At 74.9% G+C, this 56653-nt stretch carries 52 protein-coding genes (2 of these 52 only partly in view); 28 read left to right on the forward strand and 24 right to left on the reverse strand.

Annotation, left to right across the window (positions count from 1 at the left end; genetic code table 11):
• The 13 genes in view from CLT75_RS05020 to CLT75_RS05080 are tightly spaced (at most 49 nt apart) and all read left to right on the forward strand, a layout consistent with a single transcriptional unit that may run on beyond the window.
• On the forward strand, positions 1 to 567 hold the 3' portion of the coding sequence (locus tag CLT75_RS05020) for a methyltransferase (RefSeq protein WP_135239703.1). Its footprint begins 456 nt before the window's first position; only the last 567 of its 1023 coding nucleotides appear in the window; its start codon lies beyond the left edge, outside the window; the stop codon is at positions 565 to 567.
• Positions 564 to 1313, forward strand: coding sequence for a 3-oxoacyl-[acyl-carrier-protein] reductase (fabG, locus tag CLT75_RS05025; RefSeq protein WP_135239704.1), 750 nt, complete (start codon positions 564 to 566; stop codon positions 1311 to 1313). Before CLT75_RS05020 ends, fabG begins: the two co-directional genes overlap by 4 nt.
• Positions 1314 to 1362: 49 nt before the next feature.
• A complete protein-coding gene (locus CLT75_RS05030; protein WP_135239705.1) occupies positions 1363 to 1617 on the forward strand; it encodes an acyl carrier protein in 255 nt (84 codons plus the stop codon).
• A gap of 4 nt (positions 1618 to 1621) precedes the next feature.
• Positions 1622 to 2839: a beta-ketoacyl-[acyl-carrier-protein] synthase family protein gene (locus CLT75_RS05035; protein ID WP_135239706.1), complete on the forward strand. Its 1218-nt coding sequence runs from the start codon at positions 1622 to 1624 to the stop codon at positions 2837 to 2839.
• Positions 2836 to 3909, forward strand: a complete 1074-nt coding sequence (locus tag CLT75_RS05040; RefSeq protein WP_135239707.1) for a beta-ketoacyl synthase N-terminal-like domain-containing protein — start codon at positions 2836 to 2838, stop codon at positions 3907 to 3909. The genes CLT75_RS05035 and CLT75_RS05040 overlap by 4 nt, the downstream gene beginning before the upstream one ends.
• Positions 3906 to 4715, forward strand: coding sequence for an alpha/beta fold hydrolase (locus tag CLT75_RS05045; RefSeq protein WP_135239708.1), 810 nt, complete (start codon positions 3906 to 3908; stop codon positions 4713 to 4715). The genes CLT75_RS05040 and CLT75_RS05045 overlap by 4 nt, the downstream gene beginning before the upstream one ends.
• Entirely contained in the window at positions 4712 to 5410 is a 699-nt protein-coding gene (locus CLT75_RS05050) for a DsbA family protein (protein ID WP_135239709.1), read from the forward strand. Before CLT75_RS05045 ends, CLT75_RS05050 begins: the two co-directional genes overlap by 4 nt.
• Positions 5407 to 6630 carry a cytochrome P450 gene (locus CLT75_RS05055; RefSeq protein ID WP_135239710.1) on the forward strand — a complete coding sequence of 408 codons (1224 nt, stop codon included), beginning with the start codon at positions 5407 to 5409 and terminating at the stop codon, positions 6628 to 6630. The genes CLT75_RS05050 and CLT75_RS05055 overlap by 4 nt, the downstream gene beginning before the upstream one ends.
• Positions 6627 to 7775 carry a steroid 3-ketoacyl-CoA thiolase gene (locus CLT75_RS05060; RefSeq protein ID WP_135239711.1) on the forward strand — a complete coding sequence of 383 codons (1149 nt, stop codon included), beginning with the start codon at positions 6627 to 6629 and terminating at the stop codon, positions 7773 to 7775. The genes CLT75_RS05055 and CLT75_RS05060 overlap by 4 nt, the downstream gene beginning before the upstream one ends.
• Positions 7776 to 7821: 46 nt before the next feature.
• A complete protein-coding gene (locus CLT75_RS05065) occupies positions 7822 to 8757 on the forward strand; it encodes a TIGR03560 family F420-dependent LLM class oxidoreductase (protein ID WP_135239712.1) in 936 nt (311 codons plus the stop codon).
• Positions 8758 to 8805: 48 nt separating this feature from the next.
• The gene (locus CLT75_RS05070) at positions 8806 to 9975 is read left to right on the forward strand and encodes an acyl-CoA dehydrogenase family protein (RefSeq protein ID WP_135239713.1); all 1170 of its coding nucleotides are present in this window, start codon (positions 8806 to 8808) and stop codon (positions 9973 to 9975) included.
• On the forward strand, positions 9963 to 12377 hold the full coding sequence (locus CLT75_RS05075) for an alpha-L-rhamnosidase-related protein (protein WP_135239714.1): 2415 nt from the start codon (positions 9963 to 9965) through the stop codon (positions 12375 to 12377). The genes CLT75_RS05070 and CLT75_RS05075 overlap by 13 nt, the downstream gene beginning before the upstream one ends.
• The gene (locus CLT75_RS05080) at positions 12374 to 12757 is read left to right on the forward strand and encodes a hypothetical protein (RefSeq protein ID WP_135239715.1); all 384 of its coding nucleotides are present in this window, start codon (positions 12374 to 12376) and stop codon (positions 12755 to 12757) included. The genes CLT75_RS05075 and CLT75_RS05080 overlap by 4 nt, the downstream gene beginning before the upstream one ends.
• Here the strand turns inward: CLT75_RS05080 and CLT75_RS05085 are convergent.
• Positions 12751 to 14208: an amidase gene (locus CLT75_RS05085; protein ID WP_135239716.1), complete on the reverse strand. Its 1458-nt coding sequence runs from the start codon at positions 14206 to 14208 to the stop codon at positions 12751 to 12753. The two genes, CLT75_RS05080 and CLT75_RS05085, sit on opposite strands and share 7 nt — an antisense overlap.
• Positions 14209 to 14475: 267 nt before the next feature.
• Here CLT75_RS05085 and CLT75_RS05090 point away from each other — a divergent pair, with 267 nt between their 5' ends.
• The gene (locus CLT75_RS05090) at positions 14476 to 15855 is read left to right on the forward strand and encodes a cytochrome P450 (protein WP_135239717.1); all 1380 of its coding nucleotides are present in this window, start codon (positions 14476 to 14478) and stop codon (positions 15853 to 15855) included.
• Positions 15856 to 16007: 152 nt separating this feature from the next.
• Here CLT75_RS05090 and CLT75_RS05095 read toward each other — a convergent pair whose 3' ends face one another.
• Positions 16008 to 17309 carry a condensation domain-containing protein gene (locus CLT75_RS05095; protein ID WP_135239718.1) on the reverse strand — a complete coding sequence of 434 codons (1302 nt, stop codon included), beginning with the start codon at positions 17307 to 17309 and terminating at the stop codon, positions 16008 to 16010.
• 73 nt (positions 17310 to 17382) lie between these two features.
• On the opposite strand from CLT75_RS05095, the gene CLT75_RS05100 reads away from it, so the two are divergent.
• From CLT75_RS05100 to CLT75_RS05115, 4 genes are read left to right on the forward strand one after another with little or no spacing between them, the layout of a single operon-like run.
• Positions 17383 to 19107: an FAD-dependent oxidoreductase gene (locus CLT75_RS05100; RefSeq protein WP_135239719.1), complete on the forward strand. Its 1725-nt coding sequence runs from the start codon at positions 17383 to 17385 to the stop codon at positions 19105 to 19107.
• A 1-nt stretch (position 19108) separates the two neighbouring features.
• Positions 19109 to 20512, forward strand: coding sequence for an FAD-dependent oxidoreductase (locus tag CLT75_RS05105; protein WP_135239720.1), 1404 nt, complete (start codon positions 19109 to 19111; stop codon positions 20510 to 20512).
• A gap of 32 nt (positions 20513 to 20544) precedes the next feature.
• On the forward strand, positions 20545 to 21825 hold the full coding sequence (locus CLT75_RS05110; protein WP_135239721.1) for a cytochrome P450: 1281 nt from the start codon (positions 20545 to 20547) through the stop codon (positions 21823 to 21825).
• A 9-nt stretch (positions 21826 to 21834) separates the two neighbouring features.
• Positions 21835 to 22242, forward strand: coding sequence for a VOC family protein (locus CLT75_RS05115; protein ID WP_135239722.1), 408 nt, complete (start codon positions 21835 to 21837; stop codon positions 22240 to 22242).
• Between the two features lie 4 nt (positions 22243 to 22246).
• On the opposite strand, the gene CLT75_RS05120 is transcribed toward CLT75_RS05115, so the two are convergent.
• Positions 22247 to 23113: a thioesterase family protein gene (locus CLT75_RS05120; protein ID WP_135239723.1), complete on the reverse strand. Its 867-nt coding sequence runs from the start codon at positions 23111 to 23113 to the stop codon at positions 22247 to 22249.
• 3 nt (positions 23114 to 23116) lie between these two features.
• Positions 23117 to 24568, reverse strand: coding sequence for an MFS transporter (locus CLT75_RS05125; protein ID WP_209310269.1), 1452 nt, complete (start codon positions 24566 to 24568; stop codon positions 23117 to 23119).
• A gap of 96 nt (positions 24569 to 24664) precedes the next feature.
• Here CLT75_RS05125 and CLT75_RS05130 point away from each other — a divergent pair, with 96 nt between their 5' ends.
• On the forward strand, positions 24665 to 25111 hold the full coding sequence (locus CLT75_RS05130; protein ID WP_135239725.1) for a VOC family protein: 447 nt from the start codon (positions 24665 to 24667) through the stop codon (positions 25109 to 25111).
• Positions 25112 to 25121: 10 nt separating this feature from the next.
• Here CLT75_RS05130 and CLT75_RS05135 read toward each other — a convergent pair whose 3' ends face one another.
• Positions 25122 to 26414 carry a condensation domain-containing protein gene (locus tag CLT75_RS05135; RefSeq protein ID WP_135239726.1) on the reverse strand — a complete coding sequence of 431 codons (1293 nt, stop codon included), beginning with the start codon at positions 26412 to 26414 and terminating at the stop codon, positions 25122 to 25124.
• 67 nt (positions 26415 to 26481) lie between these two features.
• On the opposite strand from CLT75_RS05135, the gene CLT75_RS05140 reads away from it, so the two are divergent.
• Complete coding sequence (locus CLT75_RS05140; protein ID WP_486485063.1) at positions 26482 to 27576, forward strand: class I SAM-dependent methyltransferase; 1095 nt, start codon at positions 26482 to 26484, stop codon at positions 27574 to 27576.
• A 70-nt stretch (positions 27577 to 27646) separates the two neighbouring features.
• Here the strand turns inward: CLT75_RS05140 and CLT75_RS05145 are convergent, their stop codons facing one another.
• Both CLT75_RS05145 and CLT75_RS05150 read right to left on the reverse strand, forming a co-directional pair.
• The gene (locus tag CLT75_RS05145; protein ID WP_135239728.1) at positions 27647 to 28129 is read right to left on the reverse strand and encodes a PaaI family thioesterase; all 483 of its coding nucleotides are present in this window, start codon (positions 28127 to 28129) and stop codon (positions 27647 to 27649) included.
• Positions 28129 to 29733, reverse strand: coding sequence for an AMP-binding protein (locus CLT75_RS05150; RefSeq protein ID WP_135239729.1), 1605 nt, complete (start codon positions 29731 to 29733; stop codon positions 28129 to 28131). The genes CLT75_RS05145 and CLT75_RS05150 overlap by 1 nt, the downstream gene beginning before the upstream one ends.
• 231 nt (positions 29734 to 29964) lie before the next feature.
• On the opposite strand from CLT75_RS05150, the gene CLT75_RS05155 reads away from it, so the two are divergent.
• A complete protein-coding gene (locus CLT75_RS05155) occupies positions 29965 to 31287 on the forward strand; it encodes an acyl-CoA dehydrogenase family protein (RefSeq protein WP_167796880.1) in 1323 nt (440 codons plus the stop codon).
• 13 nt (positions 31288 to 31300) lie between these two features.
• On the opposite strand, the gene CLT75_RS05160 is transcribed toward CLT75_RS05155, so the two are convergent.
• Positions 31301 to 31948: a GNAT family N-acetyltransferase gene (locus CLT75_RS05160; protein ID WP_135239731.1), complete on the reverse strand. Its 648-nt coding sequence runs from the start codon at positions 31946 to 31948 to the stop codon at positions 31301 to 31303.
• A 141-nt stretch (positions 31949 to 32089) separates the two neighbouring features.
• On the opposite strand from CLT75_RS05160, the gene CLT75_RS05165 reads away from it, so the two are divergent.
• Both CLT75_RS05165 and CLT75_RS05170 read left to right on the forward strand, forming a co-directional pair.
• Complete coding sequence (locus CLT75_RS05165; RefSeq protein ID WP_167796881.1) at positions 32090 to 32353, forward strand: acyl carrier protein; 264 nt, start codon at positions 32090 to 32092, stop codon at positions 32351 to 32353.
• Complete coding sequence (locus CLT75_RS05170) at positions 32317 to 34065, forward strand: carbamoyltransferase C-terminal domain-containing protein (RefSeq protein WP_209310270.1); 1749 nt, start codon at positions 32317 to 32319, stop codon at positions 34063 to 34065. Before CLT75_RS05165 ends, CLT75_RS05170 begins: the two co-directional genes overlap by 37 nt.
• A 1-nt stretch (position 34066) precedes the next feature.
• Here CLT75_RS05170 and CLT75_RS05175 read toward each other — a convergent pair whose 3' ends face one another.
• Together CLT75_RS05175 and CLT75_RS05180 are read right to left on the reverse strand one after the other, a co-directional pair.
• Positions 34067 to 35065, reverse strand: a complete 999-nt coding sequence (locus CLT75_RS05175; protein WP_135239733.1) for a hypothetical protein — start codon at positions 35063 to 35065, stop codon at positions 34067 to 34069.
• Between the two features lie 12 nt (positions 35066 to 35077).
• Entirely contained in the window at positions 35078 to 36166 is a 1089-nt protein-coding gene (locus tag CLT75_RS05180; protein ID WP_135239734.1) for a phosphotransferase, read from the reverse strand.
• 193 nt (positions 36167 to 36359) lie between these two features.
• Between CLT75_RS05180 and CLT75_RS05185 the strand changes: the two genes are divergently transcribed.
• Complete coding sequence (locus tag CLT75_RS05185) at positions 36360 to 36968, forward strand: NAD(P)H-dependent oxidoreductase (protein WP_209310271.1); 609 nt, start codon at positions 36360 to 36362, stop codon at positions 36966 to 36968.
• Between the two features lie 37 nt (positions 36969 to 37005).
• On the opposite strand, the gene CLT75_RS05190 is transcribed toward CLT75_RS05185, so the two are convergent.
• Positions 37006 to 37266 carry a hypothetical protein gene (locus CLT75_RS05190; protein ID WP_135239735.1) on the reverse strand — a complete coding sequence of 87 codons (261 nt, stop codon included), beginning with the start codon at positions 37264 to 37266 and terminating at the stop codon, positions 37006 to 37008.
• A gap of 132 nt (positions 37267 to 37398) precedes the next feature.
• Here CLT75_RS05190 and CLT75_RS05195 point away from each other — a divergent pair, with 132 nt between their 5' ends.
• Positions 37399 to 38538 (forward strand): acyl-CoA dehydrogenase family protein, encoded by a 1140-nt coding sequence (locus CLT75_RS05195; protein ID WP_135239736.1) that lies wholly within the window; start codon positions 37399 to 37401, stop codon positions 38536 to 38538.
• A gap of 15 nt (positions 38539 to 38553) precedes the next feature.
• The gene (locus CLT75_RS05200; protein ID WP_135239737.1) at positions 38554 to 39609 is read left to right on the forward strand and encodes an acyl-CoA dehydrogenase family protein; all 1056 of its coding nucleotides are present in this window, start codon (positions 38554 to 38556) and stop codon (positions 39607 to 39609) included.
• Positions 39610 to 39619: 10 nt separating this feature from the next.
• Here CLT75_RS05200 and CLT75_RS05205 read toward each other — a convergent pair whose 3' ends face one another.
• Positions 39620 to 40156: a hypothetical protein gene (locus tag CLT75_RS05205; protein WP_135239738.1), complete on the reverse strand. Its 537-nt coding sequence runs from the start codon at positions 40154 to 40156 to the stop codon at positions 39620 to 39622.
• Positions 40157 to 40333: 177 nt separating this feature from the next.
• The gene (locus tag CLT75_RS05210) at positions 40334 to 43129 is read right to left on the reverse strand and encodes a LuxR C-terminal-related transcriptional regulator (RefSeq protein WP_135239739.1); all 2796 of its coding nucleotides are present in this window, start codon (positions 43127 to 43129) and stop codon (positions 40334 to 40336) included.
• Between the two features lie 374 nt (positions 43130 to 43503).
• Between CLT75_RS05210 and CLT75_RS32535 the strand changes: the two genes are divergently transcribed.
• Positions 43504 to 44193 carry a hypothetical protein gene (locus tag CLT75_RS32535; RefSeq protein ID WP_167796882.1) on the forward strand — a complete coding sequence of 230 codons (690 nt, stop codon included), beginning with the start codon at positions 43504 to 43506 and terminating at the stop codon, positions 44191 to 44193.
• 226 nt (positions 44194 to 44419) lie between these two features.
• On the opposite strand, the gene CLT75_RS05220 is transcribed toward CLT75_RS32535, so the two are convergent.
• The 11 genes from CLT75_RS05220 to CLT75_RS05270 form a co-directional block, all read right to left on the reverse strand.
• Complete coding sequence (locus CLT75_RS05220; protein WP_135239741.1) at positions 44420 to 45133, reverse strand: aspartate/glutamate racemase family protein; 714 nt, start codon at positions 45131 to 45133, stop codon at positions 44420 to 44422.
• Positions 45130 to 46410 (reverse strand): FAD-dependent oxidoreductase, encoded by a 1281-nt coding sequence (locus tag CLT75_RS05225; protein ID WP_135239742.1) that lies wholly within the window; start codon positions 46408 to 46410, stop codon positions 45130 to 45132. The genes CLT75_RS05220 and CLT75_RS05225 overlap by 4 nt, the downstream gene beginning before the upstream one ends.
• Positions 46411 to 46423: 13 nt before the next feature.
• Positions 46424 to 47302: a family 3 encapsulin nanocompartment shell protein gene (locus tag CLT75_RS05230; protein ID WP_135239743.1), complete on the reverse strand. Its 879-nt coding sequence runs from the start codon at positions 47300 to 47302 to the stop codon at positions 46424 to 46426.
• A gap of 14 nt (positions 47303 to 47316) precedes the next feature.
• On the reverse strand, positions 47317 to 48156 hold the full coding sequence (locus CLT75_RS05235) for a methyltransferase domain-containing protein (RefSeq protein ID WP_135239744.1): 840 nt from the start codon (positions 48154 to 48156) through the stop codon (positions 47317 to 47319).
• A gap of 29 nt (positions 48157 to 48185) precedes the next feature.
• Positions 48186 to 49016, reverse strand: a complete 831-nt coding sequence (locus CLT75_RS05240) for an SDR family oxidoreductase (protein ID WP_135239745.1) — start codon at positions 49014 to 49016, stop codon at positions 48186 to 48188.
• Between the two features lie 4 nt (positions 49017 to 49020).
• Entirely contained in the window at positions 49021 to 49992 is a 972-nt protein-coding gene (locus CLT75_RS05245) for a sulfotransferase (RefSeq protein WP_135239746.1), read from the reverse strand.
• Positions 49989 to 51170, reverse strand: a complete 1182-nt coding sequence (locus CLT75_RS05250; protein ID WP_135239747.1) for an MFS transporter — start codon at positions 51168 to 51170, stop codon at positions 49989 to 49991. Before CLT75_RS05250 ends, CLT75_RS05245 begins: the two co-directional genes overlap by 4 nt.
• Positions 51167 to 52495, reverse strand: coding sequence for an aminotransferase class I/II-fold pyridoxal phosphate-dependent enzyme (locus CLT75_RS05255; protein ID WP_135239748.1), 1329 nt, complete (start codon positions 52493 to 52495; stop codon positions 51167 to 51169). Before CLT75_RS05255 ends, CLT75_RS05250 begins: the two co-directional genes overlap by 4 nt.
• An 833-nt stretch (positions 52496 to 53328) precedes the next feature.
• Entirely contained in the window at positions 53329 to 54066 is a 738-nt protein-coding gene (locus CLT75_RS05260; RefSeq protein ID WP_135239749.1) for a serine/threonine protein kinase, read from the reverse strand.
• A gap of 54 nt (positions 54067 to 54120) precedes the next feature.
• Positions 54121 to 55125 (reverse strand): Acg family FMN-binding oxidoreductase, encoded by a 1005-nt coding sequence (locus tag CLT75_RS05265; protein WP_135239750.1) that lies wholly within the window; start codon positions 55123 to 55125, stop codon positions 54121 to 54123.
• Between the two features lie 106 nt (positions 55126 to 55231).
• A complete protein-coding gene (locus CLT75_RS05270) occupies positions 55232 to 56455 on the reverse strand; it encodes a helix-turn-helix domain-containing protein (protein WP_135239751.1) in 1224 nt (407 codons plus the stop codon).
• An 83-nt stretch (positions 56456 to 56538) separates the two neighbouring features.
• Here CLT75_RS05270 and CLT75_RS05275 point away from each other — a divergent pair, with 83 nt between their 5' ends.
• A protein-coding gene (locus CLT75_RS05275; RefSeq protein ID WP_135239752.1) for a ferredoxin reductase crosses the window boundary here: on the forward strand, positions 56539 to 56653 show its 5' portion. The gene runs 977 nt beyond the window's last position; 115 of the gene's 1092 nt are visible here — the first part of the coding sequence; the start codon lies at positions 56539 to 56541; its stop codon lies beyond the right edge, outside the window.

Raw genomic sequence — 56653 nt, forward strand, 5'->3', positions numbered from 1 at the left:
CGGCGCGTCGCCGCCGACCTGGCCGCCGTGGTGCCGTGGGACGGCACCCGGCACCTGGTCGACGTGGGCGGCGGTCGCGGCGCCACGATGATCGCCGTCCTGGGCGCCCACCCGGGTCTGCGCGGCACCGTGTTCGACCTGCCCGGACCGGCTGCCGGGGCGCGCGCCGCGGTGCGGGAGGCGGGCCTGGCCGACCGGTGCGAGGTGGTCGCCGGCAGCTTCCTCGACGCCGTGCCCGAGGGCGACACCCACCTGCTGTTCGACATCCTGCACGACTGGGACGACGCGACCGCCGCGGCGATCCTGCGCCGCTGCGCCGCGGTGAGCCGCCGGGTGCTCGTGGTGGAGGACATCCCGGCCGGCGAACCGGACCGGTGGTCGGTCGCCGCCGACCTGAAGATGCTCACCCTCTTCGCCGGCCGCCAGCGCACCGCCGCGCAACTGGCGGCGCTGGGGGCGGTGGCCGGCCTGCGGGCCGTGCACCCGACCGCGCCGGTGGCACTGCCGGGCGGGTTCGCCTACGTCGAGTTCCGGCCGGGCGCCGGGGAAGGGGGTACGCCGGCATGAGCGGCTCCGAGTCCGCCGGGCACGTCCTGGTCACCGGCGCCTCCCGGGGCATCGGCCGCGCCGTCGCGGTGCACCTGGCCGGTCTGGGCTACGACGTCACCGGCTGCTACCGGCGCGACGGCGAGGACGCCGAGGCGGCCGAGGCGGAGGTCGCCGCCCACGGCGTGCGCTGCCTGTTCCAGTCCTGCGACGTGTCCGACCCGGACGCCGTCGAGGAGCTGGTGGCGCTGGCGGAGAAGAAGATCGGCCCGCTGACCGGGCTGGTCAACAACGCCGGCATCACCCGGGACGCCCCGGCCGTGCTCATGCGCGCCGACCAGTGGCGGGACGTGCTGGACGTCAACCTCACCGGCACCTGGAACCTGTGCCGCACCGTCGGGTTCCGCTTCCTCAAGCGGCGGGCCGGCGACATCGTCAACATCTCCTCGGTCGCCGGTGTCTACGGCAACGCCGGTCAGACCAACTACGCGGCGGCGAAGGCCGGCATCATCGGCCTGACCCGCTCGCTGGCCAAGGAGATGGCGCCCTACGGGTCGCGGGCCAACGTGGTCGCGCCCGGGTTCATCGACACCGACATGACCTCGGCGCTGTCGTCGAAGTCGCGCGCCAAGGCGCTCGCCGCCATCCCGCTGCGGCGCTTCGGCGTACCGGACGACGTGGCGCCGCTGGTGGCCTTCCTGCTGTCGCCCGCCGCGTCGTACATCACCGCCCAGGTCTTCCACGTCGACGGCGGGATCGTCCTGTGACGCCCGTGCCGTGCCCCACCGACCGTCGTACCAGGAGAGGAACAGTGTCATGTCGGACAAGCAAACCCACCTCGAGGAGCTGCGCGAGCTGGTCGCGGAGGTGCTCGAGGTCGAGCCGTCGGAGCTGACGGACACCGCCGACTTCCAGGACGAGTACGAGGCCGACTCGCTGCGGGCGATCGAGATGCTGGCGCGGATCGAGAAGCGCTACAAGGTGGAGATCCCGCAGCGGGAGCTGGCCGGGATGGAGAACCTCAAGGCGGTGTACGAGATCACCGCCACCTACGCGGGCTGGGACAGCTAGTGCGATGAACCGTGTCGTGATCACCGGCGTCGGGCCGGTCTCCAACATCGGCATCGGGGCCCGCGCCTTCGAGCAGGGGCTGCGCGAGGGGCGCGTGGGCGTCGGGCCGATCCGTAGCTTCGACACCACCGGTTTCCCGCGCACCATGGCCGGTGAGGTCCGCGACTTCGTCCCGGCGGAACTGCTGCGCCGGCTCGACGTCGCGGCGTGGGGCCGCTCGTCCCTGTTCGCGGCCGCCGCCGCCCGGCTCGCGGTGCGCGACGCCGGCCTGGACGCGGCACTCGACGCCGGTGCGCTGGCACCGGACCGGGTCGGCGTGGTGGTCGGCACCACCAGCGGCGAGTCGAAGCTGACCGAGGAGTTCGGCCGGCGGGTGGTCGACGCCGGGTTCGCCGCCGTGGAGCCGGCGCTGCTGGCGGGGTTGCCGGCCGGGCGGCTGGCCTTCGCCGTCAACGAGGAGCTGGGCGTGACGGGTGAGTCGGTGACGCTGGCGACCGCCTGTTCGGCGAGCAACTACGCCATCGGCTACGCGTACGACGCGATCGCCGCCGGCGACGCCGAGGTGATGCTCACCGGCGGCGCCGACTCGGTGTGCCGGTGGGCGCACGCGGGGTTCGTGCGGCTCGGTGCCGTCGCCGAGACCGCCTGCGCGCCGTTCGACCTGAACCGCTCCGGCATGGTCACCGCGGAGGGCGGCGCGATGCTGGTGCTGGAGTCCGCCGACCACGCCGCCGCGCGGGGCGCCCGGCCCTACGCCGAGGTGCTCGGCTACGCGCTGAACTGCGACGCCAGCCACATGGTCGCGCCGAACGCGGCGACCATCGCCGCGTGCATGCGCCTGGCCTTCGACAACGCCGGGATCAGCCCGTCGGACGTCGACTACGTCTGCGCGCACGGCACCGGCACCGCCGCCAACGACGCCACCGAGGCGGAGGCGCTGTTCGAGGCGTTCGACGGGAAGGTGCCGCCGGTCAGCTCGATCAAGTCGATGCTCGGCCACACCATGGGCGCGGCCAGCGCGTTCGGCGCGATCGCGTCCGCCGTCGCCATCGCCAGGGGGTTCCTGCCGCCGACGGTGAACTGGGCGTCGCCGGACCCGGCCATGTCGTGGCTCGACCCGATCCCGAACCGGGCCCGCCCCGCGCCGGTACGGGTGGCCCAGAACAACGGCTTCGCGTTCGGCGGCAACAACGCCATCGTCCTGCTCGGGGCGCCGTCGTGACCGCGCTGACGATCGCCGGCTGGGGCGTCGTGGGCCCGGCCGCGGACAGCCCGGAGGCGTTCGCCACGGCGCTCGGCGCCGCGCCGCAGCCGGTGCCGGTCACCGGCATGTACGCCGACGAACTGCCCGACGCGCGGGCGCACGCCCTGGTCGGCTTCGACGTGAAGGCGCACCTGCGCCGCCGCGGCACCGCCTTCTTCGACCGGCGCACCTCGCTGACTGTGGTCGCCTGCGGCCGGGCCATCGAGGACGCCGGGCTGGTGGTCACCGACGACAACCGGGACCGGATCGGCATCGTCACCGGCACCACCGCCGGCAGCGTCAAGTCGAGCGTGGACTACGCGGCGGAGACGTTCACCCAGCAGCCGCCGTACCTGGTGAACCCGGCGCTGTTCCCGAACACCGTGATGAACTGCGCGGCCGGTCAGTCGGCCATCTGGTACAAGCTGCACGGGCCGAACGCCACCGTCGCCGGAGGGCCGCTGGCGTTCCTGACCGGGCTGCGCTACAGCGCGAACCTGTTCCGCCGGGGCCGTGCCGACGTGCTGCTGGCCTCCACGGTGGAGGAGTTCACCCCGCACGCCGCCTGGACCGTGCGGCGTACCGGCGGGACCGTCGCCGGGGAGGGCGGCGCCGCGTTCGTGTTGCGCCGCGAACCGGACGGGCCGGCCGACGGCGCCGTCCTCGCCGTGCGGGTCGGCTTCTGCCCGGCCGGGCAGTCCCGGCCCGCCGCGCTCTCCGCACTCGTCCGGGCCACGCTGGCCGAGGCCGGCGTGGACGGCGCGGACGTGACCACTGTCGCCTGCGGCCGGCGTGGCGACGCGCGCGACGACGCCGAGGTCTGGGCGGCGGTGGACGACGGGCTCGGCGGGCGCTCGCCGGCCGAGCGGCTGCACGTCGACGACGTGGTCGGGGACTGCCAGGCGGCGACCGGGGCCTGGGAACTGGCCGCGGTGCTCGCCCGGCACCGCGCCGACCCGAGCCGCGACGGCGCGTACTCGCTGCTCGTGGCGCGGACGCCGGAGGGCGGCGTCGGCGCCGCGGTGGTCCGGGGCCGGAGCCGGCGATGATCCCACCGCGACTGCACGGCCTCACCGCCGACGACCGGGACGCCACTGCGGCCGACGGCGACGGCCCGGTCGCGGTGTTCGTGCACGGCATGGAGGACGACTGCCGGGGCTGGACCGCGCTCGCCCGCAGCCTCGGCCCGCAGTGGCGGACGCTGGCGATGTGCGTGCCCTGGCACGCCGGCAACGACTACTCCTGGCGGTACGCCGGGCGGCCGGGGGAGTGGGTGGCGGCCGGGCTGTCGAAGCTGCCCGCGCCACCGACCGTCCTGGTCGGGCACTCCTTCGGCGCCAACGCGATCCTGGAGCTGCTGGCCACCAGCCCGCAGCCGCCGGCCCGCTCGGCGGTGCTGACCACGCCGTTCTACCGGCCGCACGACGCGCCGGTGACCTGGCGCGCGTTCGACAGGTCGCGGCGGATCTTCCAGCGCCAGATCAGCGACGGGCTGCGCTCGCGGCTGACCGCCCGCAAGACGTCCCTGGAACCCGACATCCTCGAATCGATGCTCGAACGGGCGTGGGAGCGCACCGGCCCGAGCGCGTTCCTGGCGGTCTTCGAGCAGTACCTGGCCAGCGGCCACCTGCCGGTGCAGACGGTGGAGATCCCGGTGCTGGTGGTCGGCGGCGAACGCGACCCCGGGCTCAACCGGGACCACCTGCGGGCGCTCACCGACCGGCTGCCGCTGGGCCTGCTCGCCTGCGAACCCGACTACGACCACTTCTGCCACCGGCGACACGCCCACCGGCTCGGCCGGTCGATCGACCGGTTCGCCCGGTACGGCACCGACGCGGAGAGGCCGGCCCGATGACACCGACGACACAGCCGCGCGTGCACTTCTCCTTCCGCAGCCCGTTCAGCTGGCTGGCGATAACCGTCCTGCGCCGGCGGGTGCCGGACCTGGACGACCGGGTCACCTTCGTGCCGTTCTGGAACCCGGACGCGGTCACCGAGGCGGCGCTGCGGGAGCGTGGCGCGGAACTGCACTACGCCCAGATGAGCAAGGCGAAGCACCTCTACATCCTGCACGACACCAAACGGCAGGCCGCCCGCGTCGGCGTGCCGATGCGCTGGCCGATCGACGACGACCCGTGGTGGGAGCTGCCGCACCTGGCCTGGCTGCGGGCCCGCCGCGCGGGCCGGGCCCGGCAGTTCTACGAGGCGGCGTGCGCGGCACGCTGGGAGCGCGGCGAGGACATCTGCACCGTCGAGGCGGTCGAGCGCATCGCCCGGGAGGCCGGGCTCGACCCCGGACCGGCGGCCCGGGCCACCGACGACCCGCGGATCCGGGCCGAGGCGGTCGACTGCCTGGAACAGGCGTACCACGACGACATCTTCGGCATCCCGTACTTCCGGATCGGCCGGCACCGGTTCTGGGGCCTGGACCGGGTGGACGACTTCGTCGCCGAGCTGGAACACCCCACCCCGGTGCGGCGGGCCGCGCCGGCCGGCGCGGCCCGGCGGATCGGGGCGTACGACACCGACACGGCGGGAGGCTGCGGATGACCGCGAGCGCACGGGAGTCGGCGCGACTGTTCGACCCGTTCGACCCCGCCGTCCTGGCCGACCCGTACCCGGCCTACGCGCGGCTGCGCGACCACGACCCGGTCAGCTACCTGCCCGAGTACGACGTGTGGATGGTGACCCGGTACGACGACGTGGTCGCCATCGCCCGCGACCCGGCCCGGTTCTCCTCGAAGATCGGCATGAGCCCGGACTTCGCGGTCGCCGGTGGCCCGCAGACCGGCGTCAGCTACCGCATCGGCGCGCCGTCGGTGCGGGTGCTCATCGCCACCGATCCGCCCGAGCACCAGATCTTCCGGCGCGCCGTGGCGGGCGCCTTCACCCCCGCCTCGGTGACCGCGGCGACGCCCCGGATCCGCGCGCTGGCCCGCGAACGCGTACGGGTGCTGCGGGAACGCAGCGAGGCCGGGTGCGGCGACTTCTTCACCGACCTGGCCGAGCCGCTGCCGGTGCTCGTGCTCGCCGACCTGCTCGGCGTGCCGGCGGACATGCACGAGGAGTTCCGGGACTGGTCCACAGTCATCACCAAGGACCTCGACCAGGCGTCCGGGCCGCCCCGGGTGGGCCGGGGGATCGAGATGTTCCGCTACTTCAGCCGTCAGCTCCGCCGCGCCACGCCGGGCCGGGCCAACCTGTTCGACGCGATCGCCACCGCCCGCTCCGCCGGGGTGTCCGAGCAGGAACTGCTGGCGTTCTGCGCGTTCCTGCTCGTCGCCGGCATCGAGACCACCACGAACCTGCTGACCAACCTGATGGCCGCGCTGCTGCGCTTCCCCGGGCTGCAGGACCGCATCCGCGACGACCCGGGCCTGGTGCCGACCGCCGTGGACGAGGCGATCCGCTACGACACCCCCGTCCAGGCGCTGTGGCGGGGCACCCGCGAGCCGGTGGAGCTGCACGGCCGTACGCTGCCCGCCGACGCCCGGGTGCTGCTGGTCTGGGGCGCGGCCAACCGAGACGGCCGCCGGTTCGACCAGCCGGACGAGTTCCGGCCGGACCGCCGCCCCAACGACCACGTCGGCTTCGGCGCGGGCCCGCACTTCTGCCTCGGCGCGCGGCTGGCCACCGCCGAGGTCGCGGCGGTGCTGCACGAGCTGTTCGCCGCCGCGATCCGGGTGGAGCCGGCCGGGGAGCCGGTGCTGACCCGCAGCCTGGTGCTGCGCGGCCGGACCAGCCTGCCGGTGCGGTTGGTGCCCCGGTGACCCCGCCCGACCGCGACCCGGTCGTCGTCGAGGCGGTCCGCACCCCGATCGGCCGCCGCCGGGGCGCGCTCAGTGGCGTCCACGCCGCGGTCCTGCTGCGCCACGTGCTGCTGGCCGTGCTGGAGCGCACCGGCGTCGCACCCGCAGACGTCGACCAGATCATCGGCGGCTGCGTGACCCAGGTCGGCGAGCAGGGCCTCAACGTGACCCGCAACGCGTGGCTGTCCACCGGCCTGGACCACCGGGTCGCGGCCACCACAGTGGACGTGAGCTGCGGCTCGGCCCAGCAGGCCAACCACCTGGTCGCAGCGCTCATCCACGCCGGGGCCATCGACGTCGGCATCGCCTGCGGGGTGGAGTCGATGAGCCGGGTGCCGGTGGGCAGCAACTTCACCGGCGCGGCCGACTTCCGCACCGAGGACTACCCGTGGGACGACCCGCCCCGGCTGCAGTTCGGCGGGGCCGAGCGGATCGCCGCACGGCAGGGACTCACCCGTGACCAGCTCGACGCGTACGGCCTGCGTTCGCAGCGGCGGGGGGCTGCGGCCTGGGCCGCCGGGCACTTCGACCGCGAGGTCGTGCCGGTGCCGGTGCCCGGCGGCCCACCGGTCGCCGTCGACGAAGGGCTGCGCGCCTCCACCCCGGAAGGGCTGGCCGCGCTGCGCCCCACGGTCGACGGCGGCCTGCACACCGCCGGCACCACCTCGCAGGTCTCCGACGGCGCCGCGGCGGTGCTGTGGATGTCGGCCGGCCGGGCCCGGGCGCTCGGCCTGCCGGCCCGCGCCCGGCTGACCCACCAGGTGGTGACCGGCGCCGACCCGTACTACCTGCTCGACGGCCCGGTGGAGGCCACCGGCCGGATCCTCGCCCGCGCCGGCATGAGCCTCGGCGACATCGACAGGTACGAGGTCAACGAGGCGTTCGCCGCCGTGGTGCTGTCCTGGGCCGGGCGCCTCGGCGCGGACCTGGACCGGGTCAACGTCAACGGCGGGGCCATCGCGCTCGGGCACCCGATGGGCGCCACCGGCGCACGGCTGATCACCACCGCGCTGCACGAGCTGGAACGCACCGGCACGGAGCTGGCCCTGATCACCATGTGCTGCGGCGGCTCGCAGGGCACCGCCTCGATCCTGCAGCGCTGCTGACGGGCACACACGTACCCGGCCGGACCGCAGTGGAGGGAGCACCAGGATGCGGATGGGAGTGTTCGTCGGCGACTTCACCGGTCCCGGCGGGACGGCGGCGCTGGGCGAGCGGCTCGCCGCGTTCGCCGTACGGGCCGAGCGGGCCGGCGCGGCGAGCCTCTGGCTCAACGACCACCTCTTCCAGATCCCCATGTTCGGCGGCGAGGACGACCCGGTGCCGGAGTCCTGGACGGCGCTGGCGTTCGTCGCGGCCCGGACCAGCCGGATCGAGCTGGGCACGCTCACCACCTCGGCGACGTACCGGCACCCGGGCGTGCTGCTCAAGACCGTCGCCACGCTGGACGTGCTCAGCGGCGGGCGGGCCTGGCTCGGCATCGGGCCGCCCTGGCACGAGCGGGAGCAGCGGGACATGGGCATCCCGGTCGGCTCGTGGCCGGAGCGCTTCGCCCGGCTGGAGGAGATCCTGCGGCTGACCCGGCAGGTGTGGGACGGCGACACCGCCCCGTTCGCCGGCGAGCACTACCGGCTCGACCGGCCCCGGCTGTGCCCGCCGCCGCTGCGCCGCCCGCCGATCCTGGTCGGCGGCGCGCACGAGCGGCGGGTGCTGCGGCTCGTGGCCCGCTACGCCGACGCCTGCAACCTGTTCGAGGCGGGCGGGCTGCCGATGCTGCGGCTCAAGCTGGACCTGCTGCGGCGCAACTGCGAGCAGGCCGGCCGCCCCTACGACGACATCCTGCGGACCACGTTCGGCGCGCTGCGCGCCGAGGACGTGGCCGACCCGCGGGCGGCGCACCGGAGGTTCCAGGACCTCGCGGAACTCGGCGTCGACCTGGCCGTCGTGGACCTGGGCGCGGACGCCGACGAGCGCCGGTTCGAGCTGTTCGCGGCGCTGGCCGAGGCGGTCGCGCCGCTCGGCCGCACCCAGCCGGCCGCTGTGCCGGCGCACATCGTTGTTCCGGCCGTACCGGCGTTGGCAGACTGACCCGGCGACGGCCGATCCGCACGCGTGTCGAATGTGGAGGAACGTCAAATGACCTCGACCACCCCCGTGACGATCGACGCCCTCAAGGCGGCCCGGGAACTGGCGCCGACGATCGCGGACCGGGCCGCCGAAGGCGAACGCCTCGGCTGCGTACCCCCCGATCTGCTGGACCGGATCTCCCGGGCCGGGCTGATCGACCTGATGCTGCCGCAGGCGTTCGGCGGCCTCGAACTCGACCCGATGGCCGTGGTGGACGTCATCACCGAGCTGTCCCGCGCGGACGGCTCGGTCGGCTTCACCATCCTCAGCCTCAACGCCACGTTCTTCGTCGCCTGGCTGGAGCCGGACGTCGCCCGCTCGGTGCTCGCCGACCGGCCACGCGCCATCGCCACCGTGTTCGCGCCGCTGGGCAAGGCGACGCCGGATCCCGGCGGCGGGCTGGTCGTGGACGGCCGCTGGCCGTTCAACAGCGGCTGCCGCAACGCCTCCTGGTTCGCCAACGGCGTGATGGTGATGGACGGCGACAAGCCGGCCGTCGTCCCGCCCGGGCGCCCCGACTGGCGGCTGGTCTTCGTCCCGGCCGCGGACGTCGAGGTGCTCGACACCTGGGACGTCGCCGGGTTGCGGGGCACCGGCAGCAACGACGTGCGCATGAGCGGCGTACGGGTGCCGCCGGAGTACACCGCGAACCCGATCTTCGAGTCGGCCAAGCTGGACGGGACCATCTTCCGCTGGTCCTTCTTCGCGCTCATGGGCGTGCTGTTCGCCGGCTTCCCGCTGGGCATCGCCAGGCGCGCGATCGACGAGTTCGTCACCGTGGCCCCGCACAAGTCGCGGGGCAGCCGCCCGCTGGCCGAGGAGCAGTCGGTCCAGCTGACCGTCGCGCGGGCCGAGGGGCAGTTGCGCTCCGCGCACGCGTACGTGCAGGACACGCTGGGCCGGGCGTGGGACCGTACGCTCGCCGGCGACGAGATGACCATGGACGACCGGGTCGCGGTGCGGCTGGCCACCGGCAACGCCATGCGCGCCGGGACCGCCGCCGTCGACTCGATCTTCCGGCTGGCCGGGGGCAGCGCCCTCTACAACCGGTCGCCGCTGCAACGGTGCTGGCGCGACATCAACGCCGGCAGTCACCACGGCTACTTCTCCGAGTACCACGAGACCCGCGTGGGCCGGGCGCTGCTCGGCGTGCCGGTGCCGGACCCATGGATGATGTGACGACGGACGGGCGCCGCCCGTGGACCGGCCGGTGGATCTGGTGCCAGGACACCGGCATCCGCCGCACCGGCGAGTTCCAGAGCATCCCGGAGGTCGACGAGCGGGTCCACGACCGGCGGGTGCTGTTCCGGCGCGAGTTCACGCTCGACCGGGTGCCCGGGCGGGCGCCGATGCGGATCACCGCCGACTCCCGGTACGTGCTGTGGGTCAACGGCGTGGAACTGGCCCGCGGCCCGGCCCGCAGCCATCCCCGCCGCCTGCTCCACGACACCGTCGACGTGGCCGCGGCGCTGCGTCCCGGCGTCAACGTCGTCGGGGTGCTGGTGCGCTTCTACGGCGAGCCGACCGCCTGGTGGATGCCGGCGGTACCGACGTTCAGCCACGGCGCCGGGGTGCTCGTCGCCGAGGTCGACCTGCCCGGCGGCGTCCTCGGCACCGACCGGACCTGGCGCTGCCGGGTGAGTGACGCGTGGACGCGCCAGCGCCCGTCCGGTCTCGGCCAGGCCCGCCCGGAGGTGCTCGACGGCCGCCGGCTCGACCCGGACTGGCTGCGGCCCGGCCACCCGGACGAGGGCTGGTCCGCGCCCCGCATGGTCACCGCGCTACACCTCGGGGGCATCGGCCGGGCGGTCCCGCCCACCGACCCGTACGGGCCGATGCCGCCGCGTGTCACCGCGCCGCCGGCCGTGACGCCGAGGATCCCGTCCGCGCTGCGGCGGCACCGGCCCGGCACGCCCGGTGAGCCGGCGACGCTGCCGCTGACCGTCGACCTGGACGCCGGATCGCCGGAGGTGCTCACCGCCGACTTCGGCCGGGTCGTCGCCGGCACGCTGGCGCTGCGGCTGACCGGCCCGGCCGGCGTGGTCGCAGACGGCTCGCTCGGCGAACGCCTGGACGGCGAGGGCGCGCCGTCGCCGCCGAGCGCCGCGTTCTCCTACACGCTGCGCGGGCACGCCGACACGTTCGAGACCGCCGACCCGGGGGGCGGCCGGTACGCGGTGCTGCGCCTGACCGGCTCCGGCCGGGTCACGGTGGACGCCGTCACGGTGCACGAACGGCTGCGCCCACGGCCGTCCGGCCCGTTCTTCACGTGCAGCGACCCGCTGCTGGACGAGATCCACCGGGTCGGCCTGCGGACCGTCGACCTGACCGCGCAGGACGCGTACATCGACTGCCCGACCCGGGAGCAGCGCGCCTGGACCGGCGACTCGGTGGTGCACCAGGCCGTGGACCTGGTCACCAACCCGGACTGGCGGCTGGCCCGCTGGCATCCGCGCCTGGCCGCCGTCCCCGGCCCGGACGGGCTGCTGCCGATGGCGGTGGCCTGCGACTTCGAGCACCGCGCCACCACCACCATCCCGGACTGGTCGCTGCACTGGATCCGGTCGGTGCGCAACCTGTGGTGGTGGGCCGGCGACCGGGACGAGGTCGCCGCGCTGCTGCCGGTGGCCGAGGGCGTGCTGCGCTGGTTCGCCGAGTTCGCCCGCGACGGGCTGCTCACCGACGTCACCGGCTGGGTGCTGCTGGACTGGGCCAGCGTGCAGGGCCACGGCGCCGGCGCGGTGCTCAACGGGCTGTGGGGACGTGCGCTGACCGACTTCGCCGAGATGGCCGCGTGGCTCGGCGACCACGGCCGGGCCCGCTGGGCGCGCGCGCAGCACCGCCGCCTCGCCGAGGCGTACCGGATCTTCTTCGACCCCGCGCGCGGCGGCTACCGGGACTGGGCGCGCGACGGCGTGGCCGGTCCGGGCCTCAGCGACCACGCCGCCGCGGCGGCAGTCGTCGGCGGCCTCGTCCCGGCCGCGTCGCGGGCCGCGGTGCTGCGGTTCCTGCTCGCGCGGGAGGACCGGGTGACAAGCGCCTGGTCCTTCGGCGTCATGCCGCTTCGGGCCGCGATGGGCCCGCCGCCACCGGACTGGGACGTGGACCGCCAGGTGGTCGCGGCACAACCGTTCTTCCGGTACGTGGTGCACGACGCGGTCGCCGCGCTCGGCGGCGCGGAGCACGTGGCCCGGCTGTGCCGGGACTGGCGGGCGCTGCTGACGGAGGAGTCGGACACCTGGCCGGAGACCTGGTCGGGCGGCTCGCTCTGCCACGGCTGGTCCGCCACGCCGAGCCGGGACCTGCCGCTGTACACGCTGGGTGCGGGCCCGGCGGCACCCGGTTTCGCCCGGGCCCGGGTCGCGCCGCGCCTGGGTGACCTGGACTGGGCGCGCGGGGCGGTGCCGACGCCGCACGGCCCGCTCACGGTCGAGGTGGGCACGGAGGTGACGGTGGAGTCCCCGGTGCCGGTGGAGATCGACGTGGGCGGCGTCCGGCACCACCGGCCGCCCGGCCGCTGGACGGTCCCGGCGGGACGGGAACACGACCCGAACCGCCCCGGCGCCGCGGTGACGGCATGACCGGCGAACCGGCGGGCGCGCGGACGAACGGCACCCGGCTGACCGTCGCCAACGGCCGGCGTCCGGCCCTCGACGCCGCCCCGGCCGCGCGTCCCGTCCCCGTGGAGCGGGTCGACGCGCTCCTGTCCGCCGTCGCCGACCTGGTCGGACCACGCGCCGACCCGCTCGGCGACGCGCTCGCCGCGGTGCTCGACGCGGCCCGCGACCTCGTCGAGGTGGCGGCCCGGTGGCCGGCCGGCTCCACCCCGGGTGCCGAGTCGCACGAGCGCCTCCGGCAGGCCCACGGCAGCGCCCGCGCCGCGTGCAGCGTCTGCTGGTACGCGGTGGTCGAGGTCGGCGACCAGGTCCGCCGCGCGGACGGCGGCCGTCCGACTCAGTAGCCGGGCGGGGCCGTGTAGCCGCCGGTCAGCTCGTGCACCGCCGCGGCGAAGGCCAGCGTGCCCCGGTCACCCCAGCGCGGCCCGATCACCTGCACCCCGACCGGCAGCCCGGCCGCGGTGCGGCCCACCGGCACGGCGGTGGCGGGCAGCCGGGCCAGGCTCGCCAGGCTCGCCCACACCAGCTGCCCGGCGTACGGCGCCGGCCGGCCGTCCACTGTGAGCTGCCGGGCCAGCGGGGGAGCGTCGGTCTGGTGCGGGTACGCCGGAAGCGGCGCGGACGGCGTGATCACCAGGTCCACCCGCTCGAAGACCGCCTGCCACGCGGCGGCCGACCGCGCCTGCCGCTCGGCGCCGCGGTGCCAGGCCCGGTACGGCTGGGCGAGGCCCCGGGCGAGCCGCACCACCGGGCGGTCGTCGTCGGTGCGGGCCCGGCGGGCGATCCGGGCCAGCTTGGCGAAGTCGGCGTCGGAGAAGTCGGTGCTGAGCACGCCCAGCAGCAGTTCCAGGTAGATCTCGTAGGACTCGTAGAACGGCCGGGGCGGCCGGAGCCGGTCCTCGACCAGCGCGCCCGCGCCGGCCAGGCGCGCCACGAACTCCCGGAGCACCCGCAGCGTCTCCCGGTCGGTGCGCATCAGCGGGTTGTCCAGCCAGACCGCGATCCGGCAGCCGCTGATCCGCCGCGTCGCCGGGGGCGCCGGGGGCAGCGTCCCGCCCGGTACGCCGCCCGCGTCGTCGCCCACCAGCACGCCCAGCGCCAGGTCGAGGTCGGCCGGGTGCCGGGCCATCGGGCCGACCGCGCCCAGCGGCGACGTGCCGAGCGTGCCGGGCGGGCCGGGGATGTGCCCCCGGGTCGGCACCGCCGAGAAGGTCGGCAGGTGCCCGTACACGCCGCAGAAGTGGCTCGGCAGCCGGATCGACCCGGCGATGTCGCTGCCCAGCTCCAGCGGGGTGAGCCCGGCCGCGAGCGCGGCGGCGGAGCCGCCCGAGGAACCGCCCGCGGTACGCCCGGGATCCCACGGGTTACGGGTCAGCCCGTACACCGGGTTGTCGGTCTGGAAGTCGCCCGCGTACGGCGGCACGTTGGTCTTGCCCACCACGACGGCGCCGGCGGCGCGCAGCCGGGCGACCGCCTCGGCGTCGCGGTCCGGCCGGTGCCCGGCCAGCTCGGGCGCGCCCGCGGTGGTCACCAGGCCGGCGGTCTCGAACACGTCCTTCACCGTCATCGGCAGGCCGTGCAGCGGACCGCGCGGCTCCCCGGCGGCGCGTGCCCGGTCGGCGGCGGCCGCCGCCGCGAGCGCCCGGTCCCGGTCCACCGCCACCACCGCGTTCACGGCCGGGTTGAACCGCTCGATCCGGTCCAGGTGGGCCCGGACCAGGTCGGCGCTGGACACGGCGCCGGCGTCGAGGGCGCGCAGCAACGCGGTCGCGCTCACCGTGGCCAGGTCCTCCATCGCACCTCCCGGCCGCACCCGCGCCGACTGCGCCGGCCGCACGGGCTGGGTACGGTCGTGGCACCGTACCGCCCGGCCGGTCGACTGCGGACCGGTCGCAGTTGCGCGGCGTCCTGAACGCTTGTGCGGCGGCGGCGCGGCGGGCGACGCTGCCGGGGACACCGCGAGCGTGCTCCGGGCGGGCAACGGGCCTCGTTACGGGGCGGCCGCCGCAGCGTCCACGCGTGCATCCGTGGCGATCGTCGCCTGCCCACAGGGGAGACTGGCATGACTTCCGCTCCGACCAGGTCGACCACCTCGAAGACTCCACCGGGGTCGAACGCGCCGCGGTTCGTACAGACCGCGTCGTTCGTCCGGGGTCCGATCGACTACCTCGACCAGAACCACCGCAAGTACGGCGACATCTTCACGGTGTCGCTGATCGGCATGCCGCCGATCGTGTACGTCGCCAATCCGGACCTCGCCCGCCAGGTGTTCGCCACCGACCGCAGCGTCGGCAACGCCGGCCGTACCCGGCAGGACTTCCTGCAGCGGATGGTGGGCGACTACTCGATCCTGGTGCTCGACGGCGACGAGTGGCTGCGGCAACGCAAGATGATCGGGTCGGCGTTCCACACCCGCTACCTGCAGAGCTACCAGGAGGAGATCCGCCGCATCGCGGTCGAGTCGGTCGCCACCTGGCCGGTCGGCACGCCGTTCCCGGTCCGGCCAAAGATGCAGACCATCGCGCTGGACGTGCTCCTGCGCGTCGTGTTCGGCATCCGCGACCTCGAACGGGTCGCCCAGCTGCGGGAGATGCTGCCCCGGCTGACCGCGTCGGCGTCCAGCATGGAGACGCTGGCGTTCGTGCTGTCCCGCTCGGCGTGGGCCGGCATCGAGCCGATCTTCCGCAAGATCCCGGGCAGCGCGGCGGCCCGGTTCACCCAGGCGCGCGCGGACTGCGACGCGATCCTCTACGACGAGATCCGGCGGCGGCGGGCCGAGCCGGACAACGCCGAGCGCAAGGACATCATGTCCCAGCTGCTGCGCGCCGCGGACGACCAGGGCACGCCGATGACCGACCTGGAGCTGCGCGACGCGCTCATGACGCTGCTGGAAGCGGGATACGAGACGACCGCCGCGGCGATGGCCTGGGTCTTCGAGCGGCTCGTCCGTCACCCCGACGTCTACCAGCGACTGCTGGAGGAGACCAAGGACGGCGACGAGACGTACCTGGAGGCCGTCATCAAGGAGACCATGCGGACCCGGCCGATCGTGCCGGTGATGCCGCGGGCGCTGTCCGGCCCGCTGGAGATCGGCGGCTACACCGTGCCGGGCGGCTGGTGGGTCGCGCCGTCGGTGCCGCTGCTGCACGGCCGGGAGGAGTCGTTCGAGTCGCCGGAGGAGTTCCGGCCGGACCGCTTCCTCGGCGAGGACGTGCCGAAGGCGGCGTTCCTGCCGTTCGGCGGCGGCCGGCGGCACTGCCTGGGCGCGCAGTTCGCGATGATCGAGATGAAGGCGGTCATCCCCGAGGTGATCAAGCGGATGGACCTGCGCCGCCCGGACGGCGCCGGACCGGAGGCGCAGAAGACCTCGCACGTGCTGCTCACCCCGTCCGAGGGGGCGACTGTCGTGGCCGAGCCGCGTAGGCAGGCGGCGAGCGCCTGAGGCGTACCGATCGACCGGGCCGGCCCTCGACGAGGGCCGGCCCGTCCCGTGTCGGCGGTCGGCCCGGGAACGCGCCCGACGGCCCGGGGCGCGCCTGACGGCGCGACCGTGCGCCCGACGGCGCGGCCGAGGGCTCAGCGGCCGGCGGCGGCTCAGCGGCCGGCGGCGGCGACGAGGCGGCGCAGCGGCGCGTCCGGGTCGGCCAGGACGCGCCCGGCCAGCTCCGCGTAGCGGCGGACGAAGTCCTGCGCCCAGGCCGGCTCGAACTGGTCCTCCGCGTAGGACAGCCGGGCGTCGAAGCGGTCGGCGCGGGGGATGACGGTCAGGCTCAGGCCGAAGCGGCTCAGCCCCTGGCTGGGCCGGAACGTGTCGATCTCCAGCCCGTTGCGCACGGCGGTCGGCGACCAGGAGTCCGGCGCCCGGTCCGGCAGCATCTGGAAGACCACGTCGTTGACCCGGCCGCCGGCCTCGCGCAGCGCCGGCACCGGCACCGTCTGGTAGGGCACGCCCTGGTGCACGACGGCGTCCAGGACGGTACGGCGGGTCGCGGCGAGCAGGTCGCGGAACGAGCCGCCGTCGGCCAGCCGGGTGCGCAGCACCAGCATGTTGGCGAAGAAGCCGACGGTCAGCTGCACCTCCGGCCGGGTGCGGTTGGCGAACAGTGAGGCCACCGCCAGATCGTCGGCGCCGGTCTCGGTGTGCAGCAGCAGGTAGTAGAGGCCGAGCATCACCGGGAACAGCGTGGTCCGCTCGGCCTTGGCGAACGCGCGCAGCGCCGCCGCGTCCGCGTCGCCGAACTCGTGCAGCGCCAGCCCGGGGCGCGGCGCGCCCTGACCGGGGCGCCGCGCGGGCAGGTCGGGCACCCGCATCCCGTCGAGCTTGGCGGCCCAGTAGTCGTGGTCGGCGCGCAGCTGCCCGGAGGCGCTCTGCTCGTGCTGCCAGGCGGAGAACTGCCGGTACTGCCAGCCGACCGGCGCCGGCGGCGCGCCGTCACCGAGCAACGCGATCACGTCGTTGATCAGCACCCCGCAGGACCAGGCGTCGGAGACCAGGTGGTGCATGTTGGCGCAGAGCACGTGGTCGTCGGTGCCGATCCGCCAGGCGTGCCAGCGCACCGGGGCCCGCTCGACGGCGATCGGGGTGCGCAGCTCGTCGGCGTACTGCCGCTGGACCTCCGCCTCCGCGTCGGCCGGCAGCTCGGTCCACTCCACCCGGGTCGGGCCGGGCTCGTGGACGCGCTGCACGAGGTCGCGCCCGCGCCGGTGCAGCGTGGTGCGCAACGACTCGTGCCGCCGCATCAGGATGTCGACGGTGTCGGCCAGCTTGCCGGGGTCGAGCGGCCCGCGGATGCGGAAGCCGGCCGGGCAGTTGACCGACGCCGTCTCGGCTCGGTAGTGCGCCAGGAACCACATCAGCCGCTGACCGATGGAGGCCGGGATCTCCGTGTACGACATGGCGAGGAGTCTATGGGCGTATCTGCTATCTGCGCTCTACTGCCGGTCCGGACAGTCGTGGTAGTCCTAACCCATGTCTGAGGATGCGATCGAACACCGGACCCGGGTCATCGTCGTCGGCGCCGGCTACGCCGGGCTCACCGCGGCGCTCTTCCTGGCCTGGCGCGGTGTGCCGGTGACCCTCGTCGAACGCCATCCGAGCACCTCGGTGCAGCCGAAGGCCTTCGGCATCGTGCACCGCAGCATGGAACTGCTGCGCCAGATCCCCGGCCTGGAGGAGAAGATCCTCGCCGCCGACGTCATCGACTTCGTCAACGAGGCCCACATCACCATCGCCACCGACATGAAGGACCCGGACCCGGAGGTCCTGCTGGCCGGCAACGACGACACCATGTCGCGGCTGATCCGGCTGACCCCGGCCGGGTTCGGCGCTCTGCCGCAGTCCAAGATCGAGGCGATCCTGCGGCGCACCGCCGAGGAACTCGGCGGCGACCTGCGCTTCTCCACCCGGTTGGAGTCCTTCGACGAGGACGACGACGGCGTGGTGGCCACCCTCGTCGACCTGCCCACCGGGCGCCGCTACCGGGTGGCCGCCGACTACCTGGTGGCCGCCGACGGCTGGCAGGCGCCGGTCCGCGAGTGGCTGGAACTGCCCACGCACGGTGTCGGCGAGCTGTGGCGGTGCCGGACCATCCTCTTCGACGCCGACCTGACCGAGCTGCTGGCCGGGCGCAAGGCGCTGCTGACGTACTTCAAGAACGACGAGTTCACCGGCCTGTACGCGTACCTGGAGAACGCCCGCGAGGTGTTCGGTGTCTCCGGCGCCCACCTGCTCGGCATCAACTACTTCATCGAGCGGGGCGAGAGCGACGACGACTTCACCGACGAGCGCTGCGTGGAGCTGGTCCGCAAGGCCATGGTGGAGCCGGACCTGGAGGTGACCATCACCGACCAGTCCACGTTCGTCATCGCCCACCGGGTCGCCGACCGGATGCGCGAGGGCCGGGTGTTCCTGGCCGGCGACAGCGCGCACGTCATGCCGCAGACCGGCGGCCTGGGCGGCGCCACGGCGATCCAGGACGGCTACGACATCGCCTGGCGCATCGCCGCCGTCGTCGCCGGCTACGCCGGGCCGAACCTGCTCACCGGCTACGACGCCGAGCGGCGGCCGGTGGGGGAGTCGACCGCCAACCGGCAGCTGCACCGCCTCTCCGAGCGGATGGCGCCGCAGCTCAAGACGTTGCAGTTCGCCGAGGAGGTGAGCCCGGTCTGGGAGCACCTGGGCTACCGGGTCCACTCGCCGTTCGTCAGCACCGAGCCCGACGACGACGGCGACCTGCTGGAGGACCCGGAGCTGGCGCAGGCCCGGCCGGGCAGCCGCGCGCCGCACGTGCCGGTCCGGCACGGCGACCGGGAGATCTCGCTGCTGGACCTGTTCGGCCGCGACCACGTGCTGCTGCTCGGCTCGCCCGGCACGCCGTGGCGGGCCGCCGCCGAGAAGCAGGCCGCCGCGCTGGGCGTGCCACTGCCGGTGTACGCCTTCGGCGCCGACCTGACCGACCACACCGGCGAGGCGGCACGCCGCTACGACCTCGGCCCGGACACCGCCGTCCTGGTCCGGCCGGACGGCTACGTGGTGTGGCGGGCCCTGTCCCGGCCCGACGACCCGGAACGGGCGCTGCGCGAGGCCCTCACCACCGTCCTCGGCCGCGCTCCCGAGCCGGTCGAGCCGCCGCAGTGGTCCGAGCCGGCGCTGCGACGCACCGCGATCCGGTTCTTCTCCAACATCCGCCGCTGACGTGAGCCGGATCGCCGTCGTCGGGGCCGGCATGGCGGGCCTGGCCGCCGCGTTGTTCTGCGCCCGCCGGGGCCACGAGGTGACGCTGCTGGAACGCGACGCCGCCGCGCCGCCGGACGGCGCGGGCGCGGACCGGTGGTTCACCGACTGGCACCGGCCGGGCCTGCCGCAGGGACGGCACTCGCACAAGTTCCTGGCCCGGTCGTGCCGGGTGCTGGCCGAGGAGGCGCCGGACGTCCTGGACGACCTCGTCGCGGCCGGCGCGGTGCGGGTACCGGTCAGCCGCCTGCACACCGGGCCGCCGCCGGCCGACGAGTTCGCGCTCGCCGCCCGGCGGCTGATGCACGAGGCGGTGCTGCGCCGCGCCGTCGGACGCGAACCGACCGTACGTCTGCGACCCGGTGCGACCGCCCGCGCGCTGGTCACCGGGCGCCCGGACGGCGGCGTGCCGACGGTGGACGGCGTCCGGCTCGACTCCGGCGAGGTGGTGTCCGCCGACCTCGTCGTGGACGCCGCCGGACGGCACGCCCGGCTGCTCGACTCGATCGACGTCCGCCGCCCGCCCGCGCTGGTGCATCCGTGCGGGTTCGTCTACCTGACCCGGCACTACCGGCTGCGGCCCGGCGCCGAGCTGCCACCGCTGGACCGGCCGCTCGCGATGAGCCTCGGGTACGCCGCCACGCTCGCGTTCCCGGCCGACAACGGCACGTTCTCGCTGTCGGTGACGCTGTCCGACCAGGACGAGCTGCGTCACGCGCTGCGCCGCCCGGCCACGTGGGACCGGTTCATCGCCGCAGTGCCGCACACCCACCGGTGGGCCCGCCGGGGCGTACCGCAGGGGCCGGTGCGCACCATGTCCGGCATCGCCAACCGCTGGCAGCGGATGCACGACGACGACGGACCGGCGCTGGCCGGGCTGGTCCTGCTCGGCGACGCCGCGCTCCAGACGAACCCGACGTACGGCCGGGGCGTCTCGATCGCGTTCCTGCACGCCCAGCAGCTCGCCCGCACCCTGGACACGGCCGGTGACCCGGGCTCGGCGGCGTTCACCGACGCGTTCGAGGCGTGGACCGCCCGCAACCTCGGCGTGTGGTACCGCACCCAGGTCACCGCCGACACCGCCGGCCTGCGGCGGATGGCGGCCGGGCTGCGTGGCCAGCCGCCGCCGGTGTCCGACGACCCGTTCGCCCGCTTCATGGCCGGCATGGAGGTGCTGGCCGGGCGGGACGAGGTCGTCGCCCGCGCGCTCGGCCGCATGGCGCACCTGCTCATCACACCCGCCCAGCTGCTCGGCGACCGCGACGTGGTGCGCCGGGTGACCGGGTTCCTCGACGGCCGCACCGTCACCGACGACGCCGTCGAGGGACCGGCCCGGCGGGAGTTCGAGGCGATAGTCGCCGCCTGAGCCGCGACCGGACGGCACCTTCGGAGGCCACCATGGACGCACGACCCGCCCGCACCGACGCTCCCGCCCGCTGCCCGGTGACCGGCGCCGCGGACTTCGAGCCGTTCGGCCCCGCCTACAACGCCGAAGCCGGGGCGAGTCTCGCCGGGGCGCGCGCCGAGCGGCCGGTCTTCCACCACCCCGGCCTCGACTACTGGATCGTCACCCGGTACCGGGACGTGCGTGCCGTGTTCGGTGACCCGGACACGTTCTCGGCGGCCAACGCGATGGACCCGTACCGCCCGCTGTCCCGCCCCGCCCTGCGCGAGCTGGTCCGGCGGCGGTTCACCGGCGGCCCGGTGCTGGCGAACGAGGACGAGCCGGTGCACCTGCGGCGGCGGCGCCGGCTCGCCAGGCCGTTCACCCGGCGCCGGGTGCAGCGGCTGGAGCCGCGGGTGCGCGCGCTCGTCGGCGAGCGGATCGACGCGTTCGCCGGCCGCGGCCACGCCGACCTGGTGGCCGAGCTGCTGTGGGAGGTGCCCGCCCTGGTCGTCGCCGTCTTCATGGGCGTACCCGACGAGGACCTGGCCGAGGTGCGCGGCTACTCGGTGTCCCAGGCCGTGTTCAACTGGGGGCTGCCCACCGACGACGAGCAGGTGGCCGCGTGCGAGGTGATGGGCCGGTACTGGCAGTACGCCGCCCGCCTGGTGAGCGGGCTCAAGGAGGCCGAGGGCCGGGGTGCCGGCTGGATCGCCCACGCGGTCCGCGCCCAGGCCCGCAACCCGGAGCTGTTCAGCGACTCGTACCTGCAGTCGCTGGTGCTCAACGGCACCACCGCGGCGCACGAGACCACGGCGTCCGGCGCGGCCAACGCGGTGCGGACGCTGCTGGAGACGCCGGGCGCGTGGGCGGCGCTGTGCGCCGACCCGGCCGGCATCCCGGCCGCGGTGGAGGAGTGCCTGCGGCTGCGGCCCCCCGTCGTCGCCTGGCGGCGCCGGGTGGTCCGGGACACCGTCCTGGGTGGCGTGCCGCTGGCCGCCGGGGCCCGGCTGCTGCTGGTGACGGCGTCGGCCAACCGGGACGCCGAGATGTTCGCCGACCCGGACACGTTCGATCCGGCCCGGCGCGGCGTGCGCCGGCACCTGGCGTTCGGCGACGGCAACCACGCCTGCCTCGGCGCGCACCTGGCCCGGCTGCAACTGCGTGTCGTCCTGGAGGAACTGACCCGCCGCCTGCCCGCGCTGGAACTGGTGCCCGGCCAGGACTTCGGTCACGCCCCGAACACCTCGTTCCACGGACCTGAACGGCTGTTGGTGCGCTGGCCCGCGTCGTAGCGTTCGGGCATGACGGAGAATGCGGTCGGCATCTACCCGTGTCTGCTGTACCGGGATGCCGAAAAGGCGATCGAATGGCTGGTCGAGGCGTTCGGGTTCACCAAGAACGTGGTGTTCCCCGGCCCCGAGGGGACCATCGCGCACGCCGAGCTCGGCTGGCGCGGCTCAGCGGTGATGGTCAATTCCGTCGGCACCGGCACCCGCCTGGCCACCGAGGTCGGGCAGGGTGGCCTCTACCTCGTGGTGGATGACCCGGACGCGCACCACGCCCGCGCCGTCGCGGCCGGCGCGGAGATCATCCGGGAACTCAAGGACGAGGACTTCGGGACGTCCCGCGGGTACGCCGCCCGGGACCCCGAGGGCAACGTCTGGATCATCGGCACCTATCAGCCCGGCAGCACCCCGGCCCCGGCCTAGCGGCTCACGAGCGGGTCGGCTGCACCTGGCGGGGTGCCATCGCGGCGCCCCGCCGGGTGGAGGTGCTCAGCATCTGCTGCATCCCCGCCGCCACCAGCCGGCCGTCCGGCGCCCAGACCTGGGCCGCCCCACCCAGCACGCCCCGGTGCGACGCCACCCCGGCCGCGTTCACCAGCAGCCACTCGTCGCCCGGGGCGCTGTCGTGGAACGCCACGTACAGGTCGATGCTCGGGGCGAACAACTGCGTCTCCAGCTCCGGGAACGCGTTCATCACCGCCGGCCACTGGAGACTGTCCACCAGGATCACCGAGCGGCAGGCGTCCAGCCACGGGTCGTCGAAGGTGGCCTGCGGCTGGAACCGGGCCCAGCTGAACGCCACCGGCGCCGGCGTCTCCAGTGTGGTCCGCCCGGCCAGCTCCCGCAGCGTGACGCAGTCGTGCCAGGGCGGCACGCCCCGCCCCTCCGCCTCCAGCAGCTCCCGCAGGTCGGGCAGCTCCTCCGGACCGGGCACGGCGGGCATCGGCGTCCACGGCCCGTCCGGGCCGGTGAGCCCGTCGTGCGCCGCCCACACCATCGCCTCCAGCACCGGCCGGCCGAACTGCGTCATGGACACCCGGGCCGCCGCCGCCCGGCGGGTCGCCCGCAGCGTCACCACCGCCAGGTCGACGTAGCCGAACCGGGGCGGGCTCAGGAACTGGCAGGACAGGCTCGCCGGGCGGGGCAGGGAAAGGGTCTGCTGGGCGGCGCGCAGCGCCACCGCGGCCAGGTAGCCGCCGTTCGGGCCCATCAGTGCCCAGTCCGAACACAGCTTCGCCCGGAACTGGCCGTCGCCGGCCGGTTCGATGGTGGTGTCCTCGGCGAGGTGGCCCACGGCTCAGCCCGCCGTCGCCGGCGTCGCCGGGCGGCCCGGCGTCAGCAGGCTGACCACGGTGCCGACGCCGATGAGCACGGCGGCCAGCAGGAAGCCGCGGTCGTACCCGGCGGCCAGGGCGACAGCCGGGGACCGCCCCGCGTCGGCCAGGTGCGACGCGTGCGCCACGGCGGCGGTGACCAGCGTGGCGAGGCCGATCGCGCCGCCGAGCTGCCGGGTGCTGCTGATGACCCCGGACGCCAGGCCCGCCTGGGCCGGCGGGATGCCGCTGGTGGCCGCCGCGGTGATCGGCACCATCACGATGCCGATGCCCAGCCCGATCAGCACGGTCGGGGCGAGCAGGTCGACCAGGAACGTCGCGTCGGCCGGCGTCCGGGACAGCCACAGCAGCCCGGCCGCGGCGACCACGCCGCCGGCCACCAGCGGCAGCCGGGGACCGGTGCCCGGCAGGAGCTTCGTGGAGACGCCGGAGCCGGCGACGATGCCGATCGACAGCGGCAGGAACGCCAGCCCGGCCTCGATCGGCCGGTAGCCGAGGACCTGCTGGAGGAAGAGCGACAGGAAGAAGAACATCGACACCATCGCGGTGCCGCCCACCAGCGCGATCACGTTGGCGAGCGCGACGTTGCGGTGCCGGAAGAAGCCCGGCGGCATGATCGGCTCGGCCGCCCGCGTCTCGACCACCAGGAACACCACCAGCAGCAGGACGCCGACCCCGATCGGCACCAGGACGGGAGCCGAGAGGAACGAATGCTCCCGCACGCCGACGATGCCGTACACGAGCGTGGCCAGACCCGCGGTGACGGTGACCGCGCCGGTGACGTCGAGGCGGCGGCGCGCCCCGGCGGCCGGCGCCGACTCGGTGAGCGCCCAGGCCGCGCCGGCGAACAGCAGCACGCCCAGCGGCACGTTGCAGAACAGCACCCAGCGCCAGCTGAGCAGGTCGGTGAGCACGCCGCCGGCCAGCGAGCCGATCGCGCCGGCGGACGCGGCCACCGCGCTCCACAGGCCGATCGCCCGCCCCCGCTGCTTCGGGTCGGTGAACGTGGTGACGAGCACCGTCAGCGTGGTCGGGGCGAGGATCGCGCCGCCGAGGCCCTGCACCGCCCGGGCGGCGATCAGCGTGCCCGCGTTCGGGGCGAAGCCGCCGACGAGGCTGGCCACGGTGAAGACGGTCAGGCCGGTGAGGAACATCCGCTTGCGTCCGAACAGGTCGGCGGTGCGGCCGCCCAGCAGCAGGAACCCGGCGAAGACGATGGTGTACGCGTTCACCACCCACTGCAGCTCGGCCGGGCCCATCGCCAGCGACTCGCCCATCCGGTCCAGCGCCAGGTTCACGATCGCGACGTCGAGGATGACCATGAACTGGGCGAGGCAGACCACCGCGAGGATCGCCCCGCTCGGCGCGCCGGCCGCACGGGCCGGCGCCGGCGCCGCCTTTCCTGTCGTCGTCACTTGCGGGCTCCAAGGGCTCGGGCCGGCCCGGGACGCGCCGGCGGCGGGGAGGCTCGTGCGCTCGGGCGCGGCGGCCGGGGCTGGCATACTGCCCGCATGGCCGATCTCACCGGAACACACTATCGGGGTTACAGTCCGTATCTCTACTACGAGGACGCGGGCGCCGCGCTGGACTGGCTGGTCCGCACGTTCGGCTTCACCGAGAAGGTCCGCTACCTCGACGAGGCCGGTGTGGTCCGGGAGGCGGAGCTGCACGCCGGGGACACGCTCATCATGCTGCACGGCGCCGACCCCGGCTACTGGGCGAAGCAGTCGGCGCCCGGCCCGGTCGGGCACATGTGCATCGTGTACGTCGAGGACGTCGACGCCCACCACAAGGCCACGGTGGCGGCCGGTGTGGACGCGCCCGAGCCGGAGGACCAGCCGTACGGGGCACGGATCTACATCGTCACCGACCCGGGCGGACACCAGTGGACGTTCTGGCAGCACCTGACCGACGAGGTGCGGCTGGCGCCGGGCTGGCGCGAGGTGCGCCCGGCGTAGCGCCGTCGCGTCAGACCGGGTCCGGCTGCGGCCGCCGGTCCGGCGCGCCCGCCGCCCGCACGGCCAGCGCGACGTAGTCGGTGAGGAAAGCCCGCGCCCACTCCGGGTCGAACTGGTCGTCGTAGAACAGCAGCGCCCGGCAGTCGCCGCCGGGTTGCGGGATCAGCCCCAGCTCCAGCCCGAACCGGCTGCGCAGCGCCTCCGGCACGTAGAGGTCGAAGTCGACGCCGCGCGCGGTGACCTTCGTGCCCGGTGGCGGCGTGAGCAGCATCTGGAACACCACGTCGTCGGCGCGCCGCCCGTTCGTCTGGAACCGCACCGGCAGCATCTGGTACGGGATGCCCTCGTGCAGGAACGCGTCCACCACGGTCCGGCGGGTCGCCTGCACCACCTCGCGGAAGCTCGCGCCCTGCGGGATCCGCGTGCGCAGCATCAGCATGTTGGCGAAGAACCCGACAGTCGACTGCACCTCGCGCCGGGAGCGGTTGGCGAACAACGACGCGACCGCCAGGTCGGTGCTGCCGGTCTCCCGCTGCAGGATCAGGTAGTACAGCGAGAGCATCACCGTGAACAGCGTGGTCCGCTCGGTGCGGGCCAGCAGCCGCAGCCGGTTGAACGTCTCGCGGTCGATGGTCTCGGCCTCGAGGTAGCTGCGCCGCGGCGCCTGCGGGTCCAGCTCACGCATCGGCACGTCGGGCAGCGTCAGCCCGGTCAGCTGCCCGGTCCAGTAGTCCTGGTGCGGCTTCAGCTCGCCCCTGGTCATCAGCTCGTGCTGCCACTGCGCGAACTCCGGGTACTGCCAGCCGATCGGCGTGAGCTCCGGCTCGCCGTCCGGGCCGGCCTCCAGCAGCCGGATCAGGTCCTGCACGATGATGCCGCACGACCAGGCGTCGGAAACCAGGTGGTGCATGTTCACCGACAGCACGTGCTCGTCCGGCCCGAGCCGCCACAACGTCACCCGTACCGGCCACTCGCTGACGTCCACGTTGTCGCGGACCTCGGCCGCGACCGCCGCGCCGAGCGTCTCCTCGTCCGGGTCCGGCAGGTCGACGTGGCGGACCCGCACCGGCGCCGGGTCGTGCACGTGCTGCACCAGGTTGCGCCCCTGCCGCACCAGCGTGGTGCGCAGCGCCTCGTGCCGCGCGGCCAGCCGGTCCAGCGCGATCTGCAGCTCGCCGACGTCCAGCGGGCCGTGCAGGCGGCACACGACGGGGCAGTTGAGCGATGCCGAGTCGGGCCGATAATGCTCCAGGAACCACAGCAACCGTTGTCCGATCGAGGCCGGCACTTCGCGTACGCCCATGCCCCGGAGTATCGAGATCCGGCGACGCCCGGCGCAATGCGATCCGGCCGGTGAAACGAGGTCGAGGGTGGAACCGTCCAGCTCACCGGCGCGGCAGGCGCAGGCCCTGTCGATGCGGTTGTTCCTGCACAGCCTCGGCGCGGCCGAGCTGATGACGATGTACCTCGGCCATCGGCTGGGGCTCTACCGGGTGCTCGGCGAAGGGCCCGCGACCGGTGCCGAGCTGGCCGCGCGCGCCGGTATCGGGGCCCGGCACGCCACCGAGTGGCTGGAGCAGCAGGCCGCCGCCGGAGTGGTCGAGCCCGCCGGGGACGGCCGCTTCCGCCTGCCCGAGGGACACCGGCAGGCGCTCACCGACGCCACCAGCCCGTTCGCGGTGCTGTCGCTCGCGGTGCTGCCGGTGGCCGGGCTGGCGCCGATGCTCGACCGGCTGGTCGAGGCGTACGCCAAGGGCGAGGGCGTGGGCTACGACGAGTACGGCGAGGAGTTCCGCGCCGCGCAGGCCGGCATGAACCGGCCGGTGTTCACGCACGAGCTGCCGCGCTGGATCCGGACCGCCCTGCCGGACGTACACGCCCGGCTGTCGCGGCCCGGCGCGGTGGTGATCGACGTCGGGTGCGGCACCGGTGACTCCTCGCTGGCGCTGGCGCAGGCGTACCCGTTCGCCACCGTCCACGGTGTCGACCTGGGCGCCGCCGCGATCGACCTGGCCCGCGACCGCGCCGCGTCGGCCGGGCTGGCCGAGCGGGTCGTGTTCACCGTCGCCGACGTGGCCGAGCGGCCCGGCGCCGAGCGCGGCGACCTGGTGTGCGTGTTCGACGCGCTGCACGACATGAGCCGGCCGGTACGGGTGCTCACCGCCGCCCGGGACCTGCTGCGACCGGGCGGCTGCGTGCTGCTGATGGAGCCGCGGGTGGGGGAGCGGTTCACCGCGCCGGCCGGTGAGGTCGAGCGGTTCATGTACGCGGTGAGCGTGCTGCACTGCCTGCCGGTCGGCCTGACCGGCGACGGCGACGACGGCGGCGCCCCGGCCGGCACCGGCACCGTCATGCGGCCGGACACGGTGCGCCGCTACGCCGAGCGGGCCGGTTTCGCCGCGACCACGGTGCTGCCGGTCGAGCACCGGTTCCACCGCCTCTACCGCCTGGACCCGCCGGCCTGACCGGACCGGCCGTCCTGACCGGCCCGGCCGTCCTGACCGGCCCGGCCGGGACGCCTGCGGATCAGGCGGCTCAGGCGGACGGGTCGCGGCGGGCCGCCACCCGGGCGCTCAGCCGGCTCGCCGTCGACTCGGACAGCACCCGGAACTCCGCGGTGGCCTCCACGCACACCCGGTCGGCGCCGTCGACGATCGTGCCCGTCGTGCCGAGCCGGTCGGGGGCGGTCGTCGCGATCCGGGCGCGCACCCGGTAGTCGGCGCCGATGCGCAGCGGCCGGACGAACCGGGCGGTGGTGTCGACGGTGACCGCGAAGCGCCGGGCGCCGGCCACCACCGCCCACGCCATCGCCTCGTTCAGCACGGCCAGGCTCAGCCCGCCGTGCACGTACGTCGGCGCGCCGGAGTGCCGCTGCGCGAACGTGAACGAGGCGAGCACCTCGGCGCGCTCGTCGTCGTAGGAGAACGGGATCCGCAGCCCGTGCTCGTTGATCGGGCTGCACACGAAGCAGTGCGTCTCCAGCGGGCCGCTGTGCTCGTCCAGCCGTCGTACGGCCATCAGGCGCCGTCCCCGGTGAGGGACCGGCGCAGCGCCCGCTTGTCGACCTTGCCGGCACCGGTGTGGCTGAACGCGGGAACCACCTCCAGCCGGTCCGGCAGCTTGTACGCGGCCAGCCCCCGGCCGGTCAGGAACGCGCGCAGCTCCGCCAGGTCGAGGCCGCCGCCGTCGTCGCGCCGGACCACCACGGCGCAGATCTTCTCGCCCAGCGCCGGGTCGGGTACCGCGATGACGGCGGCGGCGCGTACGGCCGGATGCGCCTCGATCTGGCTCTCCAGCTCGGCCGCGCCGATCTTCTCGCCACCACGGTTGATCACGTCCTTGATCCGCCCGGCGACCATCAGGTTGCCCTCCGGGGTGAGCCGGACCAGGTCGCCGGTGCGCAGGTAGCCGTCGGCGGTGAACGCGGTGGCGTTGTACTCCGGCGCGTCGTAGTAGCCGCGCAGCGTGGTCGGCCCGCGGACCAGGAACTCCCCGACGCCGCCCGGCGGGACGTCCCGGTCGTGCTCGTCGACGACGCGGTACTCGTCGGCCGGGATCAGCGGCCGGCCCTGGGTGGTGGCGATCGTCTCGGGCGGGTCGTCCAGCCGGGTGTACCACAGCGGTCCCTCGGCCATCCCGAACCAGTGGCTCAGCCGCAGCCCCCGGCCCAGGATCTCCCGGGCCACCTCCGGGCGCAGCGGCGCGCCGCCGACCTCCAGCAGGACGCCGGACAGGTCCACGCCGTAGTCGCCGGCGAGGTCGAGCCAGACCGCCAGCAGCGGCGGCATCAGTGTGGTCAGCGTGACGCCCTCGGCGGTGATCAGGGGGAACACGTCGTCCGGGCTCGGCGTCGGGCTGAGCACGACCCGGCCGCCGGCGCGCAGCGTGCCGAGCACGCCGGGGCAGCCCAGCGCCGCGTTGTGCGCCGCCGGCAGCGAGGCGAGGTAGACGCCGTGCTCGTCCACGCCGAGCGCCTCGGCGCTGCGGCGCAGCTGGTAGGCGTAGTCGTCGTGGGTGCGGGGGATCAGCTTCGGCAGCCCGGTGGTGCCGCCGGAGAGCAGGAAGAACGCGACGTCGCCGGGATCCGGGGCGGGCAGGTCCCGGGGCTCGGCCCGCACGTCGCTCAGGGCCAGGTGCGGCCCGGGCTCCCCGGCCACGATGACGTGGTCGAGGCCGGCGGCCGACGCGGCCACCGTCGCGGCCAGCGGCCGGTGGTCGTACCCGCCGAAGCGGTCCGGCACGACCAGCGCCCGCGCCTCGGTGTGCCGGGCCAGGTAGGTCAGCTCGGCCTCGCGGTGCGACGGCAGCGCGAACACCGGTACGGCGCCGAGGCGGAACAGGCCGAGCGCGACCACCACGAACGCGGCCGTGTTCGGCAGTTGCACCACGACCCGGTCCTCGGCGCGCAGGCCGAGCCGGTGCAGACCGGCGGCGAACCGGTCGGCGGCGGCGTCGAGTTCGGCGTAGCTCATCCGGCCGCCGGCGTCGACGACGGCGGTGCGGCCGGGGTGCCGGCGCGCCCCCTCGCGGCCGATCTCGCCGAGCAGCTCACCGGTCCAGATGCCCGCGGCGCGGTAGCGTTCCGCGTCCGCCTCGGGCCAGGCGACACAACCTTTCAGCACCGCACGACTCCCCTGTCAACTGTGGACGCGTCCGCCTCGGGCGAGGTGCGCTCCACCTTGGCCGGTGCCGTCGCGGCCCGGCAAGCGGTCAGCGTTGCCGCCCGCGGGGCCCGGCTGCGATCCTGCGCGGGCGCAGGTCCCCCCGGTCCTGACCGGGTGCGACTGCGGATGCGCATCAGTTGCACAGCCGGCCGCCCGGCCGGGGCACTGTCATCCGACGGGAGGGGACGCATGGGCCCGGATGTCAACGGCGGCGACGGGCGGGGCAAGGAGTGCCGGTCGGACGCGGGGGAGCTGAGCGCGCGCACCGAGGCCGGCCGGCGGATGGTGGAACTGGCGCAGGAGCACGCCGCCGACTTCGCCACCCGCGCCGCCGACCACGACCGGGACAACACGTTCGTCCGGGAGAACTTCGAGGCGATGAAGGCCAGCGGTTTCCTCGCCGCCACCGCGCCGCGGGAGTTCGGCGGCCTCGGCGTGTCGTCGCTGCACGATCTCGTCGTCGCGGTGTCCCGGCTAGCCCGCGGCTGCCCGTCCACCGCGATCGCCGCGAACATGCACCTGGGGTTCGTGTGGAGCACGGCCCGGGGCTGGCGGGCCGCCGCGCAGCCGCCGCCGCAGCTCACCATGCTGCTGCGGCTGCTCGGCCGGGGCCGCATCGTGGTGTCGCACGCCGGCACCGAGCCCGGCGGCGGGGCGATCAGCTTCCCGCGTACGACGGCTGAGCCGGTGCCCGGCGGCTACCGGATCAACGGGCACAAGATCTTCGCCACGAACGCCGAGATCGCCGAGACGGTGGTGGTGTTCCTGCGGGTGCCCGACGGTGCGGGCTGGTTCAACGCCGGCACCGCTGTGGTGCGCACCGGCACACCGGGGATGACTGTGGAACGCACCTGGGACGCGCTCGGCATGCGGGGCTCGGGCAGCCACGACATCCGCTTCACCGACTGCGTCGTCGGGCGGGACATGGTGCTGGTCGGCCGTCCACTGGGGGAGATGGCCACCGAGTGGCCGGGCCTGCTGGCAGTGAACTTCCCGCTCGTGGCCGCGTACGTGGGCATCGCCGAGCGGGCGATGAGCCACGTGACGGAGCTGGCCGGGACGCGCCGCCAGCAGCCCTCCGGCCAGTTGCTCGCGCACCGCGCGCCGGTGCGGTCGCAGGTGGCGGAGATGGCGGTGGAGCTGGCCGTCGCGCGGGCCACGCTCGGCCGGGCCGCGGAGGCGATCGACGCGTTCCTGGCCCGCCCCGACGCCGAGGTGGAGCCGGCCGACGCGTACCGCGCCATCGAGGACTTCCAGGTCGCGAAGCTGGTCGTGAACCGGTCCGCCGCCGCGGTGGTCGACCGGGCGATGGCGGTGACCGGCGGCCAGTCGTACCGGACCGGGCACCTGCTCAACCGGCTCTACCGGGACGTGCGCGCGGGCGGGTTCATGCAGCCGTACTCGCCGCCGGAGGCGCTGGAGTTCGTCGGGCGTACCGCGCTGGGCCTGGACCCGTTCGAGGAACTGCGGGACAGCCTGGCGTCGGCCCGCGCGGCGGCGGCCGGCGGCTGACGGGGGAGGGCCGTCAGCCCGTGCGGTCCGCCGGCCGCCCGTCGCGGCGCAGGTACCACAGCGGGATGCCGACGACCTCGACGGTCTTGGTCAGCTCCCAGCCGAGCGCGGTGTAGAAGCGCACGTTCGCCTCGGTGTCGGTCTCGCCCCAGGTGGGACGCGGGTCGCCGGCCATCACGTCGAGCAGCGCCTGCATGAGCGCCTCGCCGATGCCCCGGCCCTGGAAGCGCGGCTCGACGCCGACCGGACCGACGTGCCAGTGTGGCTCGGCCAGGTCGTGGATCGCGTAGTGCGCCCGGACGTACTCGGCCCGGGCCGGGTCGCCCACCGGCGGCGCCGCGCCGAGCGCGATCCGGCGGGCGTCGCTGTCCAGCGCGGTGCCGATGCAGCCGCCGGGCGGGACCGCCGCGGCGGCGCCCACCAGGCAGCCCTTGTAGAACGCGCCGATCTGCGGCGGCGCGGGACGGTGGAAGAAGGCCGTCCAGATGGGCATCAGCCCGGCCAGCCGGTCCAGCGGCTCGTCGCCGAACATCGCGTACGTGGTGGGGTTGTCCCGCATCGCGCGGGCGACCAGTCCGGCGGCCGGCCGGCGGTCGTCCTTGCGCAGCTCTCGTATCTGGAGTGTGGGCAGGGCCCGGGGTACGGCTCTGGTGTCGGTCACGGGCGCACGCTAACAGCGGCGCGGCGGCCCGGGCAGGGGCGTGACGACGGCGTCCGTGATCCTTGTGGCGGCGGCGATCCGGCACCTATGTTGCCTCGGAGTTCTCGGTTCTGTCGCACCGACCGGAGTGGGGAAGACGAGATGGCTTTGGACCAGGCGAGCGGCCAGGAAACGAACAGGGCGGATCCCGCCACCGTCGTGCACGGCATCGTCGAGGAGGTCGCGGGCGTCGACGTACGGCCCGACGAGAGCTTCTTCGACCTCGGGCTCGACTCCATCCAGCTGATGCAGGTGTGCAACCGCATCAACGAGGAGTTCGGCGAGGTCATCGATCTGTTCCTGCTGTTCGAGAATCCCACTGTCAACGAGTGCGTGTCCGTCATCAGCGCGCAGCGGTCGGGCTGAGCATGCCGACGCCCGAGGTGTGGTGCGGCCTGAAACTCACGCACGACGGCGGCGTCGCCGCCATCGAGGGGAACCGCCTGTTGTTCTCGATCGAGGCGGAGAAGCTGGAGAACCGGCCCCGGCACGCCACCATGCACGAGGCGGCCGACATCGTCGCCCAGCTCGCCGCCAACGGCCTGGCCCCGGGTGACCTCGCCGGCGTCGCGGTGGACGGCTGGGCGCGCGGCGCGCAGGGCGAGACCTGGGTCGAGGTCGCCGACGCCGCCGGCACGCTGCACCCGGTCGAGGTGGCCGGCTACCACGACGAGCCCGGCGCCGGCCGGTTGCTGACCGGGGTGACCGGCAGCGCGCCGCTGCTCGGCGCGCCGACGCCGTTCCGCAGCTTCAGCCACGCCACCGACCACGCGCTGTCCAGCTACTGCACCAGCCCGTTCGCCGCCCGGCGGCAGCGTGCCCTGATCACCGTCTGGGACGGCGGCATGGTGCCGTGCCTGTACGTGTTCGACCCGGAACGGGTGAGCCTGGAGTGCCTGGGGCCGGTCGGCTCGATCTCCGGCGCGCTGTTCCCGATCTTCTGCTCGCACTTCGCGCCGTTCAAGATCGACCACGGCACCCGGCGCGCGAACGATCCCGGCCCCGGCCTGGAGGCGCTGCTGCCGATCGCGGGCAAGGCGATGGCGTACGCGGCGCTGGACACGGTCAGCGAGGAGGCGGTGGCCGTGATGGCCGCCGTGACCGAGGAGATCGGCCTGGTCGACGCGGCGATCCCGGCGTACCTGTGGAGCCGCCGGGTGCTCACCCGCACCGCGCCGCTCGGCCTGTCCGACGCGGCGCTCGTCGGCTCGATCCAGGAGTTCCTGTTCCGGGTCTTCGCGGCCGGGCTCGACGGCCTGCTGTCCCGGCGGCCGGACCTGGACGGCCTGCCGATCTGCCTGTCCGGCGGCTGCGCGCTCAACATCAAGTGGAACGCCGGGCTGCGGGCGAGCGGCCGGTTCGCCGGCGTCTGGGTGCCGCCGTTCCCCAACGACAGCGGTTCGGCGATCGGCGCGGCCTGCACCGAGATGGTGCGCCGCACCGGCCGGGCCGACCTGGAGTGGTCGGTGTTCGCCGGGCCCGGCGTGCGCGACGTCGGCCAGCCGCCGCCCGGGTGGTCGGCGCAGCCCTGCGAGATCGAGGAGCTGGCCAAGATCCTGGAGGTGCACGGGGAACCGGTCGTGGTCGTCAGCGGCCGCGCCGAGCTGGGCCCGCGCGCCCTGGGCCACCGCAGCATCATCGCGCCGCCCACGTCGGCGGCGATGAAGGACCGGCTCAACGCGGTGAAGGGCCGGGAGCCCTACCGTCCGGTCGCGCCGATCTGCCTGGAGCACCGGGCGCCGGAGGTCTTCGACCCGGGCACGCCCGACCCGTACATGCTGTTCGACCACCAGATCCGGCCGCAGTGGCGCTCGCGCATCCCGGCGGTCGCGCACGTCGACAACAGCGCCCGGCTGGAGACCGTCGGACCGGACAACGAGCTGATGTGGCGGCTGCTGACCGCGTACGAGCGCAGCACCGGCGTGCCGGTGCTCTGCAACACCAGCGCCAACTTCCGCGGCAGCGGGTTCTTCCCGGACGCCGAGTCGGTGATGCGCTGGGGTCAGGTCCGGTACGTCTGGTCGAACGGCACGCTGTTCACCTCCGACGCCGACCCGGGAGCCGGCGCCGCCGGGTGACTCACCGCTGCGGCACCCCGGTGGCCCGGGCGACCGGGAAGAACCGGTGGTGCCGCGCACCGGTGATCTCGTAGATGGCCGTGCCGGTCCGTCCGTCGTCGGTGCTTACCGCCATCAGCTGCTGGCCGCCGCCGAGCCGGCCGTACCGCGCCGACCACCCGCCGGCGCCGGTCAGCCGGATCGTGCTGCCGTCGGCGAAGGCCGCGGTGACGGTGCCGGCCAGCCCGGTCACCGCCTCGCCGTCGCGGCCGTAGCCGACCGGGGAGCCGTCCGCGCCGGTCCAGTCCAGCTCGTGCGTGAACGAGGTGAGCGGCACCGGCGGCGCGTCACCGGCCGGCGCCCAGCAGCCCTCGGTGAACACCCGCGAGCCGTCCGGGTACTCCCAGCACCACAGGCCCAGCATGCCGTCGGGAAGCTGCACCGCGAACCACATCCAGGCCGGCACGTTGCGGTGGTCGCGTACGCCCCAGGAGTGGTCCCGCTGGCCCCACCACCGCCGCACCGGCCGGCGTTCCCCGTCGACCCAGTAGGCGCCGTCGAACCAGCCGGACTGGAACATGTGCCGCTGGTCCCACACCGGGCCGCCAGGGCCGTCCAGTACGCCCTGGGGCAGCGCGTGCGGCGCGGTCCGCGCGGTGAACGTCAGCTCCAGCGGCACCGGCACGCCGGGACCGGACGCGCGGACGCCGACCCGGCGGTACGGCTCCTCGACGGTCACCGCGACCGGCCCGGCCACCGGGTCCGGCCGGTCACCGCCGGCCGGGCGGGAGAACCTGTCGAAGCGGAGCCGTCCGTCCACGCGCACCATCACGTACGCGTCCACCACACCCCGGTACGGGTGGTGGCCCAGCGTCACCAGCAGCACGTCGCCGTCGGCCCGGTCCGGGTGGGCGACGAAGAAGTAGCTCTCCCGCCAGTGCCGGTACGCCCGGGGCAGGCGCGGGCCGGGCGGGCGGGTGAAGTGGACGAAGTCCTCGTCCGGGGCGGTGAGGATGTCCATCGCGCTCCGATCTCAGCTCAGCAGGGTCAGCGCGTCGAGGTCGGTGACGTGCGCGGCGTGCCGTTCGGCCATCGCCACGAACATCGCGTCGCCGCGCCCGTCGCGGGCGACGAGCATCGCCCCGACGACGGTCATGTGCAGGCCGGCGACGGTGTTCACCCGGTACGAGCGCCAGCACTCGTCCCGGCTCCACCGCACCCCGGCGGCGCGCAGGGCGTCGTGGTACGACGCGAACAGCTCCGCCTCCCGCGCCCGGCGCACGTCGGTGGGCAGGCTGCCGCCGACCAGGTACGCGGCGTCGCTGGGCCCCGGTCCGAGCTGGACGGTCTGCCAGTCCACCACCGTCACCGCCGGTTCCGGGCCGTCGGTGAACAGCAGGTTGTCCACCCGCAGGTCGCCGTGCAGCAGCGTCAGCGGCGGCCGGTCCGCCCGCACCCAGCCCCGGATCCGGGTGCGCAGCGCCTCGACGACGCCGAGCGCGGCGGGGGAGAGCAGGTCGCCGAAGCGTTCCGCGAAGGCCCCGGCGGTGAGCCGGTACGCCGCGCCCAGCCGCCGTCCGCCGTCCGCGCCGCGTACCGGCAGCCAGCCGGGCGCCGGGCGGTCCCAGTGGACGGCCTGCGCCGCGGCGAGCCCGGTCAGCACGGTCGCGACCTCGTCGACGGTGCAGCCGGTGAGCTGGTCGCCGGGGCGGGCCGGCGCGGCGTCACCGAGCAGCAGCACGAAGTCGCCGGAGGACTCGTCGTACCCGGCCGCGTAGCAGCGCGGCACCGGCAGCGGCAGGGCGCCGGCCAGCTCCCGGTAGAACGCCACCTCCCGGCGGTACGCGTCGCTGCCCTGCCCGGTGTGCCGGCTGCGCTCGTCCAGCGCCGGGAACTTGCCGACGACGCTGGCCGGTCCGCTCCCGCCGGCCCAGGTCAGCTCGTACCGGACGTTGTGCCCGAGCTTGCCCAGCCCGAGCGGGGTGGCGGTGACCGCGTCGACCCGGTCACCGGGCGCGGCGGCGCCGGCGGCGACCAGCACCTCGGTGAGCCGGCCGGGGGTGACCAGTCCGGGCTCCCGGAACGGCCGCACCGGCACGCTCACCGGAGCGGGGGCGCTCATCGGGGCCCGGCCGGTGACGCGGCGCGGGGACGGACGACGGCCTGGAGGATGCGCGCGATCGGCACTCGCACTCCGTATCTCGTATCGACACTGATGCGTCATCGGCGAGGATAGCGACGTGAACCCGCCGGGTGCACCGGCGCGGAGGACCGCCGGTCGCCGTCCGGGCCGGTGGCGCGAGGGGAGCCGTGTGGTGATCGAGTCGAACGGGCCGCACCCGGTGACGGTCCTGCTGGGCAACCCGCGTCAGGGGTCGCGCACCGCGAACGTGGCGCGCCGGGCGGCGGACACGCTGGTGGAGTGCCTGGCCGCGCGCGGCGTACGCCTGGCCGAGCCGTCCGTGGTGGACCTGTCGGGGCTGACCCCGCTGCTGGCCACCGCCGACTGGGCGCAGCCGCCGCCGGCGGCGCTGGCCGAGGCGTACCGGCAGGTGACGTCGGCCCGGCTGCTGCTGGTGGCCACGCCCACGTTCAAGGGCTCCTACACCGGGCTGCTCAAGCTGTTCGTGGACCCGCTTCCCCGGCGCGCGCTGGGCGCGACGGTGGCGGTGCCGGTGATGACCGCGGCGCGCGCCGCCGACCAGCACGCCGTCGACAGCCACCTGCGGCCGCTGCTGCTGGCGCTGGACGCCAGCGTGCCGGTGCCCGGGCTGTCCGTGCTGGAGTCGCAGTTCGACCGGCTCGACGACGTGGTGGGGCGGTGGTGCTCGGCGGCCGCACCGGTCCTGGCCGGGGTGCTGCCCGCGGTAGCGGACCCGATCCTGCCGATGCTGCCCGATCCGTCCCTGCTTACGTTCGTGTAGGACGGTCCGGAGCCGGCCCGGCCCGGCTCCGGACCGGTCAGGCGGCCATGCCCTGCGCGATCCAGCTGCGGAACAGCTCCACCTTCTCCGCCTCCCACGGCGCGTCGCAGGGCATGGAGCCGTCCGCGACCCGCTCCAGGATGGACTCGGCGTAGTCCCGGACGTCGTCCAGGCTGGTCAGGTCCAGCAGGAACGTCATCTCGGCCACGTCCATCTCGCGGAACAGCGGCCGGATGTCGCGGGCGAAGCTCAGCGTTCCGGCGCCGGGGCGCTGGCCGGCGGTCTCGGTGTCGGTCACCCGATGCTCCTCTCGACCGGGGCGTTCGGCGGCCCGGATCCGCCAGTGATCCTAGGAGAGCTGGTGCCGCCTGTCATGCCTTGTCGCTTCGTGTATCTCGCCTTTGCCGGGCGGGTCGGCTAGCGTCCGGCCATGGACCTGCGTGACTCGCCCGACGAGGCCGCCTTCCGCGCCCGGGCACGTGCCTGGCTCGCGGAGGCGGTCCCGGCCGTGGACGACCCGGCCGCCGCCCGGGCCCGCTGGTTCGACAGGGACTTCCTGACCACGTACGCGCGCCGCCTGCACGCCGCCGGTTACGCCGGACTGGGCTGGCCGGTCGAGTACGGCGGCCGAGGGCTGCCGCTCGGGCACCAGGCGATCTTCCTGGAGGAGTCGGCCCGCCGGGGCGCCACCGAACAGGCCGGCGTGATCGGGCTGGGGATGGTCGGCCCGACCGTCGTCGCCTGGGGCACGCCCGCGCAACGGGCCCACTACCTGCCCGGCATCATGCGCGGGGACCTGCTGTTCTGCCAGGGCTTCTCCGAGGCCGAGGCGGGCAGCGACCTGGCCGCCGTGGCCACCACCGCGCGACTCGACGGGGACGCCTACGTCGTCGACGGGCAGAAGCTGTGGTCCTCGTACGCCGCCGTCGCCGACCACTGCCTGCTGCTGGCGCGGACCGGCGGACAACGCCACCGCGGACTCACCTGCCTGCTGGTGGACCTGCGGACGCCCGGCGTGACGGTACGGCCGCTGCGGCAGATCACCGGGCGCGCGGACTTCGCCGAGATCTCGTTCGACGGCGCGCGGGTGCCGGCCGGCGCGGTGCTCGGCGAGCCCGGTGACGGGTTCCGGGTGGCGATGACGACCCTGGCCCACGAGCGCGGCACGTTCGGCTTCACCCTCACCGCCCGGCTGGAGGAGCACCTGCGCCAGTTCGTCGCGCTGCTGCGGGCCTCCCCGCTGGCCGACGACCCGGGCGTACGCGACCGCCTTGCCACCGTCTGGACGGACCTGGCCGCGCTGCGCTGGACCAACCTGCGGCTGCTGGCCGAGCTGGCCGAGGGCGGCGAACCAGGTCCCCGCACCTCGGTGGTGAAGCTGCTCTGGTCGCAGGCCAACCAGCGGCTGGCGCACCTGGGCGCGGAGGTCGCCGCGGCCGACGAACGCGCCACGGCGCTGTGGCGGGACCGCCTGCTGCGCAGCCGGGGCAACACCATCGAGGGCGGCACCAGCGAGGTGCTGCGCGACGTCCTCGCCGAACGGGTGCTCGGCCTGCCCCGATCACGCTGAACCCGTGGAGGGACCGTGCGCTTCGCGTTCACCCCGGAACAACTCGCCCTCGCCGAGACCGCCCGCCGGTACCTGGCCGAGCAGCAGCCGCCCGATGCCGCCGGTGTCCCCGAGACCGACCCGGCCCGGCGCGAGGCCGCCTGGAAGACTCTCGGCACGCTCGGCTGGCTCGACGCCGACCTCGGCGCGGTCGAGTGGGGCGTGCTCGCCGAGGAGTGCGGCTACGGGCTGCACCGCGAGCCGTGGCTGACCACCGTCGCGCTGGCCGGCCCGGCGCTGCGGGCCGCCGGTCAGCCGCCGGCCGGCCCGGTGGCGCTGGCGTGGGCGGAGGCGCCCGCCGGGCGGGCCCGTCTCGACGAGGCGCACCTGCCCGGCTGCCGGGCGGTGCCGGACCGGGACGCGGTCCGGCTGCACGGCCGCAAGGAACGCGTCGTCGACGGCCTGACCGCCACCTCGGCGGTGGTGGTCGCCCGAGGGCCCGACGGCCCCGGCCTGTACCTCGCCGACCTCGCGGCGACCCGCCGCACCCCGCTGCCGGCGCCGTGGGACGCCACCCGCGCCGAGTGCCGGGTGGACCTCGCCGGCGCACCGGCGGAGGATCTGTGGCTGGACGCCCGCCGGGTACTGGCCGACACCCGGCGGCTGGCGCTGGCGCTGTTCGCCTGCGAGGCGGTGGGAATCGCCCGCCGGGCCCACGAGATCGCCGTCGCCCACGCCCGCGACCGGGTGCAGTTCGGCCGCCCGATCGGCGCCAACCAGGCGGTGTCGCACCCGCTCGCCCAGGCGTACGCCCGGATCGAGACGGCGCGGTCGCTCGCCTACCGCGCCGCGTGGTGCGTCGCCGAGCGGGAGCCCGGCGCGGGCCCGGAGGTTGTCGCGGCGGCCCTGGCCGCGCGGGAGGCGGCGCTCACCGCCACCGAGGCCGCGATCCAGACGCTCGGCGCGGCCGGGTTCACCTGGGCGCATCCGGCCCATCGCTGGTACCGCCGGGCGCTGTGGCACCAGGACTTCGCCGGTACGGCGTCGGATCTGCGGGCCGAGCTGGCCGCGATGGTCCTCGCCGCGGCCTGACGCCCCCGCCTCAGCTGTCGGTGGCCGCCGAGTGCTTGCGGCGCAACCGGGTGATCCAGCCCTGCGCGGTGTGCGCGGGGACTCCGAAGTGCCCGGCCACCCCGGCGATCGTGCCGGTCTGCCGGTAGACGGCCTCCAGCTCGTCGTCCTGCGGGGCCCGCCGGTACGCGCGCCCGGCCTGGATCCGGGCGGTCGCGGCCGGCTTGCGGCTCAGCCCGCCCTTGCGGGACCGGCCGGCCGTCGGGCTCGCCGGTTCGGCGCGCGCCGGCTCGGCCGCACCGGTGCTGACCCGGGGGAGCGCACCACCGGTCACCGAGACGCCCGGCCGGTCACCGGCGGCACCCGGGATGAACGCGGACAGCAGCAGCTCGAGATTGACGTACGGAAGCTCGCCGCCGCGCATCTCCGCGCCCTCGACCGGCTGGATCACGACCTCCTTGACCGTCGGACGGCCGTCCTCGAGTTCGAGGCGGACCCGCGTCTGCACCGCTGGACTGGCGAAGCTGTCGTCGACGACGGGGACGATGGTGACGATGTATTCGTTCATGTCATGCCTTCTTCGGGCACCTGCGGTCCAGAGTTTCTGGTCCCGCGGTGGCGCGGCCCGGGCGTCGGAGGTAGGGTGCGCTGCTTGCGTCGAAGCACGGTTGACACATCGTAGCGGAACAGAAGACGCAATACACCAAGCGGCGAACGCGGAATCGCCGGAGCCCAGCACAGAGACTCAATACTCGTCGGTGCCGGGGTCCATCATCGAGGCGATGAGCGCGGAGCGTGACGACACACCGATCTTGCGGAAGATGCGGGTCAGGTGCGCCTCGACGGTCTTGACCGTGACGTAGAGCCGCTCCGCCGCCTCGCCGTTGCTCATGCCTGTCGCGATGAGCTGGACGATCTCCCGTTCCCGGCGGGTCAGCGTCGGCATGTCGGCCGGCGGCCCGGAGGTCCGCCGGCCGACGCGACCGGCCCTGCCCAGCAACCGGCTCTGCGCGCTGATCGAGGCCCGGTGCAGGATCCGGGCGCCGCACGTCTCGGCGATGCGCCGCACCTGGGCCAGGCTCGCCTCGGCGGCCTGCCAGTCGTGCAGCCCGTCCAGCGCCTTGGCGTGCACCAGACGCGCGGCGGCCTCCTCCAGCGGCCAGCCGAGCTGGGCGAACGCCTCGGCGGCGCCGGCCGCACCGGCCGCTGCGGCGGGCAGGTCGGTGGCCATCGCGATCCGCGCCCGGGCCAGCGCCACGTGCGCCTGCTGCCCCGGCAGGTCACACGCGCCGGCGTGCCGTTCGGCCTGCTGCACCCAGCGCCGGGCCTCCTCGACGTCGCCCCGCCGGCGGGCCGCGCCGGACAGCGTCGCGGCCCAGTAGGGGCGGTGGCACACGTCCACCGCGCGCAGCGTGGTCCCGCCGCAGGCCCGGATCAGCAACGTCAGCGTGTTGGCACGGTCGGCGCACTCGTCGCGCATCTGCGCGTGGATGCGCTGGACGACCGAGCCGAACCAGTCGTCGGCCGAACTGCGCACGACCGGCTCGGCCAGGCGCAGCGCCGCGGCCGGCCCGTCCTGCCAGTACACGACGGCGGTACGCATGATGCGGGCGAACCGGTGCATGGTGTCCAGCTCGAGCCGGTCGGCGTACCGCTCGGCCTCGACGGCGTCCGCGCGCGCCTGGTCCAGCAGGCCGAGCTGACGGGCGGCGCAGGACCGCCCGCTGCGCAGGTACGGCACCAGCACGTCGTTGCGCGCGGTGGTGGCGATGCGCAGCGCCCGGTCGAAGTGCCGGATCGCACGCGTCTCGCGGCCCTGGAGCAGTTCCACCCAGCCGAGCAGCGCCAGCACGTCCAGGTGGGTGCTCAGCTCGGCGTCGGTCGAGGCGTCGGCGGCCGTCGTGGCGTCGGCCACTGTCGCCGTCACGTCCACTGTGCTCGGCACGTAGCAGGCGGCGAACGCCGAGACCACCCCGAACCACGCCGCCTCCACCGGCCGGCCGGCCGCGCCGCCGGTCCGCCGGGCCAGCGCGGCGTAGCGGACCGCCTCCCGCTCACCGGCCAGCGCCCCGCAGATCGCCAGTTCCGCGGCGACGGCGGCGGTCAGCCGTCCGGGCAGCGGCGCGGTGTGCGGTTCCGGCATCAGGTCACGCAGCAGCGTGTATCCGAGGCGGCTCTGCCCGCGCAGCCGTTCCACCCGGGCCTGGGCCAGGACCGCCTCCGCCCGCACATCGCCGTCCGACCGGGCCGCGACGTCCTGGAGCACGCCCCGCCCGTCGGCCACCCGGCCGGCGCGCACCAGCGCGTCGGCCAGGTGCAGCCCTTCGGCCGGGGGCAGCCCGGAGCGCGCCGACGCCGACGGGGCCAGGCGTGCGGCCACCGACAGCCAGCGCACGGTGTCCGCCGCCGGCACGAACGGATGACCGGCGGCGGAGAGCAGCGTACGGGCGGCGTCCGTGTCACCCGGGCGGGCCGATCGGGCCAGGTGGTCGGCGTAGGCGGGCGCGGGATGGCCCAGCTCGCGCAGCACCCGGGCGGCGGTGGCGTGCAGCGTGCGGCGGCGTCCCGGCGGCACCTGCCGGTAGACCGCGGCGCACAGCACCGGGTGCCGGAACCGCAGCGCCGGCTCCTCGTGCAGGTCGGCGCGCAGCACCTCGCGGGCGACGAGCCGGTCGGTCAGGTCCTGGCAGTCCTGCGGGTCCAGCTCGCACATGGCGGCGATCAGCGTCGGGTCGAATGTCACTCCGAGCACCGCGGCGGCCTCGGCCACGGCCCGTTCCGGCGCCGGCAGCGCCAGTTCCGGCGCGAGCACCCGCACCACCTCGGGCGGCAGCGCCTCGGCCAGGTCGACCGGCTGGTGCCGGCTCGGGTCCAGGCAGTCGTCGTCGAGGTGCCGGTACGCCTGGCTGTACAGCGGGTTGCCCCCGCCCAGCGCGTGGATGCGCTCCGCGCGGTGGCACGGCTGGGCCAGCATCCGCCCGACCTCGACCACCGACAGCGGCGGCACCTCCAGGCGTTCGTGCCGTCCGCTGGTCACCGCCAGGGCCGCGGCGAGCGGGGCGGACATCCGGGCCAGCCGGTACGCCAGCACGAGGACCAGCCCGGCCGGTGGATTGCGGACCAGCTCGCCGATCAGCTCCAGTGAGGACGCGTCGGCGAGGTGCGCGTCGTCGACCAGCAGCATCGGGCCGCCCTGCCGGTTGTGCCCGGCGGCGAGCGCCGCGAGCAGCCGTGACCTCGGGTCACGCCGGCCGGGGCCGCGGGCGCCGTCGTGGGAGCGCCAGAGCGGGGCGAGCATGGCGTACGTCGCGGGGGCGCGCCCGACCGCGGACAGCACGCTCAGTCCGGCGGCACGGGCGAGGCGCCCGCAGCGTTCGAGCAGCGCCGTCTTCCCGATCCCCGGCGCGCCGGGCAGCTCCAGGACGGTGGACGTGCCGTCGGCCGCCGCGGTGACGGCCCGGCGGGCCGCCGCCAGCAGGGGTGCCCGGCCCACGAACGACGCCGGTTCGGCTCCCTCCGGGTCGTCGTCGAGGCTCGCCATCGGACACCTGCATCCTTTCGGGACGTGCGCCGGGCGGGTGCCCGACCCCGGCCTGCTCCGCCCGGGCGTCGCTGTCCATGATGTGCCGCTGCACGGCACGGCGCCGGGCGGGCGCGCCGTTGCGCCGGATACCGGCGTAATCGACGGTTGTTGACGGCACGACCCTAACGCCCCGATGCAATGTGGGGTTTCCCCCACTGTCGACGACGGGCCGGCGATCGACACTGGTCGCGGTGTTTCGCGGAAAGGGTTCGCCCATGCGCAAACGAGGTCAGGAAACCGGTGACTGGGTGCTGTTGCACTGTCCGTTACCGGGCCGTTCGACCCATGCCGACTCCTTTCTGACGAGGGGTATCGGTCCGCTCTTTTCGGGTATGCACCGGAGCGGCGAGGTTACCGGCTGGTATTACGACCGGCGGGGTTCCGCCGACGTCCACGTGCACGGCCGCTGCACCGACCCCGGCGTGCTCCGGGCCCGGCTGGCCGGTCTCGTGCTCGCGGGCCGCAGCGCCGGCCGGCCGGTGACCGTGTGCCCCGAGCCCGGCGCGCTTCCGGTACGCCACACCGACCTGCGGGAGCAGTCCAGCGCGCTCGCCCTGGAGATCATCGCGGCGACCGCCACCCGCCCGGCGCGGATACGGACGGGCTGCGATCTCGCCCTCGCCACGTTCCTGTGCGCCGGGGTCGCCGCCGCGTACCCCGGCTCGGCAGCCGCCGCGCCGGCCGGACCGGACGCCTGTCCACACTGCGTGGAGTGGTTGCGGTCGCCGCCACCCGGGGTGCCGGCGCGGCTGCGCGGCGTGGCCGGGCTGCTCGCCGAGGGGCGCGGCTGGGTGGCGCGGTGGACCGGGGTGCTGCGCCGGTCGGGGATCGTTCCGGTGGCCGGTGGGCCGGACGAACTGACCACCCCGCTGCGGTGTCTGCTCAACCAGATCGGCCTCACCGGGGCGGACAGCCGGCGGATCGAGGCGACCGCGCGGCGGGCGGTGCTCGCCGCCACCTCCGGCGTCCCGTTGCGGGCGCACCGCACCCGCCGTGCGCCCGGTTACGACTGGTGCGGCTGAACGCGGCGACGGCCTGCCGAAACTGCCACCATCGGCTCACTCTGCGTCGATTCAGGATCCCGGGAGCGCGCCCACGGAACAGTTATTCCAGGCGGCCGCCCACTTCTTCCGGCCGCAATTATTGACCAATCGGCGGAAGTGCCGCACGTCAGCGGGTCGCCCGTTGTCGTTGCGCCCCGGCCGGGTACGAAACCGGCGGTTTCCGGCGCAGTTTTCCGACAGCTCCTCATTGCGGTCCGCGCCGTTTCCGGTGGTACGGCCGCCGGGTGAGGCTCGCGTACGCCATCGTGGTCAGCGTGACGATGTCGAACACCGGCACACCCAGCCGCGCCTGGATCCGGTGGGCGAACGGCACCAGGTCGGTGCACTCGACGACCAGCGCCCCCAGATCCGGGTGCGCGCCGGCCAGCGCGTCAACCCGCTCGTCCACCTCGGCGGCCAGCCGCTCGACGTCGAGGGCGTCGCGCCGCCCCTCCAGCATCACCTCGCGGAACTCCGGCTGCCCGGCCATGCCGGTGACCGCCACCGGCACGTCGGCGGCGCCGATCGCGGCAAGGTGACGCGGGGTCAGCGCGGCCTCGTCGGCGACCAGCAGCCCGACCGGACGCCCGACCATCCGGTGCACCATCGGCAGTTGCACCAGGCTCGACGACCACAGCGGGACGCGCACCGCGGCGGCGAGTTCGGCCTGGAACAGCACGAGGAACCCGCACGCCCCGGTGATCCCGGCAACCCCGGCCGCCTCCAGGTCACGGGCCGCGTCGACGAACGGTCGCAGCAGCGTCGGGTCGGCCTCGCGGACCAGCCGCTGCGGCGTGGCGCCCTCCACCACCCGGTAGCGCACCGGGAAGTCGAACGTGTCCGGGTTGCGGATGTGCCCGGGGATCTTGTCGAAGCTGGTGTCGAGGCAGAGCACGCCGATCTCCGGCCGGTCGCTCACGAGATCCCCCTCTGGAAGCGGTCCACGGCGAACGTCTCCAGCGGCAGGTCCGGCTCGGCGCCGGCGACGAGCTGGGCGAGCAGTTGCCCACCGGCCGGGGCCAGGCCCATCCCGATGTGCCCGTGCCCGGTGGCCACGCTGACGTTGTCGTAGCCGCCGGCCCGCCCGATCAGCGGCAGGCTGTCCGGGGTGCACGGGCGCAGACCGCTCCACACGTCCAGGCGCCGACCGGTGTCCAGCGCCGGCAGGTACCGCCGCGCGGTGTGCAGGATCCCGTCGACGCGGCGCGGCGAGATCGACGTGTCCAGGCCGGACAGTTCCAGCGTGCCGCCGACGCGTACCCGGTCACCCAGCGGCATCACCGCGACCTTGCCCTCGCTGAGCAGCACCGGGCGGGTGGGCGTGCCCGGCCCGGCGGGCAGCGTGACGGTGTAGCCCTTCGCCGGTTGCAGCGTCAGCCCGACACCGAGCATCCGGGCGCAGGCCGCCGACCACACCCCGGCGGCGATCACCACCTCGGCCGGGCGCAGTTCGCCCCTGCTGGTGCGCACCGCGCGTACCCGCCGCCCGGTCACCTCGAAGCCGCGTACCTCCGCGCCGGTGACGACGTCCACGCCCCGCGCCCGCAGCGCCGCCGCGAGCGCCACCAGGAACGCCGGGATACGCAGCGCGGCGCCCTCCTCGTTGAGCAGCGTCCCGGCCACCGCGAAGTCGACGCCGGGTTCCAGCCGGGCCAGCTCGGCCCGGTCCAGCTCGCGCAGCGGCACCCCACGGGCGGTCGCCGCCGGGATCGTCCGGCGCGCCTTCGCGTACCCCTGCTCGGTGTGGCAGGCGAGGATCATGCCGCGTTCGGTGAGCGTCCCGGCCAGCTCGTCCTCGGCGCAGATCTCGCGCAGCAGCGCGAGGCTGCGCTGCTTGAGCGCGAGCAGCGTCTCGAACCCGGCGCGGGCGTGGCGTTCGGTGCAGTGCCGGCGGAAGTGCCACAGCCAGGCCAGCAGCGCGCCGTCGAGCCGGGGCCGGACCGCGAACGGGCTCTCCGGGCTGAACAGCCAGCGGATCCCGGTGGCCGGCACCCCCGGCTCGGCCAGCGGCGCCGAGCCCTGGGTGCCGACGAAACCGGTGTTCCCGGCCGAGCAGGCCGCCGCGTCGCCGACCTCGCCCCGGTCCACCACCGTCACGCTGAGCCCGGCGCGGCGCAGGAACCAGGCGCAGCACAGGCCCACCACGCCCGCGCCGACCACCAGCACGTCGGGGTCGGTACGGCCCGGCGTCGTCATCAGCCGCCGCCGGTCAGAGCGTCACGACGAAGAAGCAGGTGGGCAGGTTCACCACGACCCGCTCCCAGATCTCGGCGCGCAGCGCCACCCCGGGTTCGGCGAACGTGCCGGGCGGCGGCTCGGCGAACGCGATGGTGGACCGGCCGGCGTCGAACAGCAGCGCGCCGTGGCCGAAGTCGCCGACGATCGCGGTGCCCGGGTCGACCAGCCGGGTACGCACGATGAACACGCCGTTGTCCTCCACGTCGCGCATCAGCGAGCCGCTGCCCAGCAGCCGGTAGTAGTCGGCCGGGTTGAGGATCAGCCCGTCGGCGGTGCTGCCCATCTGCTCGACCTCGTTGCACGCGGCCAGGACGGTGGACGCGAACGGTCCCGGGTCGGTGAGCCGACCCAGGTCCGGCATGGTCAGCAGCCCGCCCTCGCCGCGCAGGATCGTGTGGTTCTCGGCCGTCGCCAGCCGCACCACCAGCCGGTAGTCGATGAACTGCGCGAAGCTGACCGGGTCCTCCCACAACGTGTCCGGCACCTGTACCCACGCGGTGGTGGTGAGCAGCGGCGGGATGGGGGAGCGGTGGAAGTGATTGGCCGCCTCCCGGCGCAGGTCCGCGCCGTCCACCGCCGGGTCGCCCGGCCGGGGCGGGCTCTCGTGCCAGTAGTAGTCCTGCGGATCCCGGGACAGGTCGACCACCTTGAGCATGTTCCGGGACGGGTAGCGGGGCTTGCGCCGGGAACTGGTGAGCGAGTCGGTGATCGTCACGTCGTAGTCGACGCTGGTGTCGAAGCCGTCCTTGGCGAACGCCTCGACGAACGTCGCGCCGGGCGACATCTGCGTCTTCCGCTCGGCGACCACCTCGGCGATCGTCCGCTTCACGGTGTCGGTGCGCTGTGACATCTGCTGTCCCTCCCTCAGGCCGGCTTGCGGGCGACGAACATGCCCCAGCCGAACTCGCCCCTGTCGATCGCCGCCTGGATCTCGTCGCACGAGTCGGCGAAGCCGAGGATCCAGGTCCGCGCCGCCTCGTCCGCCGTCGTCTCCGCGCGCTCCCGGGCGGTGCGGCCCAGCACCCGGTACGTCTGCCTGATGTGCGCGTCGAGACTGCGTGCGACCACGTCCACGAACCCGGCCTCGGTCAGTGCCCGGCGGTAGCCGTCGAGCGAGTAGCCGTCGTTCCAGCGCACCCGGTCGTAGACGTGCCGGCGGGCCGCCTCGCCGATCCGCTCGGTGGGCTGGAGGAAGTCGGACACCGCCAGCACCCCGCCGGGGGCGAGCACCCGGAACATCTCGGCGTGGCTGCGCGGCTTGTCCGGCACCAGGAACAGCGCGTCCTGGCTGACCACGTGCGTGAACGTGCCGTCGTCGTACGGCAGGGCGGTGGCCGAGCCGTGCCGGAACGACACGGGAAGCGCGGCGCCCCGCTCGGCGCGCCGCTGCTCGGCGAGGCGCACCCGCTCGATGCTGAGGTCCAGCCCTTCGCCCCGGCAGCCGGTGCGCTCGGCCAGGCGCAGCAGGAAGTTGCCGCAGCCGCAGCCCACGTCGAGCACGTTCGCCGAGGCGTCGATCCCGGCGTCGGCGGCGAGGATGTCGGAGGTCCGGTCGGCCGCCGCGTGGTAGTCGCTGTCGTCCTCCCCGGTGAAGTAGCCGGTGTGCAGCACGCCCTCGCTGTCCCAGAAGCTGAGGTACGTCTGCGTGGTCTGGTCGAAGAACTCGGAGACGTCCCGCTCGGTGAACCGGCTGGTCGTGGACATGGGCACTCCCTTGTGCGGCGGTCGGTGGGTCAGGCGTAGGTGTCCTTGCGGACGCCGGTGAGGTGGGGCAGGTCGGGGCCGGTGGCGGCGGCGCCGCCGTCGATCAGGTGCACCCCGGCGGTCACGTACGACGCGCGCTCGCCGGCCAGGAACGCGGCCACCGCGGCGACCTCCTCGGGCCGGGCCAGCCGGCCGACGGCGCTGTGGTGGCCCATCGCGGCCAGCCGCGCCTCGACGTCGCCGTCCGCGCCGGCGAGCCGGGCCGCGGCGCGTTCCATCGGCGGCGTCCGCACCCCGCCGGGCGCGAGCACGTTCACGGTGACGCCGTCGCGGCCCACGTCGACGGCGAGGCCCTGGGCGAAGCGGACCAGCGCGGCCCGGGTCACCCCGGACAGCACGAGCGGGCCGATCGGCACGCAGGCGGTCTCGGAGGCCACCAGCAGCAGCCGGCCCCAGCCGGCGGCGCGCATGTGCGGCAGCGCGGCGAGCGACACCGCTACCGCCGGCAGCAGCACCCGGTCCACAGCCGCCCGGTAGTCGTCGGTGTCGAAGCCGGTGGCGGTGCCCACTGGCGGGCTGCCGCCGCTGACCAGCAGCACGTCCACGCCGCCCAGCTCGCCGGCGACCCGGTCCACCCAGCGGGCGGCGGCCTCGGTGTCGGTGAGGTCCACGCCGGTCGCGCTGATTCGGCCGGAGGCCACCGCCGCCAGCTCCCGCTCGGCGGCGGCCAGGCGCTGCGGGTCACGCCCGCAGACCGCCACGTGCGCGCCCTCCGCGGCGAACTCCTTCGCGCAGGCCAGCCCGATGCCACTGGTACCGCCCGCGACGAGCGCCACCCGGCCCTTGAGCCCCAGATCCACGTCCTCACCTCTCCGTCTCGCCGACGCGGGCCGCCGCGCCGGGGTACGCCGGGTCGCCGTCCGGCCCGCCGGACCGGTAGCCGTACCGGGTGGACAGCGGCCAGGCCAGCGCCGCCACCGCGAGCCGCTGCCGGCCGGTCAGCGTGCGCCGCCACCCGTCGTCGCGGTCCCGGATGACGGTCGGGCCGGTCCGGAAGCGGTCCGGGTTGCCGGTGACGGTGTGGTTGCCGCGCAGCTCGACGGTCCGGTCCCGCACCGGGTTGGCCGCCGGGTCCACACCCACCAGCCGCAGCAGGGCGCCGATCGTGCCGGCCGGGTCGGCGGTGAAGTCCTCGTAGCGCAGGAACGCCGACCGGTCCGGGTACCGCCTGTTTATGGCCGCCGACGCGAGGTTGAACCCGTGCCAGTACGCGGTGCTGCGCGCCGCCGACATCGCGTAGACGTACTCCTTCGGCTCCCGCCACGAGTGCGCCACCGCGCGCGGGTCGCGCACCAGGTGCAGCCAGTACGCCTGGACGCCCGGCACGTGCGGCAGCAACGCCGACTCGCCGGGGATCTTGGTGCTGTCCACGATGACGCGGGCGCCGGTGCGGGCGGCCACCTCCCGGTAGACCGCGCCGAGCAGGTCCGCGTGCGCCCGGGTGTCCGCGTCGTACGCGCCCCGGCGCAGCACCCGCCACGTGTGTCGGGTCCGTAGCCGGGCCCGTTGCCGGCGGATCACCTCGGCGGCGTGCGCGTCCGTCGGCATCCCGGCCGGACGACCCAGCGGCAGCACCGCCGACCACAGCGGACAGGCGGTGAGCGCGGCGCCGCACCCGCACCTGTCGTTCACCCCGCGCCCGGTCGAGTTCTTCCACAGGAAGTGCAGCTCACCGACGTGCACCACACCGGGCGCCTCACCGAGGACGTTGCCGATGATGGTGCTGCCGTTACGGCACCAGCCGTTGACGCTCAGGACGGTCACCGGTGCGCTCATGCCGCCCGTACCTCCGCCGGAGCCGGCGCGGGCGCGACCCGGCCGATGCGCAGCGCCATCGCGGCGGCGACGGCCGCGCCGGCCGCGCCCGCGACGAACACCGCCGGATAACCCAGACCGGCCGCCACCAGACCGGTCGCCGGCCCCCACACCGCAAGACCCAGATCCCAGAACGAGGTGTACGCCCCGATCGCCGCGCCCTGCCGCGCCGGGTCGGTGCGGTTCATCACCATCAACGCCAGCGACGGGTGCAGCAGGGAGAACCCGACGCCCATCACCACGCTGCCGGCCACCGCCACCGGCAGGTTCGGCGCGACGGCGATGACCAGCAGCCCGACCGCCTCGCCCACCCCGCACCAGGCGGCCACCCGGCGCGGGCCGAGGCGGTCCGGCAGGTGCCCGATGACCAGGCGGGTGCCGGCGTACACGGCGCTGAAGACGCTCAGCACCACCACACCGTGGCCGATGCCCCGGGCGTCCAGGTGCAGCACGACGAACGCGGCAAGACCCGCGTACCCGGCGGCGCCGAAGGTGAGCGCGATGCCGGGCAGCAGCGCCGGGCGCAGCAACAGCGCGGCGCCCTTGGCGGCGGGCGCGGTACGCGGCGGCGCGGGCACCAGCGCGACGAGCGCCGCGCCGACCGCCGGTGCGACCGCGCTCAGCAGCCACACCGCCGGATAGCCGGCCTGCTGCACGGTGGCGCCGAGGAACGTGCCGGCGGAGATGCCGCCCCACATGCTCACCCCGTACAGGCCGATGAGCTGGCCGCGCCGCTCGTGCGGGGCGAGCTGCACGATCCACACCGCACCGGCGGTGAACAGCGCGGCCTCGCCGGCACCGAGCAGCAGCCGGACCGCCACCAGCGCGGGCACGGTCAGCGGGGCCAGGTAGAGCAGGCCGCCACCGGCCACCACGAGCGCCCCGGCCAGCATCACCGTGCGGTGGCCGTGCCGGTCGGCGAGCGCGCCCGCGATCGGCCGGACCAAAAGCGCGGTCACCGCGGTCACCGTGACCACCACGCCGACTGTCAGGTCACCGGCGTCGTGCCGTTCGCGCAGGAAGCCGGGCAGCACCGGGATCACCGCTGTCAGTCCGAGGTAGCCGGTGAACAGCCCGCCGAGCAGCCCGGCCAGCGCGAGCCGGGGCAGCGGCCGGGCCGGGGTCTGCGCGCCGGTCACGATCCGACCAGGGCGGTCTCACGGGCGGCGGCGACCTTGCGGACCGCGCGGACCAGGTCGTCGCAGTCCTCGGGCGTGAGGTTCGACGACAGCGGCACGTCCACGGTCTCGGTCAGCAGCCGTGCGGTGCGCGGCAGCGTCGCGCGGATCTCGCCCGGGTCGGCGCTGTCGTACAGGAACCGCCAGTTCCAGAACGCCCGAACGTTGAGGTCGTCGTCCGCGCCGATGTTGCGGGCGTCGATCCCCTCCGCCCGCAGCGCGCGAGCGAACCAGCCCGCGTCGCCCCAGCCCGCGTCACCGCCGGGTACGCGGAACACGAACGCCTCCCCGAGGTACGCCCCGGGCGCGACCGGCCGCCGCACCGCGATCCCGGGCAGCCCGGCCAGGGCGGCGCTGACGTGCGCGTAGTTGCGGTGGAACAGCGCCAGCCGCTGCGGCAGCCGGGTGAGCTCGGCGCGCAGCAGGGCCGCCCGGATCTCGTCCATCCGCAGGCTCAGCAGCGGCAGGTCCAGGCCGGTCAGCGGCGGCTCGCCGTGCGGGAAGTGCCGCCGCAGCCGCCCCTCGTACGCTCCGGACAGCGCCACCGCCCGTGCGAACAGAGTGCTGTCGTCGGTGATGAGGAAGCCGCCCTCGCCGCAGTTGAGCGCCTTGTCGGACTGGGTGCTGAACGCCCCGGCGGCCCCGAACGTGCCGAGCTTGCGCCCGTTGAGTTCGGCGCCGAGCGCCGGCACCGCGTCCTCGATGAGCGGCACGCCCATCTCGGCGGCGAACGCGGACAGCGCCTCGACGTCGGCGGCGAATCCGCGCATGTGCACGACCATGACGGCGCGGATCTCCGGCCGCCAGCGGCGGCGCAGGTCGTCGAGGTCCATCCGCAGGTCGTCGTCCACCTCGACCAGGAATGGCCGGCAACCGGCCAGCACAATGGCGCTGGGGGTGGCGACGAAAGTGAATCCGGGGCAGGCCACCAATGAGCCCGGTGGCACTCCGGCGCCCATCAGGGCGAGCGCCAGCGCGGCGGTACCGCTGGAAACGGCCAGCGCGTGCCGGGTGCCGAAATAACGACACAGTTCGAACTCGAACCGCCCGCATTCGGTTTCATGAGGCGGCCGGTGGTCATATCGGAAGTAGAGGTGACTGCGGACGGCGCGAATAGCCGCGTCCTCGTCCTCGCTGTGCACGAACACCGCGCCCTTGTCGTACGTCGGCCAGGGCGCACGCCGCACCGGCTGTCCGCCGTGCAAGGCGAGCTGTTCGGGCAGCTCAGAGCCGTTCTGCACCGGCCTCGGCGGGCTCGGTGCGGGAGCGTCGTTGTTCCCGTCCACCGGCGGACTCCTCGGGCGAGCGGCGACAATTCCTAGCGACTCGATAGGATTAACCGGGGCGTGCGCCGGGCATGGTCGCCCGGCGGAATCGCAGTCCCGGCGCGATCCCGTCGAGGGGTAAGAAATGCCACCAGATCCGACATTCATGGTACGTCGATCCAGCGAGAGTAATGATTGTCGTCGATCCCGTACGCGTCAACAGATAGACGTGAATATGTTCGGCGCCGGGCCGTGCCGACAGTGGACTATGCGGAATTATCGCTGCCGGCCCGCTGATCCGTCGGCGCGGCCCGGCGCCTCCCGCCGCCGCCTCCCGCCGCCGAACGCGGCGCCCGTCCCGTGGCCTCGATCCGCCGCCCCAGGGCGTCGCCCGGCGCGTCGGGCTCGCTCGCACCGGGCTCGCTCGCACCAGGCTCGATCACACCGGGCCTGGTCGCGCCGGGCCTGATCGTGCGGGGCCTGATCGTGCGGGATCCGGTTGCGCCGAGGTCCGGCCGCCGTCGGGCTTGCCGTCACGGACGGTAGCGCCGAAGCCTCACCGGCAGAACTCACCCTGCGCCCTTTGCTCTGCAGCCATCGGCGCATCGGTAACTCACGGCCACTGGTGCGTATGTGGCTGCAGAGCAAAGGGCGCGAAGGGGTATGCGTCCAGCTCTCGGCTCGCCGCGCATCATCGCTGCTCAGGGGCGTGCTGCGGACAATCCGACCCATTCGGCCCCGGCAACTTCCGTCACCCTCCGTGACTTGCTGTCGAAATCGGGCCACTGTCACGGAAAGTTACGCCCAAAGGGCGGGCGCGCGTCGTCGAGACCCGGCCTGACAAGGCCCGTCGATCAGGTGGCTCGCCAGTCGCGGACCAACGCGGCCACAGTGGCGTACCGCTCCACCGGATCGGACCGGCCGGCCCGGTCGGCGACCGCGCGCTCCGCGGCGGTGCCCCGCCAGCCGGACGGGCCGTCGATCAGGTGGTGCAGCGTACGACCCAGCGCGTGGACCGTGGTGCGCTCGTCGATCGTCGCGCCCCGGGTCAGCTCCTCGGGCGACAGGTAACGACGGGAGCCGGGCAGCCGGTCGGAGTCGAGCACGAACGGCCCCGGCCGGTACTCGTCCAGGTCGATCAGCCGCATCAGGCGGGCGTCGAAGTCGTAGAGGAAGCATCCGTCGTACAGGTCGACGGCGACGTACCCGGCCGCGCTCACGGCCAGGTGGGCGTCGAGGATGACGTCCAGCGCGGCGCGTACCTCGGCGACCGGCAGCCGCTGGAAGCGGTCCAGGCCGCTCCGGTCGCTGCCGCCGCCGGTGGTGGCGTGGTTGAGCACGACGCCGTCGCACCACGGGTACACCAGCGTCGGGCCGTCGGTGCCGTCGCGGACCAGCTCGGGCCGGACCACTGCGGGGTGCCGGACCGCGGCGTGCAGGCGCAGCGCGCGGGTCAGCGACTCTCGCGCCGCCGGTGTTCCGGCCCGCTTGACGAACCAGCGCCGGCCCGCCGATTCCACGCCGTAGGAAACGCAGCCGGAGTCCTGGTCGCCGAAGACCACGAACGCGTCGGCCGGGTCGAGGTTCCCCACCCGTCGAGGCTACGACGACCGTCGCGCCGGCGGCGGCCCGCCGGACCGCGCCGGTCAACGCGGCTGGTCCACCACCTCGATCACGTCGGCCGGCGCGCGGCGCGGCGCCGGCGGCAGCTCCGCGTCCGGGCCCCAGCCCACGCGCACCACCAGGTACGGGTCGCCGATACCGGCCAGCAGGTCGCGCATCATCCGGCGCGGCCAGGCCAGCTCCACGGCGTCGCTGAGCGGCGCGCTGGCCAGCCCCTCGGCGGTGGCGGTGAGCAGCAGCGCCGACAGCGCCTCGCCGCCGCGCAGCCAGGCCGCCGGCTCGTCGGACTCGCCGAACAGGATCAGGTACGCCGCGCCCCGGTCGAAGTCCGCGCCCGCGCTGAGCCCAGCCGCCCCACCGGGCGCGTAGTCGCGCAGCGGCACCCGGCGGGGGGACGGCCGCACGGCGGTGGCGGCGGGCACCCCGTCGCCGCTGCCCTCCGGGCGGTGGGTCCAGCGGTGCAGCTCCTCCCGGTACGCGGGGTCGGCCAGCTCCGCGTCGGCGGCGCGACCGGTGGAGACGGCGAGCATCGGCATCTGGTCCGGCCGGACCACGTGCAGGTGCGCGCCCTCGGCCTCCACGGCGTCGCCGAGCCGGGCCAGCACCGCCTCCGGCACCGGCCGGTCCCCGTACGCCCGCCGGTCGGTGCGGCGGCGCGGAATCGCCTCGACCAGGCGGCCCGCCGGCACGTCCAGGTCGGCCGGGCCGGTGGTACGCACCCGGGCCAGCAGCGACGGGTCGGCCGGGTCGGGCAGCCGATCCACGGTGACCGCCCAGCCGACCGCCGTCAGCGACACGCGCGCGTGGTGCAGGGCGGCGCCGCAGCTCAGCATCAGCAGCCGGCCGTCCGGGTCGGTGTGGGCGAGCTGCCGGTCCGCGTCGACGCGCAGCTCCAGCGCGTCGCCGGTGACCCGCCAGCGCCACGGCTGGGTGTTGAACACCGACGGGGCGTGCAGGGACTGCCGGGCGGCCGCCTCCAGCACCCGTACCCTCGGGTCCTGCTCAATGCGGGTCGATGAGCTGTTCATGGCGGCCCTCCTGGTTGCTCGTCCCCTTCCGACCCTGCCCGCCGCCGTCGCGGGCGGACAGGGCCGGAGGTCCCGGCCGCACCGGGCCGTGCGCCCCGGCGCGGCGTCAGGCCTCCTCCGGCTCCGGGGGTACGGCCAGAGCGATGGTCAGGTCGAGCACCGTCGCCGGGTCGTGCAGCCGGTCGCCGAACAGCTCCCGCAGCTTGCCCATCCGGTACCGGACGGTCTGCGGGTGCACGAACAGGTCGGCCGCCACGTCGTCGCGCCGTCCCTGGTGCAGCAGCCACGACCGCAGCGTCTCGGCCAGCCGCTGCGCCGTGGCCGGGGGTAGCGCGGCCAGTGGCGCGAGCGCCTGCGCCCGCAGGTCGGCCAGGGCCTCCGGATCCATGCTGAGCAGCAGCGTGGACAGGTGGCGCTCGGTGTCGACCGGCCCGGCGTCCGGCTCGCCGAGGCCGAGTGCGAGCGCCCGGGTGGCGCGCTGGTACGACGCGGAGACCCGGTGCCAGGGGCGGGCCGGGCCGAGCACCGCCCGGTGCCCGTGCAGCAGCCGGGTGAGCTGGCGGCGCCGGCCGCCGTGCATGTCCGGCACCAGCAGTACGGCCAGCTCCTCGACCGGGTTCATGCCGGGCAGGTCCTCGCCGCTCTCCAGCGTGTACGGGCTGAGCAACGCCAGCACCGCGCGCAGGTGCCGGCGCGGCAGCAGCACCACGGTGAGGGTCTGCGGCGGCGGCCAGTCGGCGCGCTCGGCGCTGCGCCGCAACGACTCCTCCGGCTCGCCCGCCAGCAGTTGCTGGGTGAGCCGTTCCAGGCTTCTGCGGCGCATCCGGCCGGCGCTGGCCAGCTCGTCGGCGTGCCCGGCCACGCTCGCCGCGGACAGCTCGTCGATGTAGGCGAACATCAGCTCGGCGAACTCGGCCACCGTGGCGGCGGCGAGCCCGCTGCGGACCGTGGTGGTGGACACCTCGCGCCAGGCCACGCGGGCGCCGACCCGGTACGCGGCCAGCAGCGCGTCCATGCTGCGCCCCGAGCGGGCCTCGCCGCTGCCCAGCGCGTACGCGGCCTCCAGCGCCGGGGCCAGGGGAGTGCTCGGGTCGAACGCCTGGGTACCCTCGATGAGCTGGAGGAACGTTCCCAGCGCGATGCGTACCGCGTTCTCGATCTTCGCCCGCATGGCGCCGGTGAGCGCGCCGGAGTAGTCCGGCACCTCGGCGGTGATCGCGGAGACGGTCCGCTCGGCCACCATCGGCAGCCGGGCGCGCAGCGTCGCGGCCATCCCGGCCTCGAGGTTGAGGTGCGCGGCGCGCTGCCCCGTACCGGCCTCCGACGTCATGTTGTTCCCTCCGAACAAAAACCCGCGACCTTTTCACCTTTGTCGGTCAAGATGTTATGCGATCGGGCGGTCACGCTGGTCATATGACCACAACTGCCTCCCGCCGCCCTCAGAAGGTCACCTTCCGGGACAGGCTGCTGCGGCTGGCCGAGACGGTCACCACGCCCGTGCTGCCGGACGACTACCTCGACCTGATCG

This window comes from Micromonospora sp. CNZ285 (genome assembly GCF_004637285.1).

Excerpts from the sequence above, each read along its gene's own strand:
- fabG (WP_135239704.1), top strand. The coding sequence starts at position 564 with ATGAGCGGCTCCGAGTCCGCCGGGCACGTCCTGGTCACCGGCGCCTCC.
- CLT75_RS05030 (WP_135239705.1), top strand. The coding sequence starts at position 1,363 with ATGTCGGACAAGCAAACCCACCTCGAGGAGCTGCGCGAGCTGGTCGCG.
- CLT75_RS05035 (WP_135239706.1), top strand. The coding sequence starts at position 1,622 with ATGAACCGTGTCGTGATCACCGGCGTCGGGCCGGTCTCCAACATCGGC.
- CLT75_RS05045 (WP_135239708.1), top strand. The coding sequence starts at position 3,906 with ATGATCCCACCGCGACTGCACGGCCTCACCGCCGACGACCGGGACGCC.
- CLT75_RS05050 (WP_135239709.1), top strand. The coding sequence starts at position 4,712 with ATGACACCGACGACACAGCCGCGCGTGCACTTCTCCTTCCGCAGCCCG.
- CLT75_RS05055 (WP_135239710.1), top strand. The coding sequence starts at position 5,407 with ATGACCGCGAGCGCACGGGAGTCGGCGCGACTGTTCGACCCGTTCGAC.
- CLT75_RS05065 (WP_135239712.1), top strand. The coding sequence starts at position 7,822 with ATGCGGATGGGAGTGTTCGTCGGCGACTTCACCGGTCCCGGCGGGACG.
- CLT75_RS05070 (WP_135239713.1), top strand. The coding sequence starts at position 8,806 with ATGACCTCGACCACCCCCGTGACGATCGACGCCCTCAAGGCGGCCCGG.
- CLT75_RS05075 (WP_135239714.1), top strand. The coding sequence starts at position 9,963 with ATGGATGATGTGACGACGGACGGGCGCCGCCCGTGGACCGGCCGGTGG.
- CLT75_RS05080 (WP_135239715.1), top strand. The coding sequence starts at position 12,374 with ATGACCGGCGAACCGGCGGGCGCGCGGACGAACGGCACCCGGCTGACC.
- CLT75_RS05085 (WP_135239716.1), bottom strand. The coding sequence starts at position 14,208 with ATGGAGGACCTGGCCACGGTGAGCGCGACCGCGTTGCTGCGCGCCCTC.
- CLT75_RS05090 (WP_135239717.1), top strand. The coding sequence starts at position 14,476 with ATGACTTCCGCTCCGACCAGGTCGACCACCTCGAAGACTCCACCGGGG.
- CLT75_RS05095 (WP_135239718.1), bottom strand. The coding sequence starts at position 17,309 with ATGTCGTACACGGAGATCCCGGCCTCCATCGGTCAGCGGCTGATGTGG.
- CLT75_RS05100 (WP_135239719.1), top strand. The coding sequence starts at position 17,383 with ATGTCTGAGGATGCGATCGAACACCGGACCCGGGTCATCGTCGTCGGC.
- CLT75_RS05110 (WP_135239721.1), top strand. The coding sequence starts at position 20,545 with ATGGACGCACGACCCGCCCGCACCGACGCTCCCGCCCGCTGCCCGGTG.
- CLT75_RS05115 (WP_135239722.1), top strand. The coding sequence starts at position 21,835 with ATGACGGAGAATGCGGTCGGCATCTACCCGTGTCTGCTGTACCGGGAT.
- CLT75_RS05130 (WP_135239725.1), top strand. The coding sequence starts at position 24,665 with ATGGCCGATCTCACCGGAACACACTATCGGGGTTACAGTCCGTATCTC.
- CLT75_RS05135 (WP_135239726.1), bottom strand. The coding sequence starts at position 26,414 with ATGGGCGTACGCGAAGTGCCGGCCTCGATCGGACAACGGTTGCTGTGG.
- CLT75_RS05145 (WP_135239728.1), bottom strand. The coding sequence starts at position 28,129 with ATGGCCGTACGACGGCTGGACGAGCACAGCGGCCCGCTGGAGACGCAC.
- CLT75_RS05155 (WP_167796880.1), top strand. The coding sequence starts at position 29,965 with ATGGGCCCGGATGTCAACGGCGGCGACGGGCGGGGCAAGGAGTGCCGG.
- CLT75_RS05165 (WP_167796881.1), top strand. The coding sequence starts at position 32,090 with ATGGCTTTGGACCAGGCGAGCGGCCAGGAAACGAACAGGGCGGATCCC.
- CLT75_RS05175 (WP_135239733.1), bottom strand. The coding sequence starts at position 35,065 with ATGGACATCCTCACCGCCCCGGACGAGGACTTCGTCCACTTCACCCGC.
- CLT75_RS05180 (WP_135239734.1), bottom strand. The coding sequence starts at position 36,166 with ATGAGCGCCCCCGCTCCGGTGAGCGTGCCGGTGCGGCCGTTCCGGGAG.
- CLT75_RS05195 (WP_135239736.1), top strand. The coding sequence starts at position 37,399 with ATGGACCTGCGTGACTCGCCCGACGAGGCCGCCTTCCGCGCCCGGGCA.
- CLT75_RS05205 (WP_135239738.1), bottom strand. The coding sequence starts at position 40,156 with ATGAACGAATACATCGTCACCATCGTCCCCGTCGTCGACGACAGCTTC.
- CLT75_RS05210 (WP_135239739.1), bottom strand. The coding sequence starts at position 43,129 with ATGGCGAGCCTCGACGACGACCCGGAGGGAGCCGAACCGGCGTCGTTC.
- CLT75_RS32535 (WP_167796882.1), top strand. The coding sequence starts at position 43,504 with ATGCACCGGAGCGGCGAGGTTACCGGCTGGTATTACGACCGGCGGGGT.
- CLT75_RS05225 (WP_135239742.1), bottom strand. The coding sequence starts at position 46,410 with ATGACGACGCCGGGCCGTACCGACCCCGACGTGCTGGTGGTCGGCGCG.
- CLT75_RS05230 (WP_135239743.1), bottom strand. The coding sequence starts at position 47,302 with ATGTCACAGCGCACCGACACCGTGAAGCGGACGATCGCCGAGGTGGTC.
- CLT75_RS05235 (WP_135239744.1), bottom strand. The coding sequence starts at position 48,156 with ATGTCCACGACCAGCCGGTTCACCGAGCGGGACGTCTCCGAGTTCTTC.
- CLT75_RS05245 (WP_135239746.1), bottom strand. The coding sequence starts at position 49,992 with ATGAGCGCACCGGTGACCGTCCTGAGCGTCAACGGCTGGTGCCGTAAC.
- CLT75_RS05265 (WP_135239750.1), bottom strand. The coding sequence starts at position 55,125 with ATGAACAGCTCATCGACCCGCATTGAGCAGGACCCGAGGGTACGGGTG.
- CLT75_RS05270 (WP_135239751.1), bottom strand. The coding sequence starts at position 56,455 with ATGACGTCGGAGGCCGGTACGGGGCAGCGCGCCGCGCACCTCAACCTC.